The following is a 55,430-nucleotide window of genomic DNA, read 5'->3' on the forward strand; positions in this document are numbered from 1 at the left end:
ATGATCACCGCCGCCTTCAAACTCCTCGGCATAGGACCGGTCGTCGGCTCCCGCACCTGGGGCGGCGTCGTCGGCATGACCGGCCGCCACCGCCTCGGCGACGGCACCGTCATCACCGTCCCCATGAACGCCGCCTGGTTCGACGCGTACGGCTGGTCCGTCGAGAACCACGGCGTCGACCCCGACATCGACGCCCTCCGCACCCCGCTGGACTGGGCCGAGGGCCGCCACGGCCAGATGGACGTCGCGGTCCGCACCGCCCTCGCCCTCCTGGCCGAACACCCCGCCGCCACCCCGCCCGACCTCACCACCCGCCCCAACCGCCAACGCCCCCCACTCCCCCCGCGCTGAACACACCGCGAAACGGGCGGGGCGGACAGAAACGGGCGCGGCGGACAGGAGAACGGGCCGCGGGCACAAGGGAGAAGGGGCACCCCCGAGGGGGTGCCCCTTCTTTGTCACGGTGTTCGCGTGACGTCAGGCCCAGTCGTCCTGGTCCGCGTCGCTCGACTCGGAGCCGAGGCGGTCCTGCGACGGGTCCTCGACGTCGGAGCGACGGTCCCGCTGCCCCTGGTCCTGCTGGGTGCCGCGCTGCATGTTGTCGCGCGCGTCGTCCGCGGACTCGGCCGCCTTGTCGCGCTGGTCGCCGGCCGCGCCCTTGGCCTTGTCGGCGAACTCGCTGGCCTTGTCCTTGAACTGGTCGAAAGCGCCCATGATCACTCCTCCTGGAGTCTGTGGGGATGGGGCCTCGACCAGACTTACACGGGTGCGCGAAGTGCGCATCTCGGGACGAAAAGCCCAGCGCGGCAAGGGCTTTGGGATCACGGAGCGTGAGGCTCAGGCGTTCGGTCCCGTGGTCGCGCCGGCCGAGCGGGCCGTCTCGTCGGCGGCGCCGCCCCGGCCGACGAGGCCGCGGTGGATACCGGCCGCGCGGGCGAGGGCGGGTTCGACCTGCCGCATCTGCCGCTGCCCGAGGGCGCCGCCGATGACGGACGGGAGATAGCCGCGGATGGACTGCATGCCGCGCAGCCACGCCTGCCCGTAGACGTGCGGGGAGCGGCGCACGATCCCGGCGGCGATACGGTCGACGGCGGGTTCGAGCGGATAGGTGCGGTTGGTGGGCCAGGGCAGCTTGGAGCGCAGGCCGCGCAGGACGTCGTCCTCGTCGGCGCCGCGCACCATGTCGGTGTCGGTCCAGCTCAGGTAGCCGACGCCGACCTTGACACCCTTGTGGCCCACCTCCCCGCGCAGGCAGTGCGCGAAGGCCTCGACGCCCGACTTGCTCGCGCAGTACGCGGCCATCAGCGGCGCCGGGGTCAGCGCGGCCAGCGAGGCGATCTGGAGGAGATAGCCGCGCGACCGCAGCAGCGCGGGCAGGAAGGCGCGGGCGGTGGTGATGCTGCCCAGCAGATTGACCTGGATGACGCGGTCGAACGCCTCGGGGTCGGAGTCGAGGAAGGGGCCGCCGGTGGCCACCCCGGCGTTGGCGACGACGACGTCGACCCGGCCGAAGCGCTCGGCGACCTCCTCGGCCACCGCCGCCATCGCGGCCCGGTCGGTGACATCGGCGGTCCACCAGCCCGCCCGCGCCCCGATCGACTCGGCGACCTTCTTCAGCTCGTCCGGCTCCAGGCCGACCAGCGCCAGCGTCGCCCCGCGCGCGGCGAGCTTGCGCGCCAGCAGCGCCCCCACCCCGCGCGCGGCCCCCGTGACCACCACGACCTGCCCGTCGAGCGAGCTGTCCGTACGGCTGCTCATGCGCTCTTCTCCTCTGTCCGTGTGTCGGTGACCGGGTCAGTAAGTGTGCCGGTACCTGTGCCGGTACGCGTGTCGGTGCGCGGGTCGGTGCGCGGGTCGTCCACCGCGCGCGCGTCGCCGGACGCGGCGCCCACCCGCAGATGGGCCGCGGCCAGCTTCCGTACCACCGCGACCACCGCGTCCGCGTCCTCGATCGGGGTCATGTGGCCGAGCCCGGGCAGCTCGATCAGGTCGGTGCAGTTCGGCAGGGCGGCGGCCATGCCGCGCGCGTGCACCGGAGGGGTGAGCTTGTCGGCGGTGCCGACCAGCACGGCCGTGGGCGCGGTGAGCGCGGCCAGTTCCGCGTCGAGGTCGAGCGCGGCGAGCACCCGTCCCCACTCGGAGCGCTGCCGCGCACCGCAGGCGTGCACGATACGGGCGGAGAAGGCCACCTGCTCGCGGGTCGAACCGGACGCCAGCACGCCGTACTTGAGCGCCGCGCGCGAGACCGGGGTGACCGGTCCAAGCGGCAGCCGGGATACGAGGAGCTGCCGGTGGAAGGCCCGCCGGACGCGCCGGGAGCTGAAGCGGGGCGGCAGCACCTGGGTCGAGCCGAGCAGGCGGGCGCTGCCGGTGCTGGTCATGAGGACGGCGGCCGTACGCTCCTGGACGGCGGTACGCCCGGAGGCCGCCATGATCGTCATACTGCCCATGGAGTGGCCGACCAGCACGGCCTTCTCACCGTCGTAGCCGTCACCGGTGCCGTCGCCAGCGCCAATTCGGTCACCAGCGCCGCCGCCGTCTCCGTCAGCGGCTCCGAGAGCGCCGGCTCCCGAAGCGCCCCCCGGCAGCACAGCCGTCACCACCGCCTCCAGATCGTCGGCGAGCTGCGTCGTCCCGTACCCCGCCCGCGACCGCGGCGACGCGCTGCGCCCGTGCCCGCGCTGGTCGTACGCGATGACCCGGAAGTCGGCGGCGAGCGCACGGACGACCGGGGCCCAGAAGAGGGTGGAGCAGGTCCAGCCGTGGGCGAGGACGAGCGGCGGGCCGTCCGCGCGGCCGTACTCCTCGACGTGGATCCGGGTGCCGTCGGCGGAGACGACGGTCAGCTCGCGGCGGGCGCGTACCACCTCGTAGGGCACCGTCATGACACGGCCTCCACAGCCTCGCGCCGGCCCGCGACCGGGGCCAGCACCTCGTATTCGGAGAGCTTCAACTGCCGGGTGGCGCGCCGGAATTCGGCGGTGGTGCCGGGCCAGGCGGTGGTGTTGCGCCCGTTCGCGTCGAGATACCAGCTCTTGCAGCCGCCGGTGTTCCAGACCGTACGGGCGGCGCGGCGCTGCATCTCCTCGTTCCAGGCGGTGACGGCCTCGGGCCTGGCCTGGAGGGCGGCGGCGCCGGTGGCGTCGAGGGTGCGCATGAAGTCGGCGACGTAGTTCAGCGACGACTCGATCATCAGGATCATCGAGCTGTTACCGAGGCCGGTGTTGGGGCCGATGATGAACAGGAGGTTGGGGAAGCCGTCGACCGCGCAGCCGCGCAGCGCGGCCATGCCGTCCTTCCAGTGCTCGGCGAGCGTGCGGCCGTCCGCGCCGATCACCCGGTCGCCGATCGGCATGTCGGTGACGTGGAAGCCGGTGCCGAAGACGATCGCGTCCACCTCGCGCTCGGTGCCGTCGGCGGTGACGATCGTCGAGCCGCGGACCTCGCTGAGCGCGGAGGTGACGACCTCGGTGTTGGGCTGCGCGAGCGCCGGATAGTAGGTGTTGGACAGCAGGATGCGCTTGCAGCCGATGGTGTAGTCGGGGGTGAGGCGGGCGCGCAGCTCCGGGTCCTTCACCGACCGCTTCAGGTGGTTGGCCGCGATCCGCTCGGCGGCCTTGAGCAGCTTCGGGTGCCGTACGAAGGCGCCGACCTGGAACTCCCTGATCAGCCAGAGCAGGCCGCGGCGCGCCTTGGCGGTGGCCGGGACCTTGCCGTGCAGCCAGCGCTCGGCGGCGCTGACCCCGCGGTCGACGCGCGGCATCACCCACGGCGGGGTGCGCTGCACGACGGTCAGCCGCGCGACCTCCGGCTGGATGGACGGCACGATCTGGATCGCGGACGCGCCCGTGCCGACCATGGCGACGCGCTTGCCCTTGAGGTCGAAGTCGTGGTCCCAGCGCGAGGAGTGGAAGACGCGCCCGGGGAAGTCCTCGATCCCGGGGATGTCGGGGATCTTCGGGTCGGACAGCGGCCCGGTCGCGGAGACGACGACATCGGCGGTCAGCTCGCCCGCCGCGGTCGTCAGGTGCCAGCGGTTGGCCTCGCCGTCCCAGCGGGCCTGCCGCACCTCGGCGCCGAACCGCAGGTGCGGGCGGAGCCCGAAGGTGTCGGTGACCCGCTCCAGATACGCCCGGATGTGCTCCTGCCCGGAGAAGGCGCGCGGCCAGTCGGGGTTGGGCGCGAAGGAGAACGAGTACAGGTGCGACGGCACGTCGCAGGCGCAGCCCGGATAGCTGTTGTCGCGCCAGGTCCCGCCGACCGAGTCCGCGCGCTCCAGAATCACGAAGTCCGTGATGCCCTCGCGCCGCAGCCGTACCGCGGCCCCCAGCCCGCCGAACCCGGACCCGATCACCGCCACCCGCACGTGTTCGAGCTCGTCCATGGCACCGCCTTCCGCCGAATTGTGCCCCCGTCGATCATGCCAGCAATCACTGGCACGGTTCGGACTGTAGACCATGCCGGGTTACCTCCGGTAGGGGTAGGGGCGGAAGTCGTCCGTACGTGGAGCGCGGAGTGGGGCGTGGGGTCCCGGACGACGGGGCGCGCGGTGGCGGACGACGGGCGCGCGGTGGGGCGTACGGGCCAGGACACGGGGCGTACGGCGGGGGCGTACGCGTCCGGGCGGCGGGGCGCGCGACGGAGCGTACGGGTCCGGACACGGGGGCGTACGGCCGGGCGCGCGGCGGCGGATGTCACGACGGAATACCTGCCCAGGGGCGGGGTCGGACAGCCCCGAACAGCACATAGGCTGGCCGCGTGGACGACAACGGAAGCGGCGGCGCGGGGGACCACGGCGCGGGCGACGGCTCCGGCAGCGGCTCAGCGGCCGAGCGCGAGTACCGCGTGGAGGAGCTGGCCAAGGCGGCCGGTATCCCCGTCAGGACGCTGCGGTTCTACCGTGAGCGGCGGCTGCTCCCGCCACCGCGCCGGGACGGCCGGATCGCCTGGTACTCCGAGGCCCACCTCGCCCGGCTGCGGACCATCGCGGGGCTGCTGGAGCGCGGCCACACCCTCGGCGGCATCGCCGAACTGATCGGCGCGTGGGAGAACGGCCGCACGCTCGGCGGCGTCGCCGAACTGCTCGGCCTGGAGGGCGCGCTCACCGCGCCTTGGTCCGAGGAGACCCCGGTCCGCCTCACCCCCGAGGAGCTGGCCGACTACTTCGGCGAGGACGTCACCCCGGAGAATCTGACGACGGCCCTCGACATCGGCTACATCGGCGTCGACGGCGAGAACGTCATCCACATCAGCCGCCGCCTGCTCGACGCCTCCGCCGCCCTCGTCCACGAGGGCGTGCCGCTGGCCGCCGTCCTCGCCGCCGGACGCGGCGTACGCGCCCACACCGACGCGCTCGCCGACCTCTTCACCCAGGTCATCCGCACCCACGTCATCGGGCCCATGGACGACCTCCCGGCCGCCGAGGCCCACCGCATAGCCGAGTCCCTGCAACGCCTGCGGCCCCTCGCCAAGAACATCGTCGACGCCGAGATGGGGCTCGCGATGGAGCGGCGGGTACGGGCCGAGATCGACGCCTGGCTGCGGCAGCAGGCGGAGCGGGCGGAGGGCGGCGCGGACTGCGGTACGGACGGCGGTACGGACGGCGGGACGGAAGCCGGTACGGACGGCGGTACGGAAGCCGACGCGGAAGCCGGTGTGGACGGCAGTACGGACGGCGGTACGAAAATCGGTACGGACCCGGCCGAACCCACCGCCGACGCCTGACGTACGCACCGCGCCCGACGTACCGGCCGCGTCTGACCCGTCACATCACCCCGCACATCGCGAGCGCGCCGCCGCACGACCTGCGAGAGTGGACCACAAGGCCGTACCGACCCGGGAGGCGCCCCGTGCAACAGCCCAACGACTCCTCGGCAGACCAGGCCATTCTGGGCCGGATCAGCGCGATGGTCGCGGACGAGAAGGCGCTGCGCGATCTGCTCGCCGCAGGCAGCATCGACGGCGCGACGGAACAGGAGCGGCTCGCCGCCCTGGAGCGCGAGCTCGACCAGTGCTGGGACCTGCTGCGGCAGCGCCGCGCCCTGACCGACGCGGGCGAGGACCCCGGCGACGCGAAGGTCCGCCCGGCCTCCACCGTCGAGAACTACCGCTCATGAGCGACGGCGCCGCCTCCGTCCACGGTGACGTCACGGTCACCGACGCGCCCGAGAGCAAGCGGTACGAGGCACGTATCGGCGACGACATCGCCGGGGTGGCCGCGTATCTGCGGACCCCGGACATGATCGCGTTCATCCACACCGAGGTGAAGGACGCCTACGAGGGCCGCGGCGTCGGCTCCGCGCTCGCCCGCACCGCCCTGGACGCCGCCCGCGCGCAGGGCCTGCGGGTCCTGGCGATCTGCCCGTTCTTCGAGGGCTGGCTCGGCAAGCACCCGGAGTACGCGGATCTGCTCTACGTACCGGCGAGCAACGTCTCCGACTGAGCCCCCGTACGTACGGGCGTCCCCAACCCGCCCGCACCGACCGCCCCCGCACCGCACGCGCCTCGACGTCCATGTCGGATTTCCGCCAGACCGGAAGCCTGACGACGGGCGATGCTGGTGGGGTGGACACGGATACGGACAGGGATACGGACAGGGCTACGGCTACGGCTGGGGCTGCGGCTGCGGCTGCGGGCAGGGCCGCGAGCGGGAACGCCGCCGGGGGAACGGTCCGGGACTCCGGGTCGGCCGCGGCCGTCCCGGACTTCGACACCTGCGTACGCGCCGTCCGGTCGAAGGACGCCCGCTTCGACGGATGGTTCTACACCGCGGTGCGGACCACCGGCATCTACTGCCGCCCGAGCTGCCCCGTGGTGCCGCCGAAGGCCGAGAACATGACCTTCCACCCGAGCGCCGCCGCCGCGCAGCAGGCCGGTTTCCGGGCCTGCAAGCGGTGCCGCCCGGACGCCAGCCCCGGCTCGCCGCAGTGGAACGAGCGGGCCGACCTGGTGGCGCGCGCGATGCGGCTGATCGCCGACGGGGTGGTGGACCGCGACGGGGTGCCGGGCCTCGCGGCGCGGCTCGGCTACAGCGCCCGGCAGGTCGAGCGGCAGCTGCTGGCGGAGCTGGGCGCCGGGCCGCTGGCCCTGGCGCGTGCCCAGCGCGCGCAGACCGCGCGGCTGCTGATCGAGACGAGCGCGATGCCGATGGGCGAAGTGGCCTTCGCGGCGGGCTTCGCCAGCATCCGCGCCTTCAACGACACCGTGCGCGAGGTCTTCGCGCTGTCGCCGAGCGAGCTGCGGGCGCGGGTCGCCAAGGGGCGTCCGGCCGCGGGGACCGGCACCTTGTCACTGCGGCTGCCGTTCCGCCGCCCGCTCACCCCGGACAATCTCTTCGGGCACCTGGCCGCGACCGCGGTACCGGGCGTCGAGGAGTGGCGGGCGGGCGCGTACCGGCGCACGCTGCGGCTGCCGCACGGCACCGGGATCGTGGCGCTGCGGCCCCAACCCGACCACATCGCCTGCCAGTTGTGGCTCACCGACTGGCGTGACCTGGCGCAGGCGATCAGCCGCTGCCGCCGGTTGCTCGACTTGGACGCGGACCCGCAAGCGGTGGACGCGCTGCTGTCCGCGGACCCGGTGCTCGCGCCGCTGGTGGCGAAGGCGCCGGGGCGGCGGGTGCCGCGAGTCACGGACGGGCCGGAGTTCGCGGTCCGCGCCGTCCTCGGGCAGCAGATCTCGACGGCGGCGGCCCGTACGCACGCCGCCCGTCTGGTGCTCGCGCACGGCGAGCCGGTCACCGACCCCGGCGGCGGCCTCACCCACCTCTTCCCCGCTCCCGCCGCGCTCGCCGGACTCGACCCCGCCGCCCTCGCGATGCCGCAGACCCGCAGGAACACCCTCGCCGCGCTCGTACGGGCCCTGGAGAGCGGCGAGTTGGACCTCGACGTCGGCAGCGACTGGATACGGACCCGCGCCCAGCTCTCGGCGCTGCCCGGATTCGGGCCGTGGACGGTCGAGACGATCGCGATGCGGGCGCTCGGCGACCCCGACGCCTTCCTGGCCACCGACCTCGGCGTGCGGTACGCCGCCCGCGACCTCGGCCTGCCGACGACTCCGGCGGCGCTGGTACGGCACTCCGCCGCCTGGTCGCCGTGGCGGGCCTACGCCACGCAGTACTTGTGGGCGACGGGTGACCACCCGATCAACGTCCTGCCCCCCAACACCAGCGATGAGAAAGGGACTTCACCCTCATGACCGCCACCCGCCCCGCCCCCTCGGCGGAGCACCCGGTCCACACCGTCGTGGACAGCCCCTGCGGCGAACTGACCCTCGTCGCCCGCGGCTGCGCCCTCACCGGCCTCTACATGACCGAGCAGCGGCACCGCCCCGCGCAGGAGACCTTCGGCCCGCGCGGCGACAGCCCCGTCTTCGCCGCCGCCCGCGCCCAGCTCGACGCCTACTTCGCGGGCGAACTCACCCGCTTCGACCTGCCGTTGGCGATGTCGGGCACGCCCTTCCAGCAGCGCGTCTGGTCGGCGCTGCGCGACATCCCGTACGGCGAGACCGTCTCGTACGGCGAACTCGCCGCGATCCTCGGCCATCCCACCGCCTCCCGCGCGGTGGGCCTGGCCAACGGCAGGAATCCGATCGGCGTCATCGTGCCGTGCCATCGCGTCGTCGGCGCGGGCGGCGACCTGACGGGCTACGGCGGCGGGCTGCCGCGCAAGCGGTGGCTGCTGGCGATGGAGAACGGCGTCCAGCAGCCGGTGCTGCTCTGAGGCGCGGGAGCCGCCGGTGCCGCTCTGAGGCGCGGGAGCCTCCGGTGCCGCTCTGAGGTGCGGGAGCCTCCGGTGCCGCTCTGAGGTGCGGGAGCCGCCTCAGCTCTCGACCAGCGCCGCGGGCACCGGCCGTACCGGTTCGCTGTCGCCGTCCTCCTCGGGGCGGCGGCGCCCGCGCCACCAGCCGAACGCCGCGAGGGCCGCGACGCCGAGCAGTGAGGCGCCGCCGATCGCCTCGCCGAGGTGCAGGCCGGGCGGGGTGAAGGAGCAGGAGACCGAGGTGGCGCCCGCGGTGACGGGCACGGAGATCAGCCCGAGGTAGGAGCGCGCGGGGTGCCTGGAGCCGTTGTCGGTGGCGCAGCTCCAGCCCGTGATGGCCGGGGCCGCGACGACCGCGAATCCGTGCGCGCCTGAGGGGAGTTGGGCGCTGATGCCGTCGTCGGTCACCTGGACGCGGGTGGCGGCGCCCGCCGCCAGCTTCCGCTCGGCGGCGGCGAGCCTGCCCCGGTCGAGGCAGCCGACGCCGTCCGAGGAGAGGGTGCCGGGTTCCAGGGCCCGTACCTTCAGGGCGAACTTCCCGCCGCCGCGCGGCACTTCGCCCAGGCGCTCGACGGCGGCGCGGTGGGTGGGCATCCGGCCGAGGAAGTCGACCGGCGCGGCGCCCGGGAGCGTGACCTGACCCTTGAAGTCCGGTGACCAGAAGTACACTTCGCTGCCCGCGGGGCAGGACGTCCGCAGCGAGTACGTACTGGTCCGCGGATGCCGCACGTACCCGGTGACCCGGTACCCCTTCGGGGTGCGCGGCATCAACCGGCCCTTGCTGTCGCGCAGTTCGGCGCTGGTCGGGGTGTAGACGGCGGAGCCGAGCAGCAACTCCTGGTTCCGGTACGGCGAGAGGCCGTAGCGCCCTGCCGGTGCGGCGTCGCGCATCGTCACCAGCGGCGGCACCTCCTGCCGGGTGACGGTCGGCGGCACGTTCGGCGGCGGGTTCACATGCACCTGGTGCGGGTCGCGGCGCGAGTGGACGCGCGCGCCGACCGAGAAGATGACGTCGGTGACGGGGTTGTCGAGGCTCTGCAACGACCGGCCGCGCGAGGTCCAGCCGCCGCCGAGCGCCATCAGGGTCTTCGTCCACACATCGGCGGTGAGGCTGCTGTAGTACTGCGCGCCCTGGCCGTCGACCATCAACGGGTCGTTGCCGACGGTCTGTTCGCGTCCGGGATCGGTGCGGTAGTCCGGCCAGCCGTCGGCCTTCGCGACGGCGTCGTACTGGTACGTCTCGCGCTGGCCCCACTGCCCGTAATCGTCCATGGTCGCCAGCCGCTTCCTGACGTCCCAGGCGTTGGTGAACGCCGACTGCCCGATCTGGGCGCCGATCAGCAGCGTGGCGGCCAGCACCACGGGCAGCGTGGCGGGCGCGGAAGCCTTGGCGGGCGCGGAAGCCCCGGTGGCCGCGGTAGCCCCGGTGGGCGCGGCACCGCCTTGCGACCGTTCCGCCGCCCAGCGCAGCAGCAACAGGGCGCCGATCGTGACCACCAGGCCGAGCGCGAGCAGCGGATACGTGCCCTGCCCGGTGACGCCCTTCTCCGCACCGAAGCGCGTGACGGCCACCAGCGCCGCCATCACGCCCGTGGCCCACGCGAGTTGACGCCGGCCGGGCAGACCGTGCGCGAAGGCGAACCACCCGGCGATCACCATCATCCCGCTGAGCACGAACGTCTCGCGGTACGCGCTGCCGTTGGGCGTGGTGAAGGCGTGCCACAGCAGATGCGTCGGCTTCCACTGGAACGACGCGGTGACCACCAGCACCAGCACCGTCCACACCGTGCGCGTGCGGCGCGGCACCGCCGGGTGGAAGGGCAGCGCGAAGGCCAGCAGCAGCGCCGCGGTGTCGATGTACGTGGACGGCGTCGTGAAGCCGTACGTGCCGGGGAGCATCCGGCCGAGCAGGTCCGACCACGGCTTGGGCTCGAACTCCTGCACCAGGCCGGGGTAGGCGAGCTTCGTCCCCTTGAAGATGGTCAGCACCAGCGGCGCGGACAGGCCGATGCCGAGCACCATGCTGCGCGCGGCCCTGCCGAGCGCGCGCAGCCACTCGCGCGGCTCACGCGTACCGCCGGGGCCGCCGACGCCCGGTGCGGTCCCGTCCTGTGCGGTCCCGTCCTGTGCGGTCCGGTCCGGCGCGGTCGTGTCACCGCGGTCGGGCTCGGTCAGCAGCCGGGCGATGAGGACGAGCCCGGCGCCGATCGTCGCCATATACGCGGTGTAGAAATTCGCGATCCAGCACAGGGCGACCACGAGGACGCTCAGATACGGCCGCCGCGCGGTCCGCGCCCACTCCCCCACCAGGCACAGCAGCGGGAACGCGATCAGGCCGTCCAGCCACATCGGGTTGTACGACGCGAGCATCACCGTCCAGCCGCACAGCGCGTACGACGCGCCGAGCGCGCCCGCCGCCCACCAGCGGCCTGGGCGCAGCGCCAGCAGCAGTACGGCCATCGCCGCGGCGGCGGCGCCGATCTTCAGCACGGTCACGGCGTAGACGGCGAGGTCGATCCGGTCGCGCGGGAAGAAGGCGACCAGCAGCGCGAAGGGGCTGGAGACATACGTGCCGAGGTCCGGCAGGAAGCTGCTGCCGTAGCCGGACTGCCAGTTGAGCAGGAGCCCGCCGTCGGCCCTGCCGTGCAGCAGGTCCCACAGGTGCGCGTGGTACGGGACGAACTGGTTGCCCAGGTCATTGACGCTGCGCGTGCGCGAGCCGAACGGGTAGCTGCCCGCGACCGCGTCACCGATACAGAAGGCGACCGCCGCGACGCCCGCGGCGAGCAGCGCCGCTCGTGTGCGCGCGGCGAGGAACCAGGACCTCACGCGCCCGACGGCTTCCGGAGGGACTTCTTGAGGTGCCATCGGTTCCCCCGGTACGCATGTTCTGTGAATGTCGCCAGATATTAGGCATCCCCGACAGACAGGAACGCGACATTCCACCGACTCCGAGGTGAACGTCAAACACCCGCCCGGTGCCCGAAGGCAACCGGACGGGTGGAGGATCACACAACGGACGGCGTCACCTGGTGCCGCGTCCGACTGGACGAAGCCACAACCGACGGCGTCACATGATCAGACGCGTACGGGTTCGTGCTCCTCCTCCGAAGCACCGGTCCCCGAGGCGCCGCCGCCGGTAGTCACCGTGTCACCGAGGCTCTTGCGGAGCTGCTCACCCTCGACGTCCACATTGGGCAGCGCGCGGTCGAGCCAGCGCGGCAGCCACCAGGCGGAGCGCCCGAGCAGCGCCAGCACGGCGGGGACGATGGTCATACGAACGATGAACGCGTCGAAGGCGACCGCGATCGCGAGGCCGAAGCCCATCATCTTGATCATCGACTCGGAGGAGCCGATGAAGCCCGCGAAGACGCTGATCATGATGACCGCCGCGGCGGACACCACCCGCGCACCGTGGTTGAAGCCGGTGACGACGGCCTGGCTCGGCGACTCCCCGTGGACGTACGCCTCCCGCATCCGGGTGACGAGGAAGACCTCGTAGTCCATCGCGAGACCGAACACCACACCGATCATGAAGATCGGCATCATGCTCATGATCGGCCCGGTCTGCTCCACGCCCATCAGGCCGGACAGCCAGCCCCACTGGAAGACCGCCACGACCGCGCCCAGTGCCGCGAGCACCGACAGCAGGAAGCCGAGCGCCGCCTTGAGCGGCACCAGCACCGACCGGAACACGAGCATCAGCAGCAGGAACGCCAGACCGACGACCAGCGCCAGATACGGCACCAGCGCGTCGTTCAGCTTCTGCGACACGTCGATGTTCATCGCCGTGGTGCCGGTGACCAGGACGTGCGCGCCGGTCGTACCGGTGAACTCACCCTGATGCCCGCGGATCGCGTGCACCAGGTCCTCGGTCTGCGCGCTGCTCGGCTTGGAGTCCGGCACCACCGAAAGGGTGGCCGTGTCGCCCTTGGTGTTGAAGGCGGGCGAGTTGACCGTCTTCACATCGGGGAAGCCGGTGATGGTCGTCTTGATCCGGTCGACCGCCGCCTTCGGGTCGTCGCTCGCCGCGGCGTCGACCACCACCATCAGCGGCCCGTTGAAGCCCGGCCCGTAACCGTCGGACAGCAGGTCGTACGCCTTGCGCTGGGTCGTGCTGACCGGCTGCGAACCGTCGTCGGGCAGGCCCAGTTGCATGCTCGTCATCGGGATCGCGGCCAGGCCCAGCGCCACGACGCCCGCGACCAGGATCGGCACCCGGCGGCGTACCACCATGCGCGCCCAGCGGGTGCCCATGTTCGGCTTGCCGGTGTCGACCGCGCGCCCCTTGCGGACCTTGCGGCTGAGCGCCTTCGGTCCCGCGAAGCCGAGCAGCGCGGGAATCAGGGTGAGCGCGATCAGTACGGCGATGGCGACGGTGGCCGCCGCGGCCAGCCCCATCTTGGTCAGCATCGGGATGTTGACCACGGCCAGGCCCGCCAGCGCGATCAGCACGGTCAGACCGGCGAAGACCACCGCGGAGCCCGCCGTGCCGACCGCCCGGCCGGCCGCGTCCTCACCCTCTCGGCCCTCCATCAGCTCATGCCGGTGCCGCGACACGATGAACAGCGCGTAGTCGATACCGACCGCCAGTCCGATCATCGACGCGAGCGTGGACGACGTGCTGGACAGACCGAGCGTGCTGGCCAGCGCGGTGATCGACGCGATACCGATACCCACACCCATGATCGCGGTCAGCAGCGGGAGCCCCGCCGCGACCAGCGAACTGAACGTGATCAGCAGCACGACCGCCGCGATGCCGACACCGATGATCTCGCTGTTCCCGGTCTCCACCGACGCCTGGAGCGCCGTACCGCCGGTCTCCACCGTCAGCCCGGCGTCCCTGCCGTGCTGCGCCGCGTCCTCCAGCGCCGTGTGCGTGGCGTCGGTGATGTCGGAGGACTTGGCCGTGTAACTGACCGACGCGTAAGCGGTGGTGCCGTCCTTGCTGATCGCGTCACCGCCGGCGGCGAACGGATCGGCGACCGTCGCCTTCTGCGGTGTGCTCTTCAGCTCGTCGACGACCTTCTCGACCGCCGCCTTGTTCGGTCCCGCGGTGATCTTCTGACCGTCGGGTGCCTGGAAGACCATGCGCGCGCTCGCGCCGTCGGCGTTCGTGCCGGGGAAACGCTCATGCAGCAGGTCGAACGCCTGCTGCGCCTCGGTGCCGGGCACCGTGAAGTTGTCGCTCGGCGCGGACGGCGCGGTCGCCGCGCCGACACCGGCGAGCGCCAGCAGCGCCACCCATATCAGTACGACGAACCGCCGTCGCCGGAAAGCGAGCCGGCCCAGCTTGTAGAGGAATGTGGCCATGGGGGCATGGGCTCCCGTCAGGAGGATGGAAATGTGGGCGTGAGGAACCAGCCCGACGACGAGAGCGGCGTGTCAGGTGGAGCGGTGGTGCGGGGAATGTCGTGCTGAGGAAGTCGTGCTGAGTCGCGCCGGGGCGCCGAGTCGTGCTGAGGGGCGCGGGGAAAGGTCAGATCACATCAGTGGTCACTGCGCTTCGTCACGACAGACGCAGGGCGGGGACGACCACCGCGTCGATGTATCTGTGTGAGAAGTCGGGGTCGGGGTCGAGACCTTCGATGATGGGCCGCGCCAATGCGGCCCCGAACAGCAGGTGCGGGACGAAGTCGCGTGCCGGATTGTCGGCGGCCAGCTCACCGCGGTCCACGGCGCGCTGCACAAGAGCCCGGAAGCTGACCAGCTCCGGCTCGATGAGCAGCTCCCGCAGGGCGCGGAACAGGTCCTCGTTCCTGAAGGCCGCGTGGGCGAGCCCGCGCATGAGTTCCTGGTCCCGCTTGGTCTCGTCCTGGTCGTGACAGCGGATGAGTTCGTGCAGGTCACCGCTGAGCGAGCCCGTATCGATGTCCGCCGTGGACACCGACTTGGAGTGCCGCAGCGCGGTGGCCACGAGTTCCGGCTTGCCCTTCCACTGGCGGTAGAGGGTCGCCTTGCTGGAACGCGTACGGGACGCGACCGCGTCCATCGTCAGCGCCTCGTAGCCGACCTCACGCAGCAGCTCGACCACCGCCGCGTAGAGCTCGTGCTCGCGCTCGGGGGTCAGGCGCGTACGACGCGTGGCGGAAACCTCAGCCGTCATGTCGCCCTGCCCTCCGAGTCGAAACGATGTCGTACACATAACCATAGACGGCCCGCGATCGAAACGCCACCGTTTCGATCGTGGGTCGAATCACGTTCACGACGCTCAACCGTGCCCGCGCCCTCGCGCGTACGGATCCGCACCGCCCAGGCGCGGCGCCGCGGTCGACGTCGCGTCCCGGCTCAGGCGGGAAGCGCCAGCGTGTGACCGGTGTGCTCGACCTTCGCCCGCAGGTAGCTGACATTCGCCGCCGACACGTGGACGGCGGTCGGAATCTGCTCGACCACGGCCGTCCCGAGCGCGGTGAGCTGCCGCGCCTTGTCCGGGTTGTTGCTCAGCAGCCGTATGCCGTCGACCCCGAGCGCCGCCAGCATCTGGGCCGCCGCGGTGTAGTCCCGCTCGTCCTCGCCGCGCCCGAGCGCGCGATTCGCCTCGTACGTGTCGAGGCCGTCGTCCTGGAGCGCGTACGCGTCGAGCTTCGCGTACAGACCGATCCCCCGGCCCTCCTGCCGCAGATACAGCAGATACCCGCCGGTCTCCGCGATCCGCTCGACCGCCTCGCGCAACTGCGGCCCGCAGTCGCACCGCTGCGACCCGAACACGTCCCCCGTCAGGCACTCCGAATGCGGTCTGACCAACGGCGACTCGGCGCCCTCGTAGTCCCCGAGGCCCAGCGCCAAGTGCTCCTTGCCGTCCACCAGACCGGTGAACGTGAACACGTCCGCCGTCGTCCCCCACCCGTCCGAGAACCGCAGCGGCACCCGCACCTTCGTCCGTATCCCGGCGGCCGGCAGCGGATTCTCCCCGCCCCGCGCCGCGTTGACCGCCGTGCCCGACGCACTGGTCGACACCTTCGACGCCATGCTGACCCCCTCATAAGATCTTGAAACATCAAGCTCTTTCGGCGGTCGGATTATTTCCCCCACCCCAAGATGTGACCCAGGCCACACGTATGAGTCGCCGTCCCCGCTCCCTCCTCGACCCGCCCGATACGGCCGCCCCCGGGTCCGCCACGCGCACTGACCGTCAGCCGCAAGCTGTTCCGGCACCGCCAGGCCGACCAGGCGATCGGCGCGATGTGCGCGTCCTACGTCAACTCCGCCAACCTCGGCATCCCGGTCGCCGTCCACGTCCTGCACGACACGTCCTTCATCGTGGCCGCCGCGCTCTTCCAGATGCTCTTCGTCACCCCGCTGATCCTCGTCCTGATCGACCTCGACACCCTCCGCGGCGTCGGCGCGCTGTGGCGGCGCATGCTCCGACTCCCCTTCCGCAACCCGGTGATCGCCGCCTCCGCCACGGCCCTGGCGGCGGCCGCCACCGGACTGCCCCTGCCGAAGTGGTCTCCCCCGTCCAACTGCTCGGCGGCGCGGGCGTTCCCTCCGCGCTCTTCGCCCTCGGCATGTCGCTGCACGCCCGTTCCCGCCCCACCCCGGCCGCGCGCACCGAACGCCGCCTGCTGGCCAGCCTCAAGACCGTCGTCCGCCCCCTCCTGGCCTATCTGCTGGCCCGCTACGCCTTCGCCCTCTCCGGCCACGCCCTCTTCGCCGTCGTCCTGTGCGCCGGACTTCCCACCGCGCAGAACGCCTTCATCTTCGCCTCCGAATACCGGCTCCCCACCGACCTCCCCCGCGACACCGTCCTGCTCACCACCCTGCTCTCGATGGTCACCCTCACCCTGATCGCCTACGCGCTCGGCTGACCCCCGCCCCCACCGGCGGACGGCGTCACCGGCTGCCCCACCTCGTACGTGAGATAGGCGAATTGGCCGACCCGCTCCACGTCCGTCAACCGCAGCCGCCCCCCGTCCAGCCGTCTGGGCAGCAGCGGCGCCCCCGCTCCCAGCGTCACCGGCGCGACGCCGAGGATGATGTCGTCCAACAGCCCGGCGTCGGCGAAGTTCCCGACCAACTCGCCGCCGCCGAGCAGCCACACGTTCTCCCCGTAGCCGCGGCTGCCACCGCTCCCCTCTCGCGCCGCGGCCACCATCTCCGCGTGCACCGGCCGTACGTCGCCCTGGACGAAGCGGATGTCCGCCCCCGGCACGGCGGGCAGATCGTCCCGGTGCGTGAAGACCCAGCACGGCCGGTCCCCGTACCAGCGCCGCCACTCCTCCGGCCGGTCCACCACCTTCTCGTGCTCCAGCACCCAGCGGTACGTCGTCGCACCCATCGCCAGCACCCCGACGCCCGCCATGAAGCGCTCGAACGGCTCTCCGGGTTCGGTGTCCACCTCGAAGAGCCAGTCGAGCGAATTCGCCTCATCGGCGAGGAATCCGTCGAGCGTGGTCGCTGTGTAGTACTGAGTCCTGGTCACGGTCACAGCCTGCCACCCACCACTGACAATTGCCCCTCAAGCGGACATCGGCGCAGGTCGGCCGCGCTCAACACCGCGGCAACGGCGGCCCGTCCCGGTCCCGGGCCCTTACACCCCGAGCTGGCGTGCGGCGGCGTCCACCGTCTGCGCCAGCAGCACGGCGATCGTCATCGGCCCGACCCCGCCCGGCACCGGCGTGATCAGCCGCGCACGACCGCGGGCCGTCTCGAAGTCCACGTCGCCGACATTGCCCGCGTTGTACCCGGCGTCGATCACCACCGCGCCCGGCTTGATGTCCTGACCCCGGATCAGCCGGGCCCGCCCCACCGCCGCCACCACGACGTCCGCCTCCGCGACCACCGCGGCCAGGTCCTCGGTACGCGAGTGGCAGTACGTCACCGTCGCGTCCTTCGCGAGCAGCAGCATCCCGACCGGCTTGCCCAGGATCGCGCTGCGGCCCACCACGACCGCGCGCTTCCCCGCGAGCCCGACCTCGTACTCCTCCAGCAGCCGCATGATGCCGCCCGGCGTGCACGACACGAACCCCGGCAGACCGAAGCTCATCGCGCCGAACGAGCTGACCGTGACGCCGTCGACGTCCTTCTCCGGCGCGATGGCCTCGAACGCCGCCCGCTCGTCGATGTGCGGGCCCACCGGATGCTGCAACAAGATGCCGTGCACCTCGGGGTCGGCCGACAGCGCGCCGAGCGTCTCCACGAGTTCCGCCGTACTGGTCCGCGCGGGAAGCGCCACATGGCGCGACAGGATTCCGGCCTTCGCGCTGCGCGACTGCTTCATCCGCACATACGTCACCGACGCGGGATCCTCACCCACCAGCACCGTCGCCAGGCACGGTGCGAATCCTGTGCGCCGTGCAAGGATCGACGCCTTGGCGGCGGTCTCCCCCATGATGCGCCGGGCCAGACCGGCCCCGTCCATGAGCCGCGCGGTATGTGTCGATGCCACCGTTGCCTCCAGGCGTGTTCAGTCCACTCGCCCAGGCGCACGGCACCGACGTATGCGTCAGGCCGCTCCCCGGTGGTACTCCACCTCAGCGCCAGTCACGGCCCACCCGCACTCTATCCGCCCCCGCCGCCCCCGCCCCGTATCGCCGGTGCCGGGCCGGGACCGCAAGCCGCCCTGAAAAACTCCGCCGCCCTGAACCATCTCGAACGGACCCCGTAAAACGACAGAAATCCCGTCCGATCATGAAGATCGGCGGGATTCCGTCAAACGTTCCCGAAATCGCCCAGGAACGGCCCTGTTGTGGGGTGTTGACGAATACCTCTGATCAGGCACACGTGGCGCCCGTGAAGATCGCTTCCCGCGGCAAGGTTGATCGTTTCCCGCGCAAGGTGTCAGCGAGGGGCCTCAGTCCCACCAGAAGTCCCAGTTGTGGACACCGGTGAGCCGCTCAGCGTACGCGCCCAGTGTGTACGGGCGTCTGCCCTGCCAGATGTTGTCAGGGCAGAAGGCGAAGTGCTCCGCAGCGACCAGGAGGGCGTCCTCCTCAGTTGTGGGTGGGGCTGCGACGCTGAGATGCAGGGTGGAGAAGCCGACAGCGACGACACGGGCGCCGAACCGGTTCTCCCAGTCGCCGACGATCGCGGAGAACTTCGCCGTGTCGTTGTCGTAGTTGGCGGGACCGGACCATCCTGCCGTTGTGAGGGCTTCTGCGCCGGATGCGGCGGTGACCAGCCCGAGACGCGACTTGGGGTGGTCGGAAAGGAACACCTCGGCGTACTCGGCGGCCAGTTGGTCAGCGCTCAACACGGCTTCTCGGCTGGGTGCGCGTCCGGGCCAGCTTTGCTCGAAGGGGGCGGTGACGGCGAGGCGCCGATCGGCCGACAGCATGTCGTCGTCTTCATCGACGGCGGTATACGTCGCCCACCACTTCGCGAGAAGGGCGGTTGGGTCGTGGCCCGTGGCAGCGGACATCTGCTCTGGAAACACCTCGCCCGATCCCCAGGGGCGGAATTCGGCATCCTCGGGGTCGAGCGCGTCCAGCAGCAGGGGCCACTGGCCGGAGCCTCTGTGTTCGGCGTGCATCCGAGCCCACAGCCCGGCTGCGGCCGGCTCGTCGCTGAGCCATAGGGGTTGGGAATCCCCATCGCCTTCACTGGACGTGATCATCCGGCCGGGCGGCATCACTGAGCGGATCCGAGCACACCGTCACGGAACTGTTGGAAGGTGTGCCAGCCCGACGTCTGTCCCGGATTGATCAGGTCCCCTTCGGCGAGATCGAGCACCTTGCACCGCAGAGCCTCTGCAAGGCGGAAGACGGGTGCCAGCACGTCGTCGCCGGAGCCCCGAATGTGAAGCATGATCGAGTCCACCGGGTCTTCTGAGCCGATGCTGAGTTCGATGGACCAAGTGGGGCCGGACAGGTCGCCCCACGTGGGGTCCGAGAGATCAACTTCGGGAACGGCCCGGGTGACAGCCGCGAGCACGTCGCATTGCCGGCCGAGCGGTTCCGACGAGTAGTCGTCGGGAAGCTCGTGCATCGAGGTGACCTCGTCGGGCAAGCGGAGGAGGAGCACATCCCAGCTCATGGTGGCCTTTCAGGCAGGACTCAAGTAGCGGTCGCGGTCGGTCAGATCAGGCTGAACTGCTCTCCAGGAGGCTGTGGCAGGAGCACGTTCTGCAACTGGCGGACGTTCGCGCGCCAGGAGGCGCCACTCGGCTCGGCCCACAGCTCCATCAGATCGGACGGCTCGGTCATGACACGGCCGAGGGCCTGACGTGCCAGATCGCGCAGGCCGGTGAGATCAGGAAGGAGCTCTTCCGGCCCATAAACGGGATCAGCAGGCTCACCCCCGGGACACTGCGCCGCGACGATGGCGGCCGCGGCCACGGCTACCTCTGATTCTGGCGCTTCGTGGTAGTCCACGGTGTCGATCACACGGGTGAGAGCGCCGCGGACGAGGCCCTCGCGTTCGCCTGCGGCAGCCTCGTCAAGGTCGCCACAGAAGTCCGCTGCGGTGTCGTTGTCGAAGGGGCCGACGTCCCAAGTGCCCATAGCTCTCTCCCGATCACGGTGCTGATCGAGGAATCCTGACAGAGGCCACTGACAGCGGCCGCACGGACCGGACCAGCGTGAAAGTACGCCGGGGTCGGGAACGGCTGCCAGACGTGGGTCTGACCAGCACATCCAACGCCTTTGGAGATCGCTTCCCGAGTGGTGATCGCTTCCCGGGAGAAGCGTGGGCCGCCTATGGGGCGGAAATGTCGTGCAGGTTGCCGCATGCGTCCTCTCGGATGTGCAGCCGACGCAGGTCTTGCAGTGCTGCGGCTGGGAAGGGGTGTTGCACCCACTTTGCTCGGTAGCCCTCTTCGCCGTGAAGCCGCAACACTGACTGCGCGGCCTCGATGACAGCGTGACTCAGGGCGCTACGGCTTTGCGTCGAGGTCCATACGAGCGTGCCGGCCTCGTCGTTCGCGTCGAAGCTCGCGGACATGTCTGGGAAGCGGTAGATCGTTATGTCCACGTCCGGCCCCAGACGTCGGAGGACCCACCTGACTTCGGCCGGTTCGAGGTCGAAGGAGAACCGGTGGACGGAGTTCAGGCTGTAGAGGCCGGCAACGCTGTGAAGCAGGTCGGCAAGGGCATCGGTGAGGTAGCTGACGATGTCCTTGCGCTCCGACGAACCGTCTGCGATGCGGCAGGTTGCCCAGCCGGACCCGCTGAGTTCCCAGCTGAACTGGAGATCAGGCACCGGCCTCGTCCTCCCACCTTCGGCGTCCGACTTGGCGAAATTGGGCCAGCAGCCGGAAGAACTCCTCGACCGGTGTGGAGTCCGCTGGTGTCGCATGCTCGATGCCTGCTGCCCAGCTGAGGGAACCGGAGATGCCCTGCTGCTCACGAAGCCAGTAGGTGAAGTCCCCGTCGGGCCAGAAATCGAAGGGTTCGTTGATGTCGTGCACGCCCAGGGCGACTCGGTAGCCGATGAGGATGGAGTGCAGGTGCTGGAGTGAGCCGCCGGGAAGCCGCATGCCAGGTCGCAGAAGGACCTGCTCCAGGAAGTCGTAGACGCTGGTGCGCTCCTGCCAGTGCTTGACGCTGTTCTGGGGGCTGTCCTCTGCCGGCACGAGATGAGCTTACGGCGCGGACGGGAGTTGTCGTGGGGCGACGCGGCGCGGGCGGAAGGCAGGCGTGTGTGGTCGTTTGGCGGCATGAGCGGTCACCTTCTGCGATCTTGGTGCGCTCCCTTCTACGGTTGCCTGGAGCTTCGGAGGCCGTGGAAGCCGGCTGTCGGCTGCGGGCGATTGGCGGGACGAGATGACATCGCTGTTTCAGCGTCTCGATGAGGAAGAAGCCATCGTGCGCGGCGAGTTGTCCGCGTTGCGGGAGAAGATCACCGTCGCCGAGGAACGGCTGGCGCGGTTGACTATCACCCGGGAGACGGCGGAATCGCTTCTGGGCGGCGGTGCTTCCACCGAGGGTCCTCAGGCAGCGTCGGAAGAGGCCGGGCAGGCGCCGCCCGCCAGCAGTTCGCCCCGCGGTTCGGCCGAGGTCTCAGCTTCGGCTGATGGCGATAGCTCAGGTGCTTCTGCTGCGTCCGGGACCCAGTTGGACTGGGAGGTGGCACGCGAGCAGATGCTGGTGCTTCTGGCTGGGGCTGGGCGGGCGATGAAGGTGCAGGACATCTGCGCGACGATCGGCGAGGACGTCACGAGCACGCGGTGGGTGGAGACGACCCGTTCCCGGCTGAAGCGGATGGCGAAAGAGGGCCGGGTGGTTGAAGGCCCGACGGCGTATTTCGCGATCGCGCCCACGGCTGGCGGACACCGTCAGGAAGGAGTGGGCATGAGGTGACGCGACGGCCGCCGGTGCGGCCGGGGAGGGTGGCACCACCGAGGGTTCAGCTCGGCGGTGCCGAATGTGCGTGAGCGCCCAAGTGAACGGTGGCTCCCGCGTTTCCGAGCGTAGTAGATGCCTTTCCCCCCTCAAAGCGTGGAGCCGCGAAGTCGTCATGCCCGGTCGCCGTTGTGCGGTTCCGGGCGCGAATCGAGGCTCAATGCGTCCCAGTTCGATCGGTCGTGGAATTTCGCGGCCACAGCCGCCCTCCGGTGAACGCGCCCAGTCGGGCGACAGTGGCCACGTCGGGCCAGGACCGGCCCGGCGAGCAGATCCGCGATGGCCTGCCGGTTGACTCCGGAACCGGCCGCCGCCGCCCGCAGACTCAGTCCCTGATCGGCCAGCGCCCGGGTGAGGGCGTCAGCGATCTGTCGAACCGCCTCGGCCGCGGGGTCGGGGCTGGTCTGTTCGGGCCAGGCTTCCGGATCGCGGGTCATCTGCCGGGGGGAGCGTGCGCGGGCGCGTCCGCCGACCATGCGCGCACCATCCTGTCCGTCGAAGTCGATCACGCTTGGAATGGCTGCTTGTCCAGCCGGTATGTATGGCCGTGGTCGTTGATCCCGATACGTCTGCGAAGATCGCCCGCTACCGCCCCCGGCAGGCTCCACCGCTCTGGGACGAGGTCGCGCCACTCGTCAGCTCGGTGGCCGCTGCCACGGTGAGCTCGGTTCCCTACGAGGTGGAGAGGCTGCTGCACGTCCTCGGGCGCCTGGCGTTGTGGGCCGAGCCGGCGGGGCTGGAACGCGATCCGGATACGTGGTTGCGCAATGAGGTGATCGACGCGTTCGTCCTGTCGCGGGCAGGAGACATCGAAACGTCGTCGGTGCGGACCTACCGGACGTGGCTCCTGCGGGTGCGGGATGCTCTGGCCTTCAGCGAGCGCGGAGAGGCAGCCCCGTCGCGGATGCACGCGGAAGCGTCTCCGCACCAGCCCTACACGGCAGCCGAGTTGGCGGGTCTGCGGCACTGGGCCGATCACCTGCCGGGCCAGCAGCGGACCGATGCCCTGGCACTTCTGGGCCTGGGCGCGGGGCTGGGGCTCACGCCCAGGGAGGTGGCGGCCAGTCGCGGCGTCGATCTGCGGCGTCCTCGCCAAGGCGGGCCGCTGCTGCACAAGGGCGTCAAGCGTGTGGTCCCGCTCGTCGCCCGAGCCGGCTGGGATGCCCTGCTGGGCGAACTGGCGGAACGGGCGGGCAGCGGGTACGTGTTCCGGCCCGCGCGGACCGTCGAATACTCCAAGAACCTGATCGGCTCCTGGTCCCTGATGCACCGGCCGCCGGGGAATACGCCCGCGGTGTCCGTGGGCCGGCTGCGAGCGACGTGGATCGTCGAGTGATGCGCGCGCATATTGATCACCACCTGATCGCCCAAGCGGCCGGACTGGCTTCCGCCGCCTCCCTGGCCCGCTGGCAGCATCTGGTGCCGCCCGTGGACGAGGCGACCGCAGCCCGGCTGTTGCGGGGCCGGAGCAGCGGTGACCAAGCCCCGGGCCTGGCGGAACCCGGAGAAGATCAAGCACTGCCGACCCCGGCCGGTGACCGACGCCCCCTTCGAGATCCCCGATTCCAAGGTCGGCCAGCTCGATGCCGTCCTGCACCAGTCCGGGGTGCTGGAGCTGATTGACGCCGAGTTGGCGGGCCGCCCGGGACCGAAGGGGCTGCCAGTGCGGACCGTGCTGGTGGGATTGCTGCTGGCGCTGCCCTACCACCGCAGCGCGAGCCTCGCGGACGTCTGCCGGTTCTGCTCGATGAGCTGCGGGCCCCTACCCGCTCCTGGCTCGGCATCCCGGACAACAGCAGGGCTGACGGCCACGCCAGGATCGCGTTCTCCCGCCGCGTCTACCGGTCCTTCGACCGCCTGACCACCGCCCTGGACGCGCAGCGCTGCGACCGGCGCCGCCAGCTTCCCGCCGAAGAGGCCGGGATCGTGGCCGACGCCTGGGAGGACACGGACGCCGAGCACAAACGGCGCCTGGAGCTGCTGCAGGAGATCAGCGATCGTCTGATCCTGATCACCGTCCGCCTCGTTCACCGCCGGGGCCTGCTCAAGGGCTGGCGGGGCGACATCGGCGCCGACACCACACCGATTCCCGACTGGCACCAGCCGCCCCGCGAACGACGGGGCCTGGCCTCCGTCGAGCTCACCGCGGGCTGGCACTACTGCGGAGGCTCCGAGGAAGGAATCTTCGGGCGCTCCGCCAGCCTCCTGGTCGCCGCCAGCCGACGGCACCCCGCAGGTCATCCGCAGGCCGGTGAACGTGTCAGCCGGCATCCGCAACTCGCCCTCGGCCTCGTCCTGGACACCACGGGCAAGCGCATCGGCCCGAACGCCGTTCACTCCCTGGCCCAGCTCGCCCCGTTCGGTTTCCCGACGGGACTGCTGGCAGCCGACCGCGCCTACACCGACCAGACCACCGAGAACTTCGCACAGCCGGTCCGCACCATGGGCTACCAGTTGGTCCTCGACTACAAACAGCAGTACCGCGGCGTCCAGGGCACCTACCAGGGCGCCCTCCTCGTCGGCGGGTCCCTCGCCTGCCGTAACCTGCCCCCGCTTCAACCACTCCCACCGCGTCCCCGCGCCGCAGTCGGCCGTCGTCGACCTCACCAACAAGCGAGCCACCGCCGCACACACCGCTGCCAAGCCCACCGTCCCGATCCCGCAAGGCGAACGGCTGCGGCCCTTGCCCATGAACGAACTGCCGCGGATCTGCCTGAAGCCGACGATCACCGTCCGGCCAGGTGGCCTCGGCAAACTCGACAAATTCCGCCAGGACCGCCATTACCTCCACCCCACCTGGCAGGACGTCTACCGGCCCGAGCGGGCGAACATCGAAGGTCTCAAAGGCAGAGCCAAGAGCCACGGCCTCGACATCTCCGACCCCGCCAAACGGCTCGCCCACGGGCAAGTCGCGCAGACCATCCTGCTCGCGCTGATGATCTGCAGCATCAACATGCACATCCTGTTCACCTGGCAGCAGACCACCGGCACCGAGCGAGCCCTCACCACCCTCTGCGAAGCCGGCGCACCCAGCAATCCAGCACTCTCGCCTCCCGCCGCGACCAGGGTTCCTCCGCCCGCACGACCGCAGATCCGCACCGTCACCTGAGAGCTCAGCACCACACGCGATCACGCACGCCCGGCTAAGGCCCCGGAACACCTTCCGCACCCGACCCACCCCGGCCCCACAGGCTGACGACCACCGGACAGATGTCACGACGCCTGCCGCGTTCGGACAGCACATCGAACAGACTCCAGAAACGACGAGATCCCGCCCGATCAATCAGATCGGACGGGATCTCGTCAACCGCTCACCAGACAACTCGTGAACAGTTGGTTGTGGACCTGAGGGGATTCGAACCCCTGACCCCCTCGATGCGAACGAGGTGCGCTACCGGACTGCGCCACAGGCCCTTGCAACGAGGAAAACTCTAGCATCCCGAGACGGGTGGTCGTGAACGCGATTCACGCTGGTCCGGATGGCCGGGAAGCCTGGCGGCACTACTCGTTGGCGGCGCGGGGGCGGTCGGAGGGGTCGGCGTACTGGTCGAAGAGCGGGGTGCGGGGGGTGCGGGGGCGCGGGCGGCGCGGCTGGGGGGCGGCCGGGGTGGACTCCTGCGCGGCAGCCGCCGGGGCGGATTCCGCGGCGGCGGTGCCGGACCTGGCGGCGCTCCACGTGTCGGGCGCGCCGGGGTCGACGCCGCCCGGCGTACGGGGGGCGACCGGAGCCGTCACATAGGTGGGCAGCGGGACCGGTACGGGCTCCCAGCCGTCGTCGTTGTTCTGCTGCGCGCGCTGCTGGTCGACCCACTCGGCGTGGTCGGTCTGCTCGACGAGGGCGCGCCGGTCGGCCGTACGCGGCGAGGGCGCGGGGCGTTCGGCGGGCGCCGCCTTGTGCTGGTGCTGGTGGTCCTCGGCGGCCGGTTCGGGGCGGGCGCGCAGACGTCGGGCGGCCTCGGCGGCGTACCGCTGGTCGATGCGCACCTCGAAGCGACGCCGCTCCTGGCGACGCATCTGGCCGATGTAGACCGTCAGCAGAACGGCCGGGATGGCAGGCGCCCAGAGCAGCGCGACGCCGCCGACGGCCGCCGCGACGGCGCCGACGGTGAAGCCGAGGAAGAGCAGTGTCGTGGTGCGGCGACGGCGCGCGAGCACCTTGGCACGCGGGTTGGGCACGCCGGGGCGGGCACCATGCGCGGTGTGCGCACCATGGACGCCGGCCGCGCCCTGAGTACCGCGTGCTCCGTGGACGCCGTGGGCGCCCTGCGGGATGCCCGGCCGCACCTCGGTCGCGGGCACGGCGAGTCCGCGGACGTCCACCGCTCCGGCGAGGTCGTCCTCGGATACGTCGTCGGCTGCGTCTTCCGCGGGTTCGACGCTCTCACCTCGCGCCTTCGCGACACGCCGCTCCATCGCCGCGCGCCCGGACAGAAGCCGGATGGCGGTGCTGAAGCGTTCCGTCGGACGCGCTTCGTTGAGCTCATCCTGCCTACGGAGCCACATGGGCACCAAGTAGGCAGCCCAGGCCCCGACGATGACTGCGTAGATGAGGCCACTACTGCTCACGCGTTACACGGTAGGGGTGATCGAGACACGCCATACGCAATTTGGCCCGGTGTGTCGCACGATCTGGCTGATATGCCAAGATTTTTTTGCGATTGGCTTCATTTTCGAACAATTGTTTTATTTCTGGTGCGTCCCGGGCCTGGCCTGCCGCCAGCGGTTCAGCAACCCCTCGGGGACTTCCTCCGCCGTCAGCGCGTAGACCAGATGGTCCCGCCATCCACCGTCGATATGCAGATAGCGCGGACGCAGCCCCTCCTCCCGGAAACCGAGCTTTTCGGCCACCCTGCGGCTGGGACCGTTCTCCGGGCGAATGCACACCTCGATGCGGTGCAGTCCGACGCGCCGGAAACAGTGGTCGACGGCGAGCGCCACCGATGTCGGCATCACACCGCGTCCGGCGACCGCCTCGTCCACCCAGTAACCGACGTGCGCCGAGCACATCGACCCCCAGGTGATGCCCGCGACGGTGAGCTGCCCCGCGAGCCGCCCCTGGTACTCGATCACGAACGGCAGCATCCTGCCCGCGCTCGCCTCCGAGCGCAGGTGCCGCACCATCTGACGGTACGTGGGGCGCTGCGCGACATGGCCGGGCGGGGCGGGCGGCACGGTGGCCTCCCACGGACGCAGCCAGTCGCGGTTGCGCCGGTTGACCTCGCGCCAGGCGCGCTGGTCACGCATCCGGATCGGGCGGAGGGTGATGTCACCGTCCACCAACTCAACCGGCCAGGACCCGTTCAGCTCGGTCTCCCAGGGACTGAAGTCGTTTGGTCATTCACGTGATCGCCGCCATGGATCTGGTCGACGGCGTGCACCAGGAGCGGGGCGAGTACGGCGAGGCCGTCCTTGACCCCGCCGCTCGAACCGGGAAGGTTCACCACCAGCGTGCGTCCGCACACCCCCGCCACGCCACGGGAGAGCGCGGCGGTCGGCACCTTCTCCCGTCCCGCCGCGCGGATCGCCTCGGCGATACCGGGGATCTCGTAGTCGAGCAGTTCCCGGGTGACCTCGGGGGTACGGTCCGTCGGCGAGATACCGGTGCCGCCGGTGGTCACCACCACGTCGTACGCGGCCTCGGCCGCCTCCCGCAGCGCCTCGCCGACGGGCACGCCGTCGGGTACGACCCGCGGGCCGTCCACGGTGAAACCCCACTCCTGGAGCGCGGCGACGATCAGCGGGCCGCCGCGGTCCTCGTACACCCCCGCGGAGGCGCGGTTGGACGCGGTGACGGCGAGCGCGCGCAGGGTGCGGCCCGGCGCGGCCTGCGGTACGGCGGGCCCGGTCATGCGCGGTGCCAGTCGCCGGACTTGCCGCCGGTCTTCTCCTCGACCCGCACATCGGTGATGACCGCCGCCTTGTCGACGGCCTTCACCATGTCGATGACCGTGAGCGCGGCGACGGTGACCGCGGTCAGCGCCTCCATCTCCACCCCGGTGCGGTCGGTGGTCTTCACGGTGGCGGTGATCTCCACGGCGTCGTCGGCGACCACCAGGTCGACTGTCACACCGGACACCGCCAACGGGTGACAGAGCGGGATCAGGTCAGGGGTGCGCTTGGCGCCCATGATCCCGGCGATCCGCGCGGTGGCGATGGCGTCGCCCTTCGGAACGCCTGCGCCGCGCAGAAGTTTGATGACGCCGGGATCGACCAGGACCCGTCCTGTCGCCCTGGCCGTGCGCGCGGTGACGTCCTTGGCGGAGACGTCGACCATTCGGGCCGCGCCTGCCTCGTCGAGGTGGGTGAGGTGCTGCTGCGCGCTGCTCATCGTTCTCCCGGTGCGGTCTCTTGGGCAGACACCGTACCGGCAGGGACCTCCGCGCGGCCCGCGGGTCCGCGCCGGTGTGCGCGCGGACCGCCCGGCCGCCGATCGCCTACGGCTCCAGCACCACCACTTCGACGTCCGCTCCGGCCTCGACCGAGGTGTCGGCTTCCGGTACGACAATCAGCGCGTCGGCGTGCGCGAGCGCCCTGACCAGGTGCGACCCGGAACCGCCGACCGCCGTGACCGTACCGGACGCCCGGTCGTAGTGACCGCGCAGGAACTGCCGCCTGCCTTCCGGCGACCTCTCGATCGCGGTGACGCACACCGCGCGCACGACCTCCCGGTGCACCGACCCGGCACCCATCAGCGTGCGGATCGCGGGGCGGACGAACAGCTCGAAGGACACGTACGCGCTCACCGGATTGCCGGGCAGCGCGAGCAGCGGTGTGCGGTCGGGGCCGATCCGCCCGAAGCCCTGCGGCTTGCCCGGTTGCATCGCGAGCTTGCGGAAGTCGACATGTCCACTTGGCGCGGAGATGTCACCCTCACCGTCGTCGCCGTTGACGTTCATCTCACTGCCGTCCGCGATCGACGACAGCGCTTCTTTGACGACGTCGTACGCGCCGACGCTCACCCCGCCGCTGGTGACGATGATGTCGGCGCGGATGAGCTGGTCCTCGATGGTGGCGCGAAGCGTCTCCACCTCGTCGGCGACGGCGCCGACGCGATACGCGATGGCGCCCGCCGCCCGCGCGGCGGCGGTGAGCGCGAAACTATTGGAGTCGTAAATCTGACCGGGTCCGAGGTCCTCACCCGGCTGCACCAACTCGCTGCCGGTGGACACCACGACCACCCGCGGCCGGGGCCGCACCTTGACGGCGCCGCGCCCGATCGCCGCGAGCAGCCCGATCTGCGCCGGACCGAGAATCGTACCGGCGGCCAACGCCAACTCCCCCGCGGCGACATCACTGCCGCGAGCCCGCACGAACTGCCCGTGCTCCACCGGCCGGTGCACCCGCACCTCACCCGCCGCGCCGGCCGGATCGGTGCTGTGCGCGCTCATGCTCGCCGCCGGGCCGCCACCGGTGCCGCCGTCGGTCCACTCCACCGGCACAACACCCTCAGCACCGGGCGGCAGCGGGGCGCCTGTCATGATCCTGGCGGCCTGGCCCGGTCCCACCGTGGGCAGTTCACCGCTCCCCGCCGCCACATCGCCGACCACGTCGAGCACCGCCGGGTGCTCCTCGGTCGCCGCCTTGGTGTCGGCGACCCGCACCGCGTAGCCGTCCATGGAACTGTTCTCGAACGGCGGCAGCGCCACCGGCACCGTGACGTCCTCGACCAGCACACACCCCTGCGCGTCGAGGATCTGCAACTCGATCGGTTCCAGCGGGGTCAGTTGACCCAGGATGCTGTCGAGATGTTCGGAGACGGACCACACCCGGTCGGCGTCATGACTCACTCTTGCATCTCCTCGGTGACGTACGAACGCAGCCAGGTCCGGAAATCTGGCCCCAGGTCATCACGTTCGCATGCCAGTCGGACAATCGCACGCAGATAGTCACCGCGGTCACCGGTGTCGTAACGCCGCCCGGTGAACACCACACCGTGCACCGGCCCGCCGGTGTGGTCCCGGTGCGACAACTCACGCAACGCGTCGGTGAGCTGGATCTCGCCTCCACGCCCCGGCTCGGTCTTCTTCAGCACGTCGAAGACGGCGGCGTCGAGCACATAGCGGCCGATGACCGCATACGACGACGGTGCCTGGTCGGGGCTCGGCTTCTCCACCATGTCGGTGACGCGCACGACATCGTCGTCGCTCGTCGGCACCACGGCGGCTGCACCATAGAGGTGGATCTGCGAGCGATCGACCCGCATCAAGGCGACGACACTGCCGCCGTGCCGTTCCTGCACCTCCACCATGCGCGCCAGCAACGGGTCGCGGGGGTCGATGAGGTCGTCACCGAGCAGCACGGCGAACGGCTGGTCACCGACGTGCGGTTCAGCGCACAGCACCGCGTGACCGAGGCCCTTCGGGTCACCCTGGCGCACATAGTGCATGGTCGCCAGACCGCTGGATTCGCGTACCCGCGCGAGCCGGGACTCGTCACCCTTGCGGGTGAGTGCTTCCTCCAGCTCGTAGTTGCGGTCGAAATGGTCCTCCAGGGCGCGCTTGTTGCGTCCTGTGATCATGAGCACATCGGAGAGCTGTGCGGACACGGCTTCCTCGACCACGTATTGAATGGCCGGCTTGTCGACCACGGGAAGCATTTCCTTGGGCGTCGCCTTGGTCGCCGGCAGGAAGCGGGTACCAAGACCGGCGGCAGGGATCACAGCCTTGCTGATCCGGGTACGAGGATGTGATTGCGTCATGCCGTGCACCATAGCGGGCAAGTATTTGCCCGAAGACGAAGGTACGACTGGTTGTGACGGATTGGTGACGGATGTGTGTGGTATGAGCGACGCCCGCGAGCGAAAAGCAGCACTGCGGACCCGGCTCCTGCGCACCCGCCGCGACCTTACCGCCGCCGAGCGTGCCGCCGCAGCGACAGCGCTCTCGCAGACCGTACGCGGCCTGCCCGAACTGGCCGCCCCCGGACCGGTGGCCGCCTATGTGTCGATCGGCGCGGAGCCCGGCACCCGGGAGTTGATCGACACCCTGCGGAACGCCGGTACGCGCGTCCTACTGCCCGTCCTGCTCCCCGACAACGACTTGGACTGGGCCGCATACGACGGCCCCGACGCCCTGCACCGCACCGGACGCGGCCTGTTCGAGCCGACCGGCGAACACCTCGGCCCCGAAGCCGTCACCACGGCGCGGGCCGTTCTGCTGCCTGGCCTCGCCGTGGACGCGCGCGGTGTACGTCTTGGCCGCGGCGGCGGCTCGTACGACCGGGTCCTCGCCCGGCTGAGGGAGGCCGCGGTCGATCCGCTTCTCATGGTGCTGCTCTACGCGCACGAGGTGGTCGACCGGGTCCCGCAGGAACCGCACGACCACCTCGTAGACCTGGCGGTGACACCGGAAGGAGTGCACCGCTTCACCAGGTGACGTCATTCGCGCGTGACGTTTTCCGTCACCAGGTGCGCGATTACCGGTGTGATTTACGGAGTGAGTGCCATCTTCGCCTTGGTGGCCTTGTCCACCTGCTCGGCGGAGAACGCCCAGGGGAGAAGTTCGCCGTTCGCCCACATATTGGTCTGGTCGGTGTAATGCGCGTTGTAGACGTGACCTGACGCACCGGTCAGATTGATCCACCGGGACTTGTCGAGGTCCTGGAGATTGACGATCATCCGCATGGACGGGACCCAGACGACGTCGTAACCGCCCGCCGCGTTCCAGCCGGTCGCGTTCACGGCCGCCTCACCGCCGCCGAGCTGCCAGGGGCCGCGGTTGAGCAGCCACTTGAGCACGGCAGGGCCTTCGGTTCCCAGCGTCTGGTTCTTCAGCTCCAGCTTGTGGAGGCGGCCCCAGCTCCAGGTGTCGATGTCCTTGCCGAGCTTGGCGGTCAGTTCGTAGCGGGCGTCCTTCATGGCCTGCCCAAGGAGCTGGTCACGATCGCTGTGGTGCTTCTTGTCGGGGTCTCCGCTGAAGAACGCCGTTGTCGACATCGTCCACCAGGGGCTGTTCTGCTGCGGCAGCATCTTGCGAACGACCTCGAACCACCGGTCGCCGCCGTCCGGCTGCGCCTCGTCGGCATCCCGCTCGCCGCACTCGTGGACCGTGCCGCTGCTGCCGTCGAGATTGTCGACCGGCCCGGTCTGCCCGGCCGGGGGCACCCGCAGGCACTGACCCTCGGGACGCAATTCCTTGGGCAGCTTGTTGCCGAAGGCCAGCTTCAGGACATTGCGCCACACCGCGTTGAAGTAAGCGGCGGCGGCAGAATCGGCGTCCTGGTTGAAGTCCCAGCCCTCCAGAAGTTGCTGCGCCTTGCGTACGTAGTCGCCCTTGTCGTTCGTGATGTTGATCTTCAGAAGATATGGAACGAGGAGCTTGGCGATCTCACTGCTGCTGTCGCCCTGCATCGACTGCATGTCGTCCATGGAGACCTTGCCGCCGTCCTTGATCTTGGACGCGATGAGGTCGTTGATGCGCTGGCTCCTGGTGCCGTATCCCCAGTCCTCGGTCAGCAGGTACGGGTACTTGCTCTGATCGATGACGGCCTGGTTGGCGGTCACGATGTATCCGCGGGAGGGGTTGTACTCGTACGGCATCGACTTGAACGGGATCGTGCCCGTCCAATCGTAGTGCGAGTCCCAGCCAGGCACCGGGTACGTACCGTCCACACCGTCGGCGCGCGTCGGCACCTGACCCGGCGCCTGGTAGCCGATATTGCCCTTGGTGTCGGCGTAGATCAGATTCTGCGACGGGACCGCGAAGTCGGCGGCGGCGGCCCGGAACTGGTCGAAGTCCGTCGCCTTGTCGAGTTCGAAGACGGCGTCCATGGTCTTCGAGGGCTCAAGCGCCGTCCATCGCAGAGCGACGGCATAACCACTGTTGACGCCGCCCGGTGGATCGGTGACGGGTGCGGTTTGTCCGACGGTGCGGATCTCGTCGCTGCGGTCGGAGATCACGGGGCCGTTGTTGGTTTCGCGCACCGTAATGGTGCGGCTTTTACCACCCGCGACCTTGATGGTCTCCTGGCGCGTCTTGAAGGGCAGTTGCTTGCCGTCGTAAAGGTAGGTGCCCGCCGTGACCTTCTCCAGATAGAGGTCGGTGACGTCCGCCCCCAGGTTGGTCATTCCCCAGGCGATGCTCTGGTTGTGGCCGATGACGACCCCTGGCATTCCTGAGAAGGTGTAACCGGCGACGTCGTACGGGCAGGCGGCGTTCACCACCCGGCAGTGCAGGCCCATCTGGTACCAGAGCGAGGGAAGCTGCGGCGCCAGATGCGGGTCATTGGCCAGCAACGGCTTGCCAGTGGTGGTGTAGGTGCCGGACACCACCCATGAGTTGGAGCCGATGCCGTCACCCGACGGACCGAGCAGCGCGGGCATCTGGTCGATGATCTGCGAGATACCCGAAAGCTGTGTGTTGACCGAACTGCTGAGTCCCTGCGGGCCGCCGGACGACGCGGGCTCGTACGCGCCGGTGATCTTGTTGACGGAACCGCCCTCCACGATCGGCCGGTTGCGGTCGTACGGATACGCCGGGTAGAGCTGCTTGATCTGCGCCTGGCTGAGGCGGCTGGTCATCAGGGCGCGGTCGATCTCGTCCTGCATGTTGCCGCGCAGGTCCCAGGCCATCGCCTTGAGCCAGGCGACGGAGTCGACCGGCGTCCAGGGTGCGGGTTTGTAGTCGTTGCTGAACGACAGCGCCGCGTACTCGACCGACAGTCCGGCGCCGCTGTGGTCCTTGAGGTAGGCGTTGACCCCGTCGGAGTACGCCTGGAGGTACTTCTTGGTGGTGGCGTCGAGCTTGGTGTCGTATTCCTTCTGCGCGACGCCGCGCCAGTTCAGGGTGCGCAGGAAGGCGTCGGTCTCGACCTGGCCCTTGCCGAACATCTCGGACAGCCGTCCCGAGGTGAGATGGCGGCGTACGTCCATCTCGTAGAACCGATCCTGCGCCTGGACGAAGCCCTGGGCGCGGAAAAGGTCCTCGGGGCTGTCGGCGTAGACCTGGGGGATCCCGTTCGCGTCGCGCATGACGTCGACGGGCCCTGACAGGCCCTTGAGCTTCAGCGAGCCCGATGTCTGCGGGAAGGAGGCGCGGACGGTGCTCACGCTCCAGTAGGACCCGAATCCGATGCCCGCTACGAGCAGCAGCACGAACGCGATCACGATGAAGCGTACGCGGCGGGATTTCTTCCGTGCGGGCATCGCTGTCCTTCGAGGGGCAGGGCGGACCGGTGATCAAGGTGCTCGTTGTGCAAGGGCAACCATAGGGGCAGCCCAGCGGTCGGCGGCCGGTGGGCCGTGGAATGTCAAGAGAGCGTAAAATGTTAGGTAAGGCAACGAAGTTGAAAGGACCGGCACCCTGACTGTCCACCATCTCAACGAGATCCTGCTGGTCGGCGCCTCAGTACTGCTGGTCGCGGTCGTGGCCGTGCGCCTCGCCTCACGCAGTGGCCTTCCCACTCTGCTCATCTACCTGGGCATTGGCGTCATCATGGGCCAGGACGGCGTCTTCGGCTTCACCTTCAACGACGTCCAGCTCACCCAAGTCCTGGGTTATGCCGCACTGGTGGTGATCCTCGCCGAAGGCGGACTTGGTACGAAATGGCAGGAAATCAAACCGGTACTGCCTGCCGCCGCGGTGTTGTCGACATTCGGCCTGATGCTGAGCGTCTTCGTCACGGCCGGCGCCGCGCACTATCTGGTGGGCCTCGACTGGCGGCAGGCGCTGATCATCGGCGCGGTGGTGTCATCAACGGACGCGGCCGCCGTCTTCTCCGTGCTGCGCAATGTGGCGCTTCCCAAGCGCGTGACCGGCGTCCTGGAGGCCGAGTCCGGCTTCAACGACGCCCCTGTCGTGATCCTGGTGGTCGCCTTCTCGGCGGCGGGTCCCGTCGACCACTGGTACCACCTGGTGGGCGAGATAGCGCTGGAGTTGGTCATCGGTGCCGCGATCGGGCTCGCGGTCGGCTGGTGCGGCGCCTACGGCCTCAGACACGTCGCCCTGCCCGCCTCCGGCCTCTACCCGATTGCCGTCATGGCGATCGCCGTCACCGCCTACGCGGCAGGTGCCATGGCGCACGGTTCCGGCTTCCTCGCCGTCTACATCGCCTCGCTCATCCTCGGCAACGCCAAACTTCCACACCGCCCCGCGACTCGCGGTTTCGCCGAAGGGCTCGGCTGGATCGCTCAGATCGGCCTGTTCGTCCTACTTGGTCTGCTCATCACACCGCATGAACTGGGTGACGATGTCGTCCCCGCGCTGATCATCGGACTGTTCCTGACCGCGGTCGCCCGGCCCGCCTCCGTGATCGCGAGCCTGCTCCCCTTCCGCATCCCCTGGCGCGAACAGGCGCTGATGTCCTGGGCGGGGCTGCGCGGCGCGGTGCCGATCGTGCTCGCCACCATCCCCATGGTGGCGGGAATCACCGACAGCAAGCGGATCTTCAACATCGTCTTCGTCCTGGTGATCGTCTACACCGTGGTGCAGGGCCCGACCCTGCCATGGGTCGCCCGCCGACTGCGGCTGTCCGGCGACAGCAACGGCGACGCCGCCGACCTCGGCATCGAATCCGCGCCGCTGGAACGGCTCCAGGGCCACCTGCTGTCCGTCGCCATCCCCAACGGCTCGCGCATGCACGGCGTCGAGGTGGACGAGCTGCGGCTGCCCACCGGCGCCGCCGTCACCCTGGTGGTACGCGAGGGCGCCAGTTTCGTACCGCTGCCGTCGACCGTGCTGCGGCGCGGCGACGAACTGCTCGTGGTGACCACCGATCCGGTACGGGATGCGGCCGAGGCCCGGCTGCGGGCCGTCGGGCGCGGCGGCAAGCTCGCCGGGTGGCTCGGAGAGAAGCCGCCTGGTCGGCAACGCGGCCGACCAGGCGACCGGTAAATCCGATCAACGTCCGGACCGCACCAGGTGCGCGAAAACGGCTCCGGTCTCCGCGTATCATGGTGAGGTATTTGTCGAGTTCAACCTCTGTCTGACGCAGAGCCGGCGCGGATTCCCGCGCTGAGCGGACGGCTCTCGGCGCGATCATCCGCGGACCTGGATCCGCGCACGCGCTACCAGGCGGCAGAAAGACCAGGCTGTGGCATCCAAGGTGCCCACCTCCCCGTCCACGTCCCCACCCGGGACAACGCCCACGCCCGTCGGCGTCGATGCAAAGACCGGCTACCGGCAACTGCTGAGCACCCCCGGCGCCTGGGCCTTCCTGCTCCCCGGTTTCGCCGCCCGGCAGCCGTTCGCGATGCTCACCATCGGCATGGTGCTGCTCGTCGAGCACACCACCGGCTCCTACGGCACAGCGGGAGCCGCTGCGGCCGTCACCGGGGTCTCGATGGCCCTGTGCGCCCCGAGGAGCGGCCGACTGGCCGACCGCTTCGGGCAACGTGCCGTCCTGGTACCAGGCGTCGCCCTGCACACCGTCTCCGTCATCGGACTGGTGACGCTCGCGCTGACCCATGCGCCTACCTGGACGCTGTTCGCGGCGGCCGTGCCCGCTGGTGCCACCGTGCCGCAGATCGGGCCCATGGTGCGCGCGCGCTGGGCGGTGGCGTTGAACGGCTCGGCAACCGCCCCGTCCAGCGCCGCCTCCCCCTTGATGACAACGGCCGCAGCCTTCGAGTCGGTGACCGACGAGTTCACCTTCGTCATCGGCCCTGTGCTCGCCACCGCGCTGTGCACCGCGGTGCACCCGGCGGCTGGGCTGATCACCGAGGCAGCGCTGACCCTTGCGGGAGGAATCCTCTTCGCCGCGCAGAGAAGTACCGCGCCCGTTCCGCACCCCACCATGGTGGGTGTCAGCGGAAAACCCGCCTCAGCCTTGTCCGTACCCGGAGTGCGCGCGCTCGCCGTCGCCTTCCTCGGCATCGGCGCCGTCTTTGGCGGCATGCAGGTGTCGCTGACCGCCTTCACCCAGGAAATCGGCCGGCCCGGCATCAGCGGCCTGTTGTACGGGACCTTCGCCGCCGGAAACATGCTGGCGGGCGTCGTCTACGGCGCGGTCGCCTGGCACCGCAGCCCCCGCGCCAGGCTGCTCGCGGCGTACGCGGCCCTGACACTCGCCTGCGCCCCGTTGTGGGCCGTGCACGCCGTGCCGGTGCTGGCACCGCTCGGGCTGCTGGTGGGCCTGTGCATCGCCCCCACGCTCATCACGGGCTACACGATGGTGGACGCCCTCGTACCGGGCGAGTCCCGGACCGAGGCGTTCACGTGGCTGACGGGGGCGGTCGCGCTCGGGCAGGCGGCCGCCGTGACGACAGCCGGGCTGCTGGCCGACCACGCCGGCTCGCACGCCGGTTTCACGGTGCCGTTGGCCGGTACGGCGCTGGCGCTCACGGTGCTGGTGGGGCTGCGCGAGAGGTTGGTGCCACAATCGCGAGGAGTGGTCGCGTCGGGTGTGATCGGTCACCGTGCGGCGGTCCCGGTGGACTGACGCCGGGAAATACTGCACTATTGAGCGTCGTTAGCACTCAATGAGTGAGAGTGCCAGGAGGAGCAAGTGCCGACGTACCAGTACCAGTGCACCGAGTGCGGCGAGGGCCTCGAGGCGGTGCAGAAGTTCAGCGATGACGCGCTGACCGAGTGCCCCAACTGCGGCGGACGCCTGCGCAAGGTCTTCTCCGCCGTGGGCGTGGTCTTCAAGGGCTCCGGTTTCTACCGGACCGACAGCCGCGGCTCGTCCACGAGCAGCGCGCCTGCCGCCAAGAGCAGCAACTCGGACAGCAAGTCCGACAGCAAGCCGTCCTCCGGCTCGTCGTCGGGTTCATCGTCCGGCTCCTCTTCGGGTTCCGGCACGGGCTCCTCGTCCTCGAACAGCACGTCGGCGGCCTGAGCCCTTCCGAGGCTTTCGCGGATCTTACGAACCCCCGCCGTTTTCACGGTGGGGTTTCGTCGTGTACGCGGCGTCGCAATAGGGTGATCGACATGGTGCAGAGCAGCAGTGCGACGGACGCGCAGGCCGAGATCGGCGTCATCGGTGGATCCGGTTTCTACTCCTTCCTCGACGATGTGAGCGAAATCACGGTCGAGACTCCCTACGGCCCGCCGAGCGACTCGCTGTTCGTCGGTGAGGTAGCGGGGCGCCGGGTGGCGTTCCTGCCCCGGCACGGTCGCAAGCACCATCTGCCACCGCACAAGATCAATTACCGCGCCAATCTGTGGGCGTTGCGGTCTGTCGGCGCGCGCCAGGTGCTCGGTCCGTGCGCGGTGGGCGGTCTGCGCACCGAGTTCGGCCCCGGAACGCTGCTGGTGCCCGACCAACTCGTGGACCGTACGAAGTCGCGCGCCCAGTCGTACTTCGACGGCGAGACGCGAGCCGACGGTCAGGTGCCGAACGTGGTCCATGTGACCTTTGCCGACCCGTACTGCCCGGTGGGCCGGAGGGCCGCCGTCGGCACGGCACGGTCGGGTGGCTGGGAGGCGGTCGACGGCGGGACGCTGGTGGTGGTCGAGGGTCCTCGCTTCTCGACGCGCGCGGAATCGCTCTGGCACGCGGCGCAGGGCTGGTCCGTGGTCGGGATGACCGGCCACCCCGAGGCCGTGCTCGCCCGCGAACTGGGGCTTTGCTACACGTCGTTGACGCTGGTCACCGATCTGGACGCGGGCGCCGACACCGGAGAGGGCGTCTCCCACGAGGAGGTGCTGGAGGTCTTCGCGGCCAATGTCGGCCGGATGCGGGACGTGCTCTTCGACCTGATCGGCGAGCTGCCGGACAACGACGCGCGGGACTGCCTGTGCGTGGACTCGCTGGGGGGCCAGGACCCGGGGATCATTTTCCCCTAGCACGCGGACTCCCGTATCCCTTGGCTCCTGCCTTTCGCGAAGCGGTAATTCACGCCTCCGGGTGGCCGAGTTATCCACAAGTCGGGAGTTGTCCACAGGGATCGGAGCGCTGTCGGCGCCGTGCGCGATGGTGGATGCATCGACCGGACATACCGGTATCGAGCACCTCACGTCAGGCGGTGGTCCGTCATGTCCTGCTCCCCCACTCCCTATTCGGCTCCGGCGTGCCCCGAGCCGTACACGCCGCCGCGTTGCGCGGTGCCGGACTTCCCGCCGATCCGAGCGGGCGGCCGACGGCAGCTCCTGCGGCGGTCGCCGGGGCGCCGACGGCGCTCATTGGCCTTCGGTCTGGCGCTGACGGCCGCCGCGCTGGCGGCGTCCGCGGCGCACGGGACCGGCCCGCGTCATGACGCGGCGGCCCCACGCGGACCCGCGCCGGCCAGCGACACCACCCACGCAGCGACCGTACGGGCGCCCCATGACGTGGCCGAGGTGCTGGTCAGGGCGCCGGTGCGGATCGCCGACGCGGCGGCCGTCGCGCTGCTGCGCCCTGGCGACCGGATCGATGTGCTGGCCAGTTCGCGGGTGGTGGCGTCGAACGCGACCGTTGTGGCCGTGCCGGGCCGCGCGGACGACTCGAAGCCCGCAGGAGAGTCCGCCCCACCCGATGTCAGTGGCGGTGGAGGCGGCGGGGCGCTGGTCGTGCTCGCCGTGCCACGCCGTACGGCGGCGGCGCTCTCCGGAGCGGCCGTCTCGTCACCGTTGGCGGTGACATTGTGCTGAATCACCCGTTCGTGGACGGCGATTGGACACGCCGAACCCGCATTGCCTTCTATGGCGGAACCCATCATTCCGCCACATCGGCGTCACGGAAGAGGCATAGCGGTGACCGACAAGAACAAGCCGGGCGTGCTGGCAGGCTTCAAGGAATTCATCACGCGCGGGAACGTGATCGACCTCGCGGTCGCGGTCGTCATCGGTGCCGCGTTCACCAACATCGTGAACTCCGTGGTGAACGGCGTGATCAATCCTCTGGTCGGTGCCTTCGGTACGAAGGATCTCGTTGGGTACTCGTCCTGTCTGAAAGGCCCGTGCGTCGTCAACGAAAAGGGCGAGACGATCAGCGGGATCCACATCTTGTGGGGCTCGGTGCTGAGCGCCGTCCTGACGTTCCTGATCACCGCGGCGGTCGTGTACTTCCTGATGGTCGTACCGATGTCCCGCTACCTGGCGCGGCAGGCGAGCAAGCGCAAGCACGACGAGGTGGTGGAGAAGGCGGCCGAGGTCGAGGAGATCACACTGCTGCGCGACATCCGCGACGCGCTGGTCTCGCCGCGCAGCGGGGGCGGGAACTGATCGTCCGCTCGGCTCAGAGGTGGTGCGGCGGCTTCTCGTTGAGGAAGCGCGTGAAGTCGTCGTCATCGGCCGCCGAGCCGGAGGGCCGGTCGCCCCAGCCCCGGTCGGTGTCGTCGGCCGAGGGACGGTCGAGCGGATCGTCGAAGACGAGGCCCGAGGGTCCCACCGGGGGTACGACGGCCGGGGTGGGCTCGTCGCCGGGGTTCTCGGCCGGGGTGCGATCGGGGGCGCTGCTCATGCCTCCAGGGTACGGCGGGGCGTCGGTGGCCGGGCTGTCGTCCCTGCTCAAGCGGCCGGAGGGAGATACCCCAAGTGTCCGTTTGAGGCAGTCGGCCGGATATACCTGGCCGCATGCAGACACCGGACCCGACGCCCTCGCCCACACCGGCAGCCGTACGCCCGGACCCGGAGAGCGGGGAACAGCGACGCGCACAGGCACACGTACCGGAGCGGGAGCACGTAGAGGCGCGGGCGCGGGAACAGGATCTCGACCGAAGCGACCTCGCGTACCGTCGCTGGTTGAGCGAGGCTGTGGGGAAGGTCCATGCCGACGCCAACCGGTCCGCCGATACCCATTTGCTGTCAGTTCCGCTCCCGGCGGACTGGGGCGTCGACCTCTATCTGAAGGACGAGTCCACGCATCCCACGGGCTCGCTGAAGCACCGCCTGGCGCGCTCGCTGTTCCTGTACGCCCTGTGCAACGGCTGGATCCGGCCGGGGCGGCCGGTGATCGAGGCGTCCAGCGGGTCGACGGCGGTCTCGGAGGCGTACTTCGCCCGGCTGATCGGTGTCCCCTTTGTGGCCGTGATGGCGCGCGGGACAGTGCGGTCGAAGATCGAGCTGATCGAGTTCCACGGGGGCCGATGTCATCTGGTCGACGACCCGTGCGAGGTGTACGGGACGGCGGCACGGCTGGCGCAGGAGACCGGCGGCCACTACATGGATCAGTTCACGTACGCGGAGCGGGCGACGGACTGGCGGGGCAACAACAACATCGCCGAGTCGATCTTCCGGCAGATGGCGGTCGAGCGGTTCCCGGTCCCGACGTGGATCGTGGCGACGGCCGGCACCGGGGGGACGTCGGCGACGCTGGCCAGGTACGTGCGGTACGCCCAGGCGACGACGGGGATCTGCGTCGCGGATCCGGAGAATTCGGCGTTCTTTCCGGGCTGGCGGGATCACGATCCGGCGGTGACGACCGGAGCGGGGTCCCGTATCGAGGGGATCGGCCGCCAGCGGGTGGAGCCGAGTTTCGTGCCGGGCGCGATCGACCGCATGATGCGGGTCCCGGACGCCGCTTCCATCGCGTGCGTGCGCGTCCTGGAGCGCCTGCTCGGCCGCCGGGCGGGCGCGTCAACCGGCACCGGGCTGTGGGCCGCCTTCCGGATCATCTCCGAGATGCGCGAACGCGGTGAACAGGGCAGCGTGGTGGGTTTGTTGTGTGATCCGGGTGAGCGGTATCTGGAGAAGTACTATTCGGATGGCTGGCTGGCAGAGCAGGGCATCCGGATCGGCCCTTACGTGGAGCGCGTCGAACGCTTCCTGACCACGGGGGAGCTGGCGCGGGCGGATTCGCCGCGCGGGCAGGCGAGTCGGGGCTGAGCGGCCTGGAATTCCGCGCGGCGCGCTGCGCGTAGTGCCTGCCGTACTCCATGGTGTCCTCCATGACTGAACCGACGACTCCGGCGGGTCCCGTGGCCAGGACCAGCGGCGCGTTGCGCCGGATGACGGCACGCAGCCGCGACGAGGAAGACCGCGCGTCCACGCCGCTTGAGCTGTTCTTCGACTTGTGTTTCGTGGTGGCGGTCGCGCAGGCGGGCGTCCGGCTGGTGCATGCTGCCGTGGAGGGGCATCCGGGGCACGGCGTGACCGGTTACCTGTTGGTCTTCTTCGCCATCTGGTGGGCGTGGGTCAACTTTTCATGGTTCGCCTCCGCATACGACACGGATGATGTGCCGTACCGGATCACCACGCTGGTGCAGATCGTCGGTGTGCTGATGCTGGCAGCGGGTGTGCCGCGCGCCTTCGACAGCGGCGACTTCCGGTTGGCGGTGTGCGGATACGCGGTGATGCGGCTGGCGTTGGTGACGCAGTGGCTGCGGGCGGCCGGGGCGGAGACGGGCGCGGCTCGGGGGACGGCTCTGCGGTACGCGTTCGGGGTGACGTTGTGCCAAGTGGGCTGGATGGCGTTGCTGTTGCCGCACGGTGCGCCGCCGGTGTGGGCGTTCGTGTTGTTGGCGGTGGCGGAGATGTCGGTGCCTGTGCTGGCGGAGCGGGCGGCACCGACGACGTGGCATCCGCGTCACATCGCGGAGCGGTACGGGTTGTTCACGATCATCGTGCTCGGGGAGTCGGTGTCCTCGGCGACCATCGCCGTGCAGTCGGCGGCCGACGAGCACGACGCGCTCGGTGAGTTGTTGCCGATCGCCATCGGCGGGTTGCTGATTGTCTTCGCCGCGTGGTGGATCTACTTCGCGGTGCCGATCCATGACCACCTGGTGTCGAACAGGCAGGCGTTCCTTTGGGGTTACGGCCACTTCGCGGTGTTCGGTTCGGCGGCGGCGATCGGGGCGGGGATGGAGATCGCGGTCGAGCAGGCGGTCGGGAAGGCGGAGATCTCGACGCGGGTGGCGGCGGCCTGGGTCACGGTTCCCGCCGCGGTGTTTCTCATCACTGTCTGGTTGTTGCACTCACGGCACTACAAGCGGGGTCTCGCGCAGCAGCTCACGCTGCCGGTCTCGGGGGTGGTGGTGTTGGCGTGCACCTTCACGGGGTCGCACGCCGTGTTGTGGGCCGGGTTGGTGTGTGCGGTCACGGTGGCGGTGGGGGTGACGTTGCAGGCGCGGGGCGGTGGTCAGACGGCGCCGGTCGCGCCGAGGAGCTCGCCGACGGCGTAGGTGATGGCCATCGCGATGGCGCCGCCCGCGGCGTTGCGGAGGATGGCGGGGCCGGTCGGTGCGCTGCCGAGGCGGGCGCTCGCCCAGCCGCAGCCGACGAGGGCCAGCAGGACGGAGACGACGGTGACGGCCAGGCGCCACGAGGTGGGTGGCAGGACGATGGCCAGGAGCGGGAGCAGGGCGCCGATGGTGAAGGAGACGAAGCTCGCGCCGGCCGCGTGCCAGGGGTTGGCGAGTTCGTCGGGGTTGATGCCGAGTTCGACGCGGGCGTGGGCGCCGAGGGCGTCGCGCTCGGTGAGTTGCTCGGCGACTTCGCGGGCGAGTTCCTGGCTGATGCCGCGGTCTTCGAGGAGGCCGGTGAGTTCGTCGAGTTCGGCTTGGGGGGTGGTGGCGAGTTCTTCGCGTTCCAGGGCGAGGGCGGCCTGTTCGGAGTCGCGTTGTGTGCTGACGGAGACGTATTCGCCCGCCGCCATCGACAGGGAGCCCGCGAGGAGTCCGGCCATGCCCGCGGTCAGGAGTGTGGAGCGGGAGTCGGTGGCTCCCGCGACGCCGACGACCAGGCCCGCGGTGGACACGATGCCGTCGTTGGCGCCGAGTACGGCGGCGCGCAGCCAGTTGAGCCGGGTGCCGAGTCCGTCGTGGTGGGGCTCGTTCTTGTGGGGCCCGGCTTGGGCGTCGGTCTGGTCGTCCATAGGCGGAAGCGTCTCACCTGGGGCGGTCGTGCCCGATCAGGTGGTTGTGGGTGTCGCGGACAGGCCGAACCCCGGTGCGGGGGGGAATGCACCGGGGTTCGGGTCTGTGGGGAAGCGCGCCGGTCAGGCGGCTTCGTATTGGTCGAGGCCGGTCGCGCGGGCCATCCGCTTGAGGTCGGCCAGTGCGTGCTTCTCGATCTGCCGGATGCGCTCGCGCGTCAGTCCGTGCTGCTTGCCGACCTCGGTGAGGGTGCGCTCGCGGCCGTCGACGATGCCGTAGCGGGCCCGGATGATGGAGGCGGTGCGGTCGTCGAGGCGGTCGATCAGCCCGTCCAGTTCCTCGCGGCGGAGCATCACGAGCACGGAGTCCTCGGGGGACGGCGCGGCGCCGTCTTCCACCAGGTCACCGAATTCGGTCTCGCCCTCGGCGTCGACGGACATGTTGAGCGACACCGGGTCGCGGGCCCAGTCGAGGACGTCGGTGACGCGCTCGGGGGTCGAGGCCAGTTCGGTGGCGATCTCGGCGGGCTCCGCGTCGCGGCCGTGCTCGCGGTTGAACTCGCGCTGCACGCGGCGGATGCGGCCCAGTTCCTCGACGAGGTGGACGGGCAGCCGGATCGTGCGGGACTGGTCGGCGATGGAGCGGGTGATGGCCTGGCGGATCCACCAGGTCGCGTAGGTGGAGAACTTGAAGCCCTTGGCGTAGTCGAACTTCTCGACGGCGCGTACCAGGCCGGCGTTCCCCTCCTGGATCAGGTCGAGGAGCGGCAGTCCGCTGCGCGGGTAGCGGCGGGCCACGGCCACGACGAGCCGGAGGTTGGAACGGATGAAGACGTCCTTGGCCTGCTCGCCCGCGGCGACGATGGCCTCGAGCTCCTCGCGGCGGGCGTCGCCGCCGGCCTTTGCGGGCAGTCCGGGATCGGCTGCGAGTATGCGTTCTGCGTAGACGCCCGCTTCGATGTCGCGGGACAGTTCCACTTCCCTGGCGGCGTCGAGCAGCGGGGTGCGCGCGATCTCGTCCAGGTACATGCCGACGAGGTCGCGGTCGGCGACTTCCCCGCCTGCGGCGCGAACGCTACTGGTCCCGCCAGCGTGACGACGGGCGACGGCACGGGTTGCCATGCGTGCTCCCTTACGAAGGTGCGGTCGGGTCTCGGTCGGACCGGGCGGTCGGGCCGCTTGCCGGATGGTTCCGTCAGGTGCGGCTCTTGCCTTGCGGTTGCCCCGTCCTGATCGGGATAACGATTGGAATCCGGACACAATTCCCATCTCGTGACCTGAATTTTGTGATCATGCAGTACCCTGTCTCGCCACACAGGGAGGCCAAAGGGTGCCGGAACGTCCAGAAGTCCAGGTCAGACCAGGTAGTGAGGGCGATCTGGCCGCTCTTACCGACATCTACAACCACTACATCCGTGAAACGTCGGTCACGTTCGACGTAGTTCCCTTCACCGTCGAACAACGTCGTCCGTGGTTGCTCTCCCACCCGAAAGACGGCCCGCACCGGCTCTTGGTTGCTCACTTTCCCGGCCCGTCGGGACGAATCCTGGGTTATGCGACCAGCAGCCCCTTCCGACCGAAGGCCGCGTACGCGACGTCGGTGGAGACGACGATCTATCTCGCGCACGACGCGGGCGGGCGCGGCATCGGCACGCTGCTCTATACGGCGCTCTTCGAGGCCCTGGCGGAGGAGAACCTGCATCGCGCGTACGCGGGCGTCACGCTGCCGAACGCGGCGTCGCTGCGGCTGCATGAGCGTTTCGGCTTCCGGCCGGTCGGGGTGTACGAGGAGGTCGGCCACAAATTCGGCGCGTACCACGATGTGGCGTGGTTCGAGAAGCGCCTGGGCTGACGCCGGCCTCGCACGCTGAGACGCGCGGACAGCGCGACACGTGCGGACACGTGCGGCTTATTTGAAGGTTCAAGCATATGGGGTTACCGTGGTGCTCCCGTACGCTTGAAACTTCAAGGAGGGTGCGCGATGACCACGGCAACCCCGGAGCGCATGCCCGCGCTCTACCTCTCGCACGGCGCCCCGCCGCTCGCCGACGACCCGGTGTGGCCCGCAGAGCTGGCGGCCTGGTCGGCCGACCTGCCGCGTCCCAAGGCGATCCTGATGGTCTCGGCGCACTGGGAGGAGGCCCCGCTGGCGATCGGCGCGACCACCACCGTCCCCCTGGTGTACGACTTCTGGGGCTTCCCCGAGCACTACTACCAGGTGCGGTACGCGGCGCCCGGCGCGCCCGCGCTCGCCGACTCCGTACGGAAACTGCTGCGCGGCGCAGGTAATCCCGTGCAGGACGTGCCCGACCGCGGTCTCGACCACGGCGCGTACGTACCGCTGGTGGAGATGTTCCCCGCCGCCGACATTCCGGTGCTCCAGGTGTCGATGCCGACGCTCGACCCGGAGAAGCTGCTGGACATCGGACGCAAGTTGGCGCCGTTGCGCGACGAGGGCGTGCTGATCGTGGGCAGCGGATTCTTCACGCACAATCTGGCGGCGCTGCGCAACGCGGGTCCGCAGCCGCCGAGCTGGTCGGCGGAGTTCGACGACTGGGGTCACCGGGCGTTGGAAGCCCAGGACGTGGACGCGCTGCTGGACTTTGAACACACCTCGCCCGCCGGGCGGTTGGCGCACCCGCGGACCGAGCACTTCGCCCCGCTGTTCGTTACGCTCGGCGCCGCCGAGTCCGAGCTCGGCAGCCAGCGCAGCATCATCGACGGTTTCTGGATGGGGCTCGCCAAGCGTTCCGTCCAGTTCGGCTGAACAAGGAGACCCCACGCTCATGCAGAAACGACGCATCGGGATCGGCGTGGCCGTAGTGGTTAGCGCCGTGACGCTGGCCGCCTGCGGCTCCGGCTCCAGCTCCGCCAGCGGCAAGGGAGCGAGCGACACGGCGACGACTACCGCGGGCGGTGGTGACAGCAAGCCCGCGGCCAGTTCCGTCTCGTGGCCCGCGCCCGCCGACGCCTCCGCGCAGGTCAAGGCGGCGGGGCTGCCGATGCTCGGGCAGGAGGGGCAGGTGCTGCACATCCACAGTCACCTCGATGTGTTCGTGGACGGCAAGGCCGTCGTCGTGCCCGCCCTGATCGGCATCGACGAGGCCAAGCAGTCGATCAGCCCGCTCCACACGCACGACACCAGTGGCGTCGTGCACATCGAGTCGCCGGTGCAGGCCGACTTCACGCTCGGCGAGTTCATGACCGAGTGGAACGTGCCGCTCACGAAGGACACGCTCGGTTCGCTCAAGACCGGCGGCGGCAAGGAGCTGCACGTGTACGTGAACGGCAAGGAGCAGACCGGCGACCCGGCGGCGATCAAGCTGGGCGCGCACGAGGAGATCGCGCTCGTGTACGGCGCGCCTTCGGACAAGGTGACGGTACCCAGCTCGTACAAGTGGCCCGAGGGGCTCTGACGGTCGCCACGCGGGGCTGCGTATGGAATGACGAATGACCAACGGCAGGGCCCCGCCTCGTGCTTCACGAGGCGGGGCCCTGCCGTCTTCACGCGCTCACCCCATCGGGTGAGTGCCGTGCCGGGTCAGTGTGCGATGACCGGGATCGGGATGTCCTCGAAGTCGCCTTCGGCGACCCTCTCTCCGGTGTTCTGGACGCCCGCGTCGACCAGGACGAAGGCCAGGACGGCGGAGAGCACCAGGATGGCGGTGGCCCAGTAGATGGCGACCGAGTAGCCGTGGACGGCGGCCTGGTTGACGAACAACTGGTTCTTCAGGTCGGCCGGGCTCTTGGCGTGCGAGCCGATCCACGTGGTGGTGGCGCTGGCCGCGAGGGTGTTCAGCAGGGCGGTGCCGATGGAGCCGCCGACCTGCTGCGAGGTGTTGACCATGGCGGACGCGACGCCCGCGTCCTCGGGGCGCACACCGTGCGCGGACAGGCTCATGGCGGGCATGAACGCCGTACCCATGCCGAGGCCCATCAGGACCAGGCCGGGCAGCAGGATTTCGGCGTAGTTGGAGTCGACCTTGATCTGGGCGAGGATGCCCATGCCGACGGCGGCGACCAGGAAGCCGGGCGCCATCAGGAAGCGCGGCCGGACCCGCAGCATCAGCCGCGTGCCGATCTGCGTGGAGCCGATGACCATACCGCCGACCATGGGCAGGAACGCGAAGCCCGACTTGAGCGCCGAGTAGCCCATGACCTGCTGGAGGTAGTAGGTCAGGAACAGGAACAGGCCGAACATGCCGATGATGGCGAGGCCCAGCGACAGGTAGACGCCGCCCCGGTTCCGCTCGGTGATGACGCGCAGCGGCAGCAGCGGGGCCTTGACGCGGCCTTCCACGGCCACGAACGAGGCGAGCAGCACCACGGAGGCGACGAACAGGCTGATGGTCACACCGGACGACCAGCCGTCGGACTCGGCGCGGCTGAAGCCGTAGACGAGCGCGACCAGACCGGTGCTGGCGAGGACCACGCCGGGGATGTCCAGGCGGTTGCGGTTGCGGCCTTCGGCGGGTTCGCGGATGAAGGCGATGGCGCCGAGGACGGCGGCGACGGCGAAGAAGATGTTGACGAACAGTGCCCAGCGCCAGTTCAGGTACTCGGTGAGGACACCGCCGAGGATGAGGCCGACCGCGGCGCCGGCGCCGGCGATGGCGCCGTAGATGCCGAACGCCTTGGCGCGTTCCTTGGCGTCGGTGAACATCACCGAGATCAGGGACAGCGCGGCGGGCGCGAGCAGGGCGCCGAAGACACCCTGGAGGGCGCGGGCGCCGAGCAGCATCGCCGTGTTGACGGCGGCGCCGCCGAGCGCGGAGGCCGCGGCGAAGCCGAGCAGACCGACGATGAAGGTGTTCCTGCGTCCCCACAGGTCCGCGATCCGGCCGCCGAAGAGCAGCAGGCCACCGAAGGCGAGGGTGTAGGCCGTGACGACCCACTGGCGGTTGCCGTCCGAGATGCCGAGGTCGGCCTGGGCGGAGGGAAGTGCGATGTTCACCACGGTCGCGTCGAGCACGACCATGAGCTGAGCGATGGCGATAAATATCAGCGCTGTCCAGCGCTTCGGATCGGGCAAGCGTGTTTCAGGCATAACTGATCTCACTAATGGATGCGGAGTGACAGGACGTGGGGACGTGTGTCATCGAGCTGGCGCCGGACGATGCGGATCGTGGTCCGGGATCCGGTCGCGGTGTTCATCGGTCGAGCGGCCGAGAACTGCGCTTCGGTAAGTCGGCGAACTTCCCTACGTTATCGCCCGGTTCATGGGCGTTGCGAACTATTTGTTTCCGGCTTTGAGGTCCTCCAGGGTGGCCGCCGTCCCGACGAGTACGGATCCGGCGGGGGCGCGCAGCCCGTCGAGGAAGAGTTGCAGGTGGCGGTGGACGAAGCGGTCGAAGCCCATGCAGCCGGTGCCCGGCAGCGGCCGGGTGAGCTGCGTCAGGGCGACCATCAGGTCACCGACGGCGATGTCGGTACGGAGCAGGCCCGCGCTCTGCGCGCGTTCCATGATGGCGTTGACCGACCGCTCCAGCCGTTCCATCTGCTGGGTGACGGCGGGGTCCTGGCGGTCGAAGGCGTCCGACAGCATCGGGCACAGCGCCCCGATCCGCTCTTCGGCCGCTTCGAAGACGAAGCGGCGCAGCGCGGCGAAGGCGTCGGGCTCCTGAGCGAGGGCGTCTTCGGCCCGCTCGGCGGTCGTGGCCATGACGGTGAGCGTGACCTGGCGGATCAGTTCGGCGCGGTCGGTGAAGTGCCGGTAGAGCGTGGCGTTGCCCACTCCCGCGCGGCGCGCCACGTCGTCGAGCGGCACGTCCGGGCCGAACTCCACGATGGCCTCGCGGGCGGCGGCGACGATGCGCTCGCGGTTGCGTGTGGCGTCCGCGCGCAGCCGCACGGCGCGCGGCCTGGTGCTGCTGGTGGTTGCGGTGGCGCTGGTCGTACCAACAGTGTCGAGGCTCACGGCGGGCGGCTCCTTCCGATCGATCCAGCGGTCGTTCACGGGGGTACGGGCCCCGTCGTTGAAACGGACAGGCACTCCCCGTTTCGCGGTCACCTGGTCTAAACGGGGAGCGCGTCCCCGGATATTTCCCGTCACGCTTGTGACCTGCGTCACGCGATTGGCGGGGTTGGCGGGGTTGGCGGGAGGCTTCACCAAAGAGGCGTCCGGTCGTACGAGCCGGACGCGCCCGGTCGCGGACCGACGGCGGGACACGCCATTTTATTGAAGCTTCAAGAAGTGCACGTACCATGAACGCCATGACATGGCTGACCGAAGACGAGCAGGCGACCTGGCGGGCGTTCCTGCACGCCACGACGTTGCTGGAAGACCACCTCGACCGTCAGCTCCAGCGTGACGCGGGCATGCCGCACATGTACTACGCGTTGCTCAGCACGCTCTCCGAGACGCCCGGCCGCAGTATGCGCATGACGGAGCTCGCCGAGCGCGCCAAGATCACCCGTTCCCGGCTGTCGCACGCCGTCGCCCGCCTGGAGGGGAACGGGTGGCTGCGCCGCGAGAACTGCCCCTCCGACCGCCGCGGGCAGATCGCGGTCCTCACCGACGCCGGTTACGACGAGGTGGTGCGTACGGCGCCCGGTCACGTCGCCGCCGTCCGCTCCGCGATCTTCGACCGGCTCACCCCCGAGCAGACGGCGCAGCTCGGGGAGATCTCCCGCATCATCGCCGAGGGCCTGCACCAGCCGGACCGCGCGGACCTGCCCTGGCTGCGCTGAAACGGTCGGTCACCGACCGCGGGAGCGTCAACCTCGCGCCCGTGAAGTCACCCCATACGGTCAGCGCCGCCCGGAGCGGGCGAGCCACCGTCCCTCGTGCCTGCTGACCTCGATCGGCCGCCCGAAGCATTGGGTCATCGACTCGGCCGTGAGCACCTGCCGCGCGGTCCCCGACGTCAGCACCCGTCCTTCCTTGAGCAGCAGTACGTGCCCGATCGCGGGCGACAGCTCCTCCAGGTGGTGGGTGACGGTGATGGTCGCCAGAGCCGTACGGGTGAGCGCGAGGCGGTGCATGGCGTCGATCAGGTCCTCGCGGGAGGGCAGGTCGAGCGCGTTGAAGGGCTCGTCGAGGAGCATCAGTGCCGGGTCGGCCATCAGCGCCCGCGCGACCAGAACGCGGGCCCGCTGACCGCCGGAGCAGACCCCGTACGCCCGGTCCGCCAGATCCTTGATCTCCAGCTCCGCCAGCAGCTCGTGCGCGCGCTCGCGGACCTCGTCGTCGTACTTGCGCCACAGCGGCTGCACGGTGCCCGTGTGGCCGGTCAGGACGACGGTGTGGGCGGTGGCGTCGAGCGGCACCTTCTGTGAGGACGACACCAGGCCGATGTGCGCGCGCAATTCGCGCATGTCGACACGGCCGAGGCGGTGGCCGAGCACGTCGACCGTGCCGGAGGTGGGATGCATGAGGGCGCCGATGAGGCGCAGCATCGTCGTCTTGCCCGCGCCGTTGGCGCCGAGCAGCGCCCAGTGCTCGCCGGACCGTACGGTCCAGTTGACGTCGTCGAGGATGACCTGGCCGGTGGTGAAGCGGCGGACGCTGACGGCGTCGAGAGCGGCCACGACGGTGTTGGCTGTCATGACGGCACGGTAGCTGTATCCGCCACCTTCACGCCCCGGGATTCCACGATGTGAGCGGCCGTGCGCGAGAGGGAGGCGTCACATATGTGCGGCGGGCGGGGCGTCGGGTTCGGCGTCACCTGGTGCGGGCGAATCGTCGGGCAGCGTGCTGGGCTGCGCCAGGGCACGCGGCTTGCCGCGCCGGTAGAGGAAGGCCGTCACCACGGTGCCGACGGCGAAGAAGCCCGCCGCCCACCAATAGGCGGTCGAATAGCTGTGCAACTGGGCCTGCGCGGCGACGGCGGGAGTGTTCTGCCTGCCGACCACGTAGCTGGCGGCGGCGCTGGTGGCGAGGGTGTTCAGCAGCGAGGTGCCGACGGAGCCGCCGACCTGCTGCGAGGTGTTCACCATGGCGGACGCGACACCCGCGTCACGCGCTTGTACGCCCGCAGTGGCGAGGTTCATCGCCGTGGCGAAGATCGAGCCGAGGCCGAGGCCGAGGATCAGCAGCGGCGGCAGTACGTGCGCGGGATAGGTGCTGTGCAGGTCGAGCGCGGTCAGCCACGCCATGGCGACGCCGGCCAGGGCCATGCCGGTCGGCACGATCGGCTTGGCGCCGAAGCGCGGCACCAGCACATTGGTGGTGGTCACCGACGTCACCACCATCACGGCGATCATCGGAAGAAAGGCGAGTCCGGTGGAGACCGGCGAGTAGTGCAGGCTCTGCTGGAGGTAGTACGTCAGGAACAGGAAGACGCCGAACATCCCGCCGCCGGAGATGAACATCGCCAGGAACGACGCGCCCCGGTCCCGGTCGGTCACCACCCGAAGCGGCAGCAGGGGATGCGCCGCACGGCGCTGCCAGGTGACGAAGGCGAGCAGCAGGACGACGCTCGCCACCAGGAAGCCCCAGGTCTGCGGCGAGCTCCAAGGGTGCTTCTCGGCGTTGGAGAAGCCGTAGACGATGCAGAACAGGCCGGCCGACACCAGGGCGGTGCCGGGGATGTCCAGCTGGGGACGGTCGGGCAGGGTGCCGCCTTGCAGCAGTCGTACGCCGCCGATGAACGCGATCGTGGCGAAGATCAGATTGACGTACAGGCACCAGCGCCAGTCGAGGTATTCGGTCAGCACACCGCCGAGCAGCAGACCGACGGCGCCGCCCGCGCCCGCGATGGCGCCGTAGATGCCGAACGCCTTGGCGCGCTCCTTGGGGATGGTGAAGGTCGTGGTGAGCAAGGAGAGGGCGGCGGGGGCGAGCAGGGCGCCGAACATGCCCTGGAGGGCGCGGGCGGTGACCAGTACGCCGAAGTTGGGGGCGGCGCCGCCGATCGCGGAGGCGAGCGCGAAGCCGGTCAGGCCGATCAGGAAGACCCTCTTGCGGCCGACCAGGTCGGCGAGACGGCCGCCGAGCAGCAGCAGCGAGCCGAAGGCGAGGGCGTACGCCGTCACGATCCACTGACGGTTGCCGTCGGTGAAGCCGAGGGCCGTCTGGGCGGAGGGCAGCGCGATGTTCACGATGGTGGCGTCGAGGACCACCATGAGCTGCGCCAGGCCGATCACGCCGAGCACCCACCAGCGGTGGGAGGGGGTGCCGACGACACTGCTGCGGCCCGGCTTCCCGTCGGGCTGTGGGCCGCCGCCGAGGCCGGCGGCGGAAGCGGAGGTGTCCGGGCTGCTACGGGCCATGACGGAGTTCTCCCTTGGCGCGACCACCCCCCGGGAACTCCACGCTAGGCGCAGCTCAGCGGCCTCGCCACGCGGGAAGCCGTCGCCCGGACGGCGCAAGGGCCCTGGACAGTGCCGAGGAGCCGCCGCGGTCCGGTCCCCGTACCGGAACCGCGGCGGCTCCTCCGTCTTCGGTGTCGGTCGTCGCGTCCGCGGCGGTGGTCGCCCGCAAGGCCCTGGAGTCCACCGCGACCGCCATCGGACGACCGTCCCGGGTGGCGATGACGGTCACGGAGTGGTCGGCCGCTCCGCGGTCCGCGGTGGCGGCGTGGGCGGGCGTCGTCCGCGCGGCCGGGAACCGCACGGCGGTGGCCATGCCTGTCCTGTCCAGCAGCAGACGGGTGGTGATCACGCGGTGCGCCCTTCACGAACCTGACCGCCGCGCGACCCGCGCTTCACCGGGTCTGCGGCACCGACACAACGATCAGTAACCGCCCATCCCATAGGACTAACGCGTCGTCACCCGAATGGCGCGACCCAATGAGCGCGACCGCGTGCGCTGAGGTAGCGCCGCACACCGTCACACACCGTGCGAAAGGCGATTTGGCGACAACCCTGACGTACCAACTCCGCGCGCGCACCCGCCCGGCAGCACGTTCCCTGAGAGGAACGGGCCCGGTCGGGCGGCACTCGCACAGGCAGGGGGTACGTGGATGGCGGCGACCGCCGACGGACCCGCTGCCGGGGACGGCGCGTCAGGGTCGGGACCGTTGGGTGACGACGAGCGCGCGGAGTTGACGGCGCTGCGGGCGCGGTTGGCGGTGACGCGGTCGCGGCACCGGGTGCGGTCGTTCTTCTCCGCGCTGCTCATCACACTGGCCGCGGTACTGGCTCCGCTCGGTGCGGTGGCGGTGTGGGCCGCCGACATCGTCGGCAACACCGACCGGTATGTGGCGACGATGGCGCCGCTCGCCGACAACCCGCAGGTGCGGAGGGCCGTCACCGATCAGGTGACGGCGGCCGTCATGGACCGGATCGACCTCGACTCGCTGCTGTCGAGCGTGGCGCCCTCGGATCTGCCGGGGGTGAAGGCGGCGCTGGGCGGGATCAGCGGCCCGATCACGTCGGGGGTGACGGATTTCGTGCACGGCACGGTGGCGACGTTCGTGTCGAGCAGTGCCTTCTCGACGATCTGGGAGGAGCTGAACCGGAGGGCGCACGCGACGGTCGTCGACGCGCTGACCGGCAGTAACGATTCGGCGGTGCAGGTCGAGCACAACACGGTGACGCTCGACCTCGCGCCCGTGGTGGCCGGGGTGAAGCAGCAGTTGGTGGACCGCGGGTTGAAGGTCGCCGGGCGGCTGCCCGACGTGCACACCGACTTCACGTTGCTGAAGTCGGACGAGATCGGGCGGGTGAAGACCGGTTTCCGGGCGCTGCAACTGGCCGGGGACTGGCTGCCGGTGGTCACCGTCGTCATCGCGGGCGCCGGGGTGTTGCTGGCCGTACGGCGTCGCCGCGCGTTGGTCGCCGCCGCGCTGGGTGTCGCGGCGGGGGTGGCCGTGCTCGGCGTCGCGCTCGCTCTCTTCCGCACCTTCTACCTCGACCACTTGTCCCCCGATGTGCACCATGCGGCCGCCGCGGCGATCTACGACCAGGTGGTGCGGTTTCTGCGGGCGAGCGTTCGGATGGTGATCACCCTGGGGGTCGTGGTGGCGCTGGGGGCGTGGCTGAGCGGTTCGGGGCAGTGGGCGGTACGGGTGCGGACGATGTGGGAGTCGGGGATCGCGGCGGTGCGGGAGGCGGCGGGGGTGCGGTCGACCGGGCCGGTGGGGCCGTGGGTGGACCGTTTCCGCGTCTGGCTGCGGTGGGTCGTCGTCGCGGTCGCCTCGGTGGTCCTGGCGCTGTGGCCGTATCCGACCGGCATGGTGATCTTCTGGATCGCGTTGGTGGCGGTGGCGGGGCTCGCGGTCATCGAGTTCCTGGACGAGCGTCCGGCCGTTGATACGACCGGCGGGGGTGAGCGCGGAGCCGGGGCGTTGACGTCGTAGTTGACGCCGTCGTCGTATCCCTCGCCCCGGCTCCGTCGCACGGTCACTCTTGTGGCGCCGTCACCCTCGCGCGCCGAGCGCCGCCAACTGCTCGGCGAACGGCACGACCTCGTCGTCGGCACCGGCGCCCATACCGGCGTCCGTCGTCGCGCCCCCGCCCGGCGCCGGGCGGGACGGTCGGGAGGTCATCAGGGCGGCGAGTTCGGCTCCCGCGCGGTCGATGCGGGCGGCGAGGGTGCCGTCGACAGCGCTGGTCCCGTTGCCGTTGCCACCACCACTGCCTGCCGTGCCCCAGTCCTCGGAGGCCGCGTATACGGCGGTCGGTACGACGATCGCGCGCAGGTAGGCGAACAGCGGGCGCATGGCGTGTTCGAGGACCAGGGAGTGGCGGGCGGTGCCGCCGGTGGCGGCGGCCAGCACCGGGGTGCCCGCCAGTGCGTCTTTGTCGACAATGTCGAAGAACGACTTGAACAGGCCGC

58 protein-coding genes, 1 tRNA gene and 1 riboswitch (2 of these 60 running past the window's edge) are annotated in these 55,430 nt (G+C 70.1%); of the genes, 25 read left to right on the plus strand and 34 right to left on the minus strand.

From position 1 onward, the window contains the following. A protein-coding gene (locus ACFY9V_RS20900; protein ID WP_391162339.1) for a S41 family peptidase crosses the window boundary here: on the plus strand, positions 1-351 show its 3' portion. 3,486 nt of this gene lie to the left of the window's left edge; 351 of the gene's 3,837 nt are visible here — the last part of the coding sequence; its start codon lies beyond the left edge, outside the window; the stop codon is at positions 349-351. Positions 352-477: 126 nt separating this feature from the next. Here the strand turns inward: ACFY9V_RS20900 and ACFY9V_RS20905 are convergent, their stop codons facing one another. The 4 genes from ACFY9V_RS20905 to ACFY9V_RS20920 form a co-directional block, all read right to left on the minus strand. After that, a complete protein-coding gene (locus ACFY9V_RS20905) occupies positions 478-714 on the minus strand; it encodes a hypothetical protein (protein ID WP_355337909.1) in 237 nt (78 codons plus the stop codon). A gap of 123 nt (positions 715-837) precedes the next feature. Continuing rightward, the gene (locus ACFY9V_RS20910; RefSeq protein ID WP_391043422.1) at positions 838-1,758 is read right to left on the minus strand and encodes a short-chain dehydrogenase/reductase; all 921 of its coding nucleotides are present in this window, start codon (positions 1,756-1,758) and stop codon (positions 838-840) included. After that, positions 1,755-2,885 carry an alpha/beta fold hydrolase gene (locus tag ACFY9V_RS20915; protein ID WP_391162341.1) on the minus strand — a complete coding sequence of 377 codons (1,131 nt, stop codon included), beginning with the start codon at positions 2,883-2,885 and terminating at the stop codon, positions 1,755-1,757. Before ACFY9V_RS20915 ends, ACFY9V_RS20910 begins: the two co-directional genes overlap by 4 nt. Continuing rightward, complete coding sequence (locus ACFY9V_RS20920; RefSeq protein WP_391162343.1) at positions 2,882-4,384, minus strand: NAD(P)-binding domain-containing protein; 1,503 nt, start codon at positions 4,382-4,384, stop codon at positions 2,882-2,884. The genes ACFY9V_RS20915 and ACFY9V_RS20920 overlap by 4 nt, the downstream gene beginning before the upstream one ends. Positions 4,385-4,845: 461 nt before the next feature. Here ACFY9V_RS20920 and ACFY9V_RS20925 point away from each other — a divergent pair, with 461 nt between their 5' ends. The 5 genes from ACFY9V_RS20925 to ACFY9V_RS20945 all read left to right on the plus strand — a co-directional run bounded on the left by ACFY9V_RS20925 (position 4,846) and on the right by ACFY9V_RS20945 (position 8,720). Next, entirely contained in the window at positions 4,846-5,724 is an 879-nt protein-coding gene (locus tag ACFY9V_RS20925) for a MerR family transcriptional regulator (RefSeq protein ID WP_391162562.1), read from the plus strand. A 182-nt stretch (positions 5,725-5,906) separates the two neighbouring features. Next, positions 5,907-6,116 carry a DUF2630 family protein gene (locus ACFY9V_RS20930; RefSeq protein ID WP_391043593.1) on the plus strand — a complete coding sequence of 70 codons (210 nt, stop codon included), beginning with the start codon at positions 5,907-5,909 and terminating at the stop codon, positions 6,114-6,116. Next, positions 6,113-6,442, plus strand: coding sequence for a GNAT family N-acetyltransferase (locus tag ACFY9V_RS20935; protein WP_355337894.1), 330 nt, complete (start codon positions 6,113-6,115; stop codon positions 6,440-6,442). Before ACFY9V_RS20930 ends, ACFY9V_RS20935 begins: the two co-directional genes overlap by 4 nt. A gap of 122 nt (positions 6,443-6,564) precedes the next feature. Next, a complete protein-coding gene (locus tag ACFY9V_RS20940) occupies positions 6,565-8,196 on the plus strand; it encodes an AlkA N-terminal domain-containing protein (RefSeq protein ID WP_391162345.1) in 1,632 nt (543 codons plus the stop codon). Then, positions 8,193-8,720, plus strand: coding sequence for a methylated-DNA--[protein]-cysteine S-methyltransferase (locus tag ACFY9V_RS20945; RefSeq protein ID WP_355337888.1), 528 nt, complete (start codon positions 8,193-8,195; stop codon positions 8,718-8,720). Before ACFY9V_RS20940 ends, ACFY9V_RS20945 begins: the two co-directional genes overlap by 4 nt. Positions 8,721-8,819: 99 nt before the next feature. On the opposite strand, the gene ACFY9V_RS20950 is transcribed toward ACFY9V_RS20945, so the two are convergent. The 4 genes from ACFY9V_RS20950 to ribA all read right to left on the minus strand — a co-directional run bounded on the left by ACFY9V_RS20950 (position 8,820) and on the right by ribA (position 15,626). Beyond that, positions 8,820-11,627, minus strand: a complete 2,808-nt coding sequence (locus tag ACFY9V_RS20950) for a YfhO family protein (RefSeq protein ID WP_391162347.1) — start codon at positions 11,625-11,627, stop codon at positions 8,820-8,822. Between the two features lie 210 nt (positions 11,628-11,837). Beyond that, positions 11,838-14,072: an MMPL family transporter gene (locus ACFY9V_RS20955; RefSeq protein WP_391162349.1), complete on the minus strand. Its 2,235-nt coding sequence runs from the start codon at positions 14,070-14,072 to the stop codon at positions 11,838-11,840. A gap of 196 nt (positions 14,073-14,268) precedes the next feature. Beyond that, positions 14,269-14,865 carry a TetR/AcrR family transcriptional regulator gene (locus ACFY9V_RS20960; RefSeq protein WP_188282412.1) on the minus strand — a complete coding sequence of 199 codons (597 nt, stop codon included), beginning with the start codon at positions 14,863-14,865 and terminating at the stop codon, positions 14,269-14,271. A 182-nt stretch (positions 14,866-15,047) separates the two neighbouring features. After that, on the minus strand, positions 15,048-15,626 hold the full coding sequence (gene ribA, locus ACFY9V_RS20965; protein WP_391162563.1) for a GTP cyclohydrolase II RibA: 579 nt from the start codon (positions 15,624-15,626) through the stop codon (positions 15,048-15,050). Between ribA and ACFY9V_RS20970 the strand changes: the two genes are divergently transcribed. Both ACFY9V_RS20970 and ACFY9V_RS20975 read left to right on the plus strand, forming a co-directional pair. Continuing rightward, positions 15,577-15,744 carry a hypothetical protein gene (locus tag ACFY9V_RS20970; protein WP_391162576.1) on the plus strand — a complete coding sequence of 56 codons (168 nt, stop codon included), beginning with the start codon at positions 15,577-15,579 and terminating at the stop codon, positions 15,742-15,744. The genes ribA and ACFY9V_RS20970 overlap by 50 nt on opposite strands. 460 nt (positions 15,745-16,204) lie before the next feature. Next, complete coding sequence (locus ACFY9V_RS20975; protein ID WP_391162351.1) at positions 16,205-16,567, plus strand: AEC family transporter; 363 nt, start codon at positions 16,205-16,207, stop codon at positions 16,565-16,567. On the opposite strand, the gene ACFY9V_RS20980 is transcribed toward ACFY9V_RS20975, so the two are convergent. The 7 genes from ACFY9V_RS20980 to ACFY9V_RS21010 all read right to left on the minus strand — a co-directional run bounded on the left by ACFY9V_RS20980 (position 16,552) and on the right by ACFY9V_RS21010 (position 21,270). Further along, a complete protein-coding gene (locus ACFY9V_RS20980) occupies positions 16,552-17,181 on the minus strand; it encodes a dihydrofolate reductase family protein (RefSeq protein ID WP_391162353.1) in 630 nt (209 codons plus the stop codon). The two genes, ACFY9V_RS20975 and ACFY9V_RS20980, sit on opposite strands and share 16 nt — an antisense overlap. Positions 17,182-17,289: 108 nt before the next feature. Further along, the gene (locus ACFY9V_RS20985) at positions 17,290-18,120 is read right to left on the minus strand and encodes a bifunctional 5,10-methylenetetrahydrofolate dehydrogenase/5,10-methenyltetrahydrofolate cyclohydrolase (RefSeq protein WP_355338087.1); all 831 of its coding nucleotides are present in this window, start codon (positions 18,118-18,120) and stop codon (positions 17,290-17,292) included. A gap of 49 nt (positions 18,121-18,169) precedes the next feature. Further along, positions 18,170-18,256, minus strand: a riboswitch (ZMP/ZTP riboswitch). A 296-nt stretch (positions 18,257-18,552) separates the two neighbouring features. Beyond that, positions 18,553-19,230, minus strand: coding sequence for a DUF4253 domain-containing protein (locus tag ACFY9V_RS20990; RefSeq protein WP_391162355.1), 678 nt, complete (start codon positions 19,228-19,230; stop codon positions 18,553-18,555). A gap of 98 nt (positions 19,231-19,328) precedes the next feature. Beyond that, positions 19,329-19,733 (minus strand): hypothetical protein, encoded by a 405-nt coding sequence (locus tag ACFY9V_RS20995; RefSeq protein WP_391162357.1) that lies wholly within the window; start codon positions 19,731-19,733, stop codon positions 19,329-19,331. A gap of 41 nt (positions 19,734-19,774) precedes the next feature. Next, positions 19,775-20,200, minus strand: a complete 426-nt coding sequence (locus ACFY9V_RS21000) for a DUF4259 domain-containing protein (RefSeq protein WP_391162359.1) — start codon at positions 20,198-20,200, stop codon at positions 19,775-19,777. A 193-nt stretch (positions 20,201-20,393) separates the two neighbouring features. Then, positions 20,394-20,897, minus strand: a complete 504-nt coding sequence (locus ACFY9V_RS21005) for a hypothetical protein (RefSeq protein WP_391043395.1) — start codon at positions 20,895-20,897, stop codon at positions 20,394-20,396. Continuing rightward, on the minus strand, positions 20,890-21,270 hold the full coding sequence (locus ACFY9V_RS21010; protein ID WP_391162361.1) for a hypothetical protein: 381 nt from the start codon (positions 21,268-21,270) through the stop codon (positions 20,890-20,892). Before ACFY9V_RS21010 ends, ACFY9V_RS21005 begins: the two co-directional genes overlap by 8 nt. A 190-nt stretch (positions 21,271-21,460) precedes the next feature. On the opposite strand from ACFY9V_RS21010, the gene ACFY9V_RS21015 reads away from it, so the two are divergent. Further along, positions 21,461-21,997, plus strand: a complete 537-nt coding sequence (locus tag ACFY9V_RS21015; RefSeq protein WP_391162363.1) for a hypothetical protein — start codon at positions 21,461-21,463, stop codon at positions 21,995-21,997. Between the two features lie 155 nt (positions 21,998-22,152). On the opposite strand, the gene ACFY9V_RS21020 is transcribed toward ACFY9V_RS21015, so the two are convergent. Next, positions 22,153-22,548, minus strand: coding sequence for a hypothetical protein (locus ACFY9V_RS21020; protein ID WP_391162365.1), 396 nt, complete (start codon positions 22,546-22,548; stop codon positions 22,153-22,155). A 32-nt stretch (positions 22,549-22,580) separates the two neighbouring features. Here ACFY9V_RS21020 and ACFY9V_RS21025 point away from each other — a divergent pair, with 32 nt between their 5' ends. Then, positions 22,581-23,375, plus strand: a complete 795-nt coding sequence (locus tag ACFY9V_RS21025; RefSeq protein ID WP_391162366.1) for a hypothetical protein — start codon at positions 22,581-22,583, stop codon at positions 23,373-23,375. A gap of 365 nt (positions 23,376-23,740) precedes the next feature. Here the strand turns inward: ACFY9V_RS21025 and ACFY9V_RS21030 are convergent, their stop codons facing one another. Continuing rightward, positions 23,741-24,661: a hypothetical protein gene (locus ACFY9V_RS21030; RefSeq protein ID WP_391162367.1), complete on the minus strand. Its 921-nt coding sequence runs from the start codon at positions 24,659-24,661 to the stop codon at positions 23,741-23,743. A gap of 67 nt (positions 24,662-24,728) precedes the next feature. Here ACFY9V_RS21030 and ACFY9V_RS21035 point away from each other — a divergent pair, with 67 nt between their 5' ends. Continuing rightward, positions 24,729-25,148 (plus strand): hypothetical protein, encoded by a 420-nt coding sequence (locus tag ACFY9V_RS21035; RefSeq protein ID WP_391162368.1) that lies wholly within the window; start codon positions 24,729-24,731, stop codon positions 25,146-25,148. A 231-nt stretch (positions 25,149-25,379) separates the two neighbouring features. On the opposite strand, the gene ACFY9V_RS21040 is transcribed toward ACFY9V_RS21035, so the two are convergent. From ACFY9V_RS21040 to galU, 7 genes are all read right to left on the minus strand, one after another. Continuing rightward, a tRNA-Ala gene (locus ACFY9V_RS21040) sits at positions 25,380-25,453 on the minus strand. A gap of 87 nt (positions 25,454-25,540) precedes the next feature. Further along, on the minus strand, positions 25,541-26,605 hold the full coding sequence (glpR, locus tag ACFY9V_RS21045) for a gephyrin-like molybdotransferase receptor GlpR (protein WP_391162369.1): 1,065 nt from the start codon (positions 26,603-26,605) through the stop codon (positions 25,541-25,543). Between the two features lie 117 nt (positions 26,606-26,722). Then, a complete protein-coding gene (locus tag ACFY9V_RS21050) occupies positions 26,723-27,343 on the minus strand; it encodes a GNAT family N-acetyltransferase (protein WP_188279753.1) in 621 nt (206 codons plus the stop codon). Beyond that, positions 27,340-27,888 carry a molybdenum cofactor synthesis domain-containing protein gene (locus ACFY9V_RS21055; protein ID WP_391162370.1) on the minus strand — a complete coding sequence of 183 codons (549 nt, stop codon included), beginning with the start codon at positions 27,886-27,888 and terminating at the stop codon, positions 27,340-27,342. The genes ACFY9V_RS21050 and ACFY9V_RS21055 overlap by 4 nt, the downstream gene beginning before the upstream one ends. Continuing rightward, on the minus strand, positions 27,885-28,367 hold the full coding sequence (moaC, locus tag ACFY9V_RS21060; protein WP_355337867.1) for a cyclic pyranopterin monophosphate synthase MoaC: 483 nt from the start codon (positions 28,365-28,367) through the stop codon (positions 27,885-27,887). Before moaC ends, ACFY9V_RS21055 begins: the two co-directional genes overlap by 4 nt. 106 nt (positions 28,368-28,473) lie before the next feature. Beyond that, positions 28,474-29,826: a gephyrin-like molybdotransferase Glp gene (gene glp / locus ACFY9V_RS21065; RefSeq protein WP_391162371.1), complete on the minus strand. Its 1,353-nt coding sequence runs from the start codon at positions 29,824-29,826 to the stop codon at positions 28,474-28,476. Next, on the minus strand, positions 29,823-30,737 hold the full coding sequence (gene galU, locus ACFY9V_RS21070; protein WP_355337861.1) for a UTP--glucose-1-phosphate uridylyltransferase GalU: 915 nt from the start codon (positions 30,735-30,737) through the stop codon (positions 29,823-29,825). Before galU ends, glp begins: the two co-directional genes overlap by 4 nt. Positions 30,738-30,819: 82 nt before the next feature. On the opposite strand from galU, the gene ACFY9V_RS21075 reads away from it, so the two are divergent. Continuing rightward, the gene (locus tag ACFY9V_RS21075; protein ID WP_391162372.1) at positions 30,820-31,413 is read left to right on the plus strand and encodes a 5-formyltetrahydrofolate cyclo-ligase; all 594 of its coding nucleotides are present in this window, start codon (positions 30,820-30,822) and stop codon (positions 31,411-31,413) included. Between the two features lie 53 nt (positions 31,414-31,466). On the opposite strand, the gene ACFY9V_RS21080 is transcribed toward ACFY9V_RS21075, so the two are convergent. After that, entirely contained in the window at positions 31,467-34,181 is a 2,715-nt protein-coding gene (locus ACFY9V_RS21080) for a penicillin acylase family protein (protein WP_391162373.1), read from the minus strand. A 157-nt stretch (positions 34,182-34,338) separates the two neighbouring features. Here ACFY9V_RS21080 and ACFY9V_RS21085 point away from each other — a divergent pair, with 157 nt between their 5' ends. From ACFY9V_RS21085 to mscL, 6 genes are all read left to right on the plus strand, one after another. Continuing rightward, on the plus strand, positions 34,339-35,868 hold the full coding sequence (locus ACFY9V_RS21085; RefSeq protein ID WP_391043588.1) for a potassium/proton antiporter: 1,530 nt from the start codon (positions 34,339-34,341) through the stop codon (positions 35,866-35,868). Positions 35,869-36,160: 292 nt separating this feature from the next. Then, a complete protein-coding gene (locus tag ACFY9V_RS21090; RefSeq protein WP_391162564.1) occupies positions 36,161-37,414 on the plus strand; it encodes an MFS transporter in 1,254 nt (417 codons plus the stop codon). 66 nt (positions 37,415-37,480) lie between these two features. Next, on the plus strand, positions 37,481-37,813 hold the full coding sequence (locus ACFY9V_RS21095; RefSeq protein ID WP_391043359.1) for an FmdB family zinc ribbon protein: 333 nt from the start codon (positions 37,481-37,483) through the stop codon (positions 37,811-37,813). 92 nt (positions 37,814-37,905) lie between these two features. Continuing rightward, a complete protein-coding gene (locus ACFY9V_RS21100; protein WP_391162374.1) occupies positions 37,906-38,763 on the plus strand; it encodes an S-methyl-5'-thioadenosine phosphorylase in 858 nt (285 codons plus the stop codon). Positions 38,764-39,099: 336 nt separating this feature from the next. Beyond that, a complete protein-coding gene (locus ACFY9V_RS21105; protein ID WP_391162376.1) occupies positions 39,100-39,546 on the plus strand; it encodes a hypothetical protein in 447 nt (148 codons plus the stop codon). A 102-nt stretch (positions 39,547-39,648) separates the two neighbouring features. Continuing rightward, complete coding sequence (gene mscL / locus ACFY9V_RS21110) at positions 39,649-40,119, plus strand: large conductance mechanosensitive channel protein MscL (protein WP_391162377.1); 471 nt, start codon at positions 39,649-39,651, stop codon at positions 40,117-40,119. A gap of 13 nt (positions 40,120-40,132) precedes the next feature. Here the strand turns inward: mscL and ACFY9V_RS21115 are convergent, their stop codons facing one another. After that, positions 40,133-40,357, minus strand: a complete 225-nt coding sequence (locus ACFY9V_RS21115) for a hypothetical protein (RefSeq protein ID WP_391162378.1) — start codon at positions 40,355-40,357, stop codon at positions 40,133-40,135. Positions 40,358-40,470: 113 nt separating this feature from the next. Between ACFY9V_RS21115 and ACFY9V_RS21120 the strand changes: the two genes are divergently transcribed. Next, positions 40,471-41,721 carry a pyridoxal-phosphate dependent enzyme gene (locus tag ACFY9V_RS21120; RefSeq protein ID WP_391162379.1) on the plus strand — a complete coding sequence of 417 codons (1,251 nt, stop codon included), beginning with the start codon at positions 40,471-40,473 and terminating at the stop codon, positions 41,719-41,721. A 62-nt stretch (positions 41,722-41,783) separates the two neighbouring features. After that, positions 41,784-43,016, plus strand: coding sequence for a low temperature requirement protein A (locus ACFY9V_RS21125; RefSeq protein ID WP_391162380.1), 1,233 nt, complete (start codon positions 41,784-41,786; stop codon positions 43,014-43,016). On the opposite strand, the gene ACFY9V_RS21130 is transcribed toward ACFY9V_RS21125, so the two are convergent. Both ACFY9V_RS21130 and ACFY9V_RS21135 read right to left on the minus strand, forming a co-directional pair. Continuing rightward, positions 42,974-43,708, minus strand: coding sequence for a VIT family protein (locus ACFY9V_RS21130; protein WP_355337831.1), 735 nt, complete (start codon positions 43,706-43,708; stop codon positions 42,974-42,976). The genes ACFY9V_RS21125 and ACFY9V_RS21130 overlap by 43 nt on opposite strands. A 123-nt stretch (positions 43,709-43,831) precedes the next feature. After that, the gene (locus ACFY9V_RS21135; protein WP_355337827.1) at positions 43,832-44,830 is read right to left on the minus strand and encodes a sigma-70 family RNA polymerase sigma factor; all 999 of its coding nucleotides are present in this window, start codon (positions 44,828-44,830) and stop codon (positions 43,832-43,834) included. 208 nt (positions 44,831-45,038) lie between these two features. Between ACFY9V_RS21135 and ACFY9V_RS21140 the strand changes: the two genes are divergently transcribed. The 3 genes from ACFY9V_RS21140 (at position 45,039) to ACFY9V_RS21150 (ending at position 47,124) form a co-directional block, all read left to right on the plus strand. Continuing rightward, on the plus strand, positions 45,039-45,560 hold the full coding sequence (locus tag ACFY9V_RS21140; RefSeq protein WP_391043340.1) for a GNAT family N-acetyltransferase: 522 nt from the start codon (positions 45,039-45,041) through the stop codon (positions 45,558-45,560). 129 nt (positions 45,561-45,689) lie between these two features. Beyond that, a complete protein-coding gene (locus tag ACFY9V_RS21145) occupies positions 45,690-46,475 on the plus strand; it encodes a dioxygenase (protein ID WP_391120956.1) in 786 nt (261 codons plus the stop codon). Positions 46,476-46,494: 19 nt separating this feature from the next. After that, the gene (locus ACFY9V_RS21150; protein ID WP_355337816.1) at positions 46,495-47,124 is read left to right on the plus strand and encodes a hypothetical protein; all 630 of its coding nucleotides are present in this window, start codon (positions 46,495-46,497) and stop codon (positions 47,122-47,124) included. Between the two features lie 125 nt (positions 47,125-47,249). Here ACFY9V_RS21150 and ACFY9V_RS21155 read toward each other — a convergent pair whose 3' ends face one another. Next, positions 47,250-48,755: a DHA2 family efflux MFS transporter permease subunit gene (locus tag ACFY9V_RS21155; RefSeq protein WP_391162381.1), complete on the minus strand. Its 1,506-nt coding sequence runs from the start codon at positions 48,753-48,755 to the stop codon at positions 47,250-47,252. A 186-nt stretch (positions 48,756-48,941) separates the two neighbouring features. Next, a complete protein-coding gene (locus ACFY9V_RS21160) occupies positions 48,942-49,625 on the minus strand; it encodes a TetR family transcriptional regulator (protein ID WP_391043333.1) in 684 nt (227 codons plus the stop codon). Between the two features lie 287 nt (positions 49,626-49,912). Between ACFY9V_RS21160 and ACFY9V_RS21165 the strand changes: the two genes are divergently transcribed. Beyond that, a complete protein-coding gene (locus ACFY9V_RS21165) occupies positions 49,913-50,398 on the plus strand; it encodes a MarR family transcriptional regulator (protein WP_391162382.1) in 486 nt (161 codons plus the stop codon). A 60-nt stretch (positions 50,399-50,458) separates the two neighbouring features. Here ACFY9V_RS21165 and ACFY9V_RS21170 read toward each other — a convergent pair whose 3' ends face one another. The 3 genes from ACFY9V_RS21170 to ACFY9V_RS21180 form a co-directional block, all read right to left on the minus strand. Next, a complete protein-coding gene (locus ACFY9V_RS21170) occupies positions 50,459-51,256 on the minus strand; it encodes an ATP-binding cassette domain-containing protein (RefSeq protein WP_391162383.1) in 798 nt (265 codons plus the stop codon). A gap of 78 nt (positions 51,257-51,334) precedes the next feature. Further along, the gene (locus ACFY9V_RS21175; RefSeq protein ID WP_391162384.1) at positions 51,335-52,921 is read right to left on the minus strand and encodes a DHA2 family efflux MFS transporter permease subunit; all 1,587 of its coding nucleotides are present in this window, start codon (positions 52,919-52,921) and stop codon (positions 51,335-51,337) included. 55 nt (positions 52,922-52,976) lie between these two features. Beyond that, the gene (locus ACFY9V_RS21180) at positions 52,977-53,312 is read right to left on the minus strand and encodes a hypothetical protein (protein WP_391162385.1); all 336 of its coding nucleotides are present in this window, start codon (positions 53,310-53,312) and stop codon (positions 52,977-52,979) included. A gap of 301 nt (positions 53,313-53,613) precedes the next feature. Between ACFY9V_RS21180 and ACFY9V_RS21185 the strand changes: the two genes are divergently transcribed. Next, positions 53,614-54,951, plus strand: a complete 1,338-nt coding sequence (locus ACFY9V_RS21185; protein ID WP_391162386.1) for a hypothetical protein — start codon at positions 53,614-53,616, stop codon at positions 54,949-54,951. A gap of 60 nt (positions 54,952-55,011) precedes the next feature. Here ACFY9V_RS21185 and ACFY9V_RS21190 read toward each other — a convergent pair whose 3' ends face one another. Further along, positions 55,012-55,430: the 3' portion of a CE1759 family FMN reductase gene (locus ACFY9V_RS21190; protein WP_391162387.1), read on the minus strand. Its footprint extends 289 nt past the window's final position; the window shows 419 of its 708 coding nt (coding positions 290-708); its start codon lies off the right edge, out of view; the stop codon is at positions 55,012-55,014.

Source organism: Streptomyces sp. NPDC008317, assembly GCF_042955955.1.
Classification (GTDB): domain Bacteria; phylum Actinomycetota; class Actinomycetes; order Streptomycetales; family Streptomycetaceae; genus Actinacidiphila.

Bases quoted from the DNA above. Each gene is read 5' to 3' on its own strand.
- ACFY9V_RS20955 (WP_391162349.1), bottom strand. From the start codon at position 14,072: ATGGCCACATTCCTCTACAAGCTGGGCCGGCTCGCTTTCCGGCGACGG.
- ACFY9V_RS20920 (WP_391162343.1), bottom strand. From the start codon at position 4,384: ATGGACGAGCTCGAACACGTGCGGGTGGCGGTGATCGGGTCCGGGTTC.
- ACFY9V_RS21000 (WP_391162359.1), bottom strand. From the start codon at position 20,200: ATGGGCACTTGGGACGTCGGCCCCTTCGACAACGACACCGCAGCGGAC.
- ACFY9V_RS21155 (WP_391162381.1), bottom strand. From the start codon at position 48,755: ATGCCTGAAACACGCTTGCCCGATCCGAAGCGCTGGACAGCGCTGATA.
- ACFY9V_RS20960 (WP_188282412.1), bottom strand. From the start codon at position 14,865: ATGACGGCTGAGGTTTCCGCCACGCGTCGTACGCGCCTGACCCCCGAG.
- ACFY9V_RS21150 (WP_355337816.1), top strand. From the start codon at position 46,495: ATGCAGAAACGACGCATCGGGATCGGCGTGGCCGTAGTGGTTAGCGCC.
- ACFY9V_RS20945 (WP_355337888.1), top strand. From the start codon at position 8,193: ATGACCGCCACCCGCCCCGCCCCCTCGGCGGAGCACCCGGTCCACACC.
- ACFY9V_RS21120 (WP_391162379.1), top strand. From the start codon at position 40,471: ATGCAGACACCGGACCCGACGCCCTCGCCCACACCGGCAGCCGTACGC.
- ACFY9V_RS20905 (WP_355337909.1), bottom strand. From the start codon at position 714: ATGGGCGCTTTCGACCAGTTCAAGGACAAGGCCAGCGAGTTCGCCGAC.
- ACFY9V_RS20910 (WP_391043422.1), bottom strand. From the start codon at position 1,758: ATGAGCAGCCGTACGGACAGCTCGCTCGACGGGCAGGTCGTGGTGGTC.
- ACFY9V_RS20935 (WP_355337894.1), top strand. From the start codon at position 6,113: ATGAGCGACGGCGCCGCCTCCGTCCACGGTGACGTCACGGTCACCGAC.
- ACFY9V_RS21025 (WP_391162366.1), top strand. From the start codon at position 22,581: ATGGCCGTGGTCGTTGATCCCGATACGTCTGCGAAGATCGCCCGCTAC.
- ACFY9V_RS21080 (WP_391162373.1), bottom strand. From the start codon at position 34,181: ATGCCCGCACGGAAGAAATCCCGCCGCGTACGCTTCATCGTGATCGCG.
- ACFY9V_RS21035 (WP_391162368.1), top strand. From the start codon at position 24,729: ATGAACGAACTGCCGCGGATCTGCCTGAAGCCGACGATCACCGTCCGG.
- ACFY9V_RS21145 (WP_391120956.1), top strand. From the start codon at position 45,690: ATGACCACGGCAACCCCGGAGCGCATGCCCGCGCTCTACCTCTCGCAC.
- ACFY9V_RS21055 (WP_391162370.1), bottom strand. From the start codon at position 27,888: ATGACCGGGCCCGCCGTACCGCAGGCCGCGCCGGGCCGCACCCTGCGC.
- ACFY9V_RS21100 (WP_391162374.1), top strand. From the start codon at position 37,906: ATGGTGCAGAGCAGCAGTGCGACGGACGCGCAGGCCGAGATCGGCGTC.
- ACFY9V_RS21175 (WP_391162384.1), bottom strand. From the start codon at position 52,921: ATGGCCCGTAGCAGCCCGGACACCTCCGCTTCCGCCGCCGGCCTCGGC.
- ACFY9V_RS21135 (WP_355337827.1), bottom strand. From the start codon at position 44,830: ATGGCAACCCGTGCCGTCGCCCGTCGTCACGCTGGCGGGACCAGTAGC.
- ACFY9V_RS21165 (WP_391162382.1), top strand. From the start codon at position 49,913: ATGAACGCCATGACATGGCTGACCGAAGACGAGCAGGCGACCTGGCGG.
- ACFY9V_RS21130 (WP_355337831.1), bottom strand. From the start codon at position 43,708: ATGGACGACCAGACCGACGCCCAAGCCGGGCCCCACAAGAACGAGCCC.
- ACFY9V_RS21185 (WP_391162386.1), top strand. From the start codon at position 53,614: ATGGCGGCGACCGCCGACGGACCCGCTGCCGGGGACGGCGCGTCAGGG.
- ACFY9V_RS21170 (WP_391162383.1), bottom strand. From the start codon at position 51,256: ATGACAGCCAACACCGTCGTGGCCGCTCTCGACGCCGTCAGCGTCCGC.
- ACFY9V_RS20915 (WP_391162341.1), bottom strand. From the start codon at position 2,885: ATGACGGTGCCCTACGAGGTGGTACGCGCCCGCCGCGAGCTGACCGTC.
- ACFY9V_RS20950 (WP_391162347.1), bottom strand. From the start codon at position 11,627: ATGGCACCTCAAGAAGTCCCTCCGGAAGCCGTCGGGCGCGTGAGGTCC.
- ACFY9V_RS20985 (WP_355338087.1), bottom strand. From the start codon at position 18,120: ATGGACGGGGCCGGTCTGGCCCGGCGCATCATGGGGGAGACCGCCGCC.
- ACFY9V_RS21075 (WP_391162372.1), top strand. From the start codon at position 30,820: ATGAGCGACGCCCGCGAGCGAAAAGCAGCACTGCGGACCCGGCTCCTG.
- ACFY9V_RS20995 (WP_391162357.1), bottom strand. From the start codon at position 19,733: ATGAGCTGGGATGTGCTCCTCCTCCGCTTGCCCGACGAGGTCACCTCG.
- ACFY9V_RS20990 (WP_391162355.1), bottom strand. From the start codon at position 19,230: ATGCACGCCGAACACAGAGGCTCCGGCCAGTGGCCCCTGCTGCTGGAC.
- ACFY9V_RS21015 (WP_391162363.1), top strand. From the start codon at position 21,461: ATGACATCGCTGTTTCAGCGTCTCGATGAGGAAGAAGCCATCGTGCGC.
- ACFY9V_RS20930 (WP_391043593.1), top strand. From the start codon at position 5,907: ATGGTCGCGGACGAGAAGGCGCTGCGCGATCTGCTCGCCGCAGGCAGC.
- ACFY9V_RS21115 (WP_391162378.1), bottom strand. From the start codon at position 40,357: ATGAGCAGCGCCCCCGATCGCACCCCGGCCGAGAACCCCGGCGACGAG.
- galU (WP_355337861.1), bottom strand. From the start codon at position 30,737: ATGACGCAATCACATCCTCGTACCCGGATCAGCAAGGCTGTGATCCCT.
- moaC (WP_355337867.1), bottom strand. From the start codon at position 28,367: ATGAGCAGCGCGCAGCAGCACCTCACCCACCTCGACGAGGCAGGCGCG.
- ACFY9V_RS21125 (WP_391162380.1), top strand. From the start codon at position 41,784: ATGACTGAACCGACGACTCCGGCGGGTCCCGTGGCCAGGACCAGCGGC.